Annotated in this window: 45 protein-coding genes and 1 tRNA gene (1 of these 46 cut by a window edge); 21 read left to right on the plus strand and 25 right to left on the minus strand. The window is 48.0% G+C overall.

Annotated features, from left to right (window positions below):
* Positions 1-174 carry the 5' portion of an IS66 family insertion sequence element accessory protein TnpA gene (tnpA, locus tag OS145_RS01075; RefSeq protein ID WP_006954083.1) on the minus strand. It extends 126 nt beyond the left edge of the window, so the window shows 174 of its 300 coding nt (coding positions 1-174); it begins with the start codon at positions 172-174; the stop codon falls past the left edge of the window.
* Between the two features lie 242 nt (positions 175-416).
* A tRNA-Arg gene (locus tag OS145_RS01080) sits at positions 417-493 on the minus strand.
* A gap of 309 nt (positions 494-802) precedes the next feature.
* Here OS145_RS01080 and OS145_RS01085 point away from each other — a divergent pair.
* A complete protein-coding gene (locus tag OS145_RS01085; protein WP_006954084.1) occupies positions 803-2,338 on the plus strand; it encodes a leucyl aminopeptidase family protein in 1,536 nt (511 codons plus the stop codon).
* A 58-nt stretch (positions 2,339-2,396) separates the two neighbouring features.
* Here the strand turns inward: OS145_RS01085 and OS145_RS01090 are convergent, their stop codons facing one another.
* Positions 2,397-3,986 (minus strand): serine hydrolase, encoded by a 1,590-nt coding sequence (locus tag OS145_RS01090; protein WP_006954085.1) that lies wholly within the window; start codon positions 3,984-3,986, stop codon positions 2,397-2,399.
* 214 nt (positions 3,987-4,200) lie between these two features.
* Between OS145_RS01090 and OS145_RS01095 the strand changes: the two genes are divergently transcribed.
* Positions 4,201-6,303 carry a TonB-dependent receptor gene (locus OS145_RS01095; RefSeq protein WP_006954086.1) on the plus strand — a complete coding sequence of 701 codons (2,103 nt, stop codon included), beginning with the start codon at positions 4,201-4,203 and terminating at the stop codon, positions 6,301-6,303.
* Between the two features lie 7 nt (positions 6,304-6,310).
* Positions 6,311-7,345 carry a PepSY-associated TM helix domain-containing protein gene (locus OS145_RS01100; RefSeq protein ID WP_006954087.1) on the plus strand — a complete coding sequence of 345 codons (1,035 nt, stop codon included), beginning with the start codon at positions 6,311-6,313 and terminating at the stop codon, positions 7,343-7,345.
* On the opposite strand, the gene alr is transcribed toward OS145_RS01100, so the two are convergent.
* The gene (gene alr, locus OS145_RS01105) at positions 7,342-8,454 is read right to left on the minus strand and encodes an alanine racemase (protein WP_040487528.1); all 1,113 of its coding nucleotides are present in this window, start codon (positions 8,452-8,454) and stop codon (positions 7,342-7,344) included. The genes OS145_RS01100 and alr overlap by 4 nt on opposite strands.
* 147 nt (positions 8,455-8,601) lie before the next feature.
* On the opposite strand from alr, the gene OS145_RS01110 reads away from it, so the two are divergent.
* Genes OS145_RS01110 through OS145_RS01120 form a run of 3 tightly spaced genes read left to right on the plus strand, consistent with a single transcriptional unit; the run spans position 8,602 to position 12,126 of the window.
* Positions 8,602-10,641 (plus strand): S9 family peptidase, encoded by a 2,040-nt coding sequence (locus tag OS145_RS01110; RefSeq protein ID WP_006954089.1) that lies wholly within the window; start codon positions 8,602-8,604, stop codon positions 10,639-10,641.
* Positions 10,642-10,648: 7 nt separating this feature from the next.
* On the plus strand, positions 10,649-11,467 hold the full coding sequence (locus tag OS145_RS01115; protein WP_006954090.1) for a prephenate dehydratase: 819 nt from the start codon (positions 10,649-10,651) through the stop codon (positions 11,465-11,467).
* An 8-nt stretch (positions 11,468-11,475) separates the two neighbouring features.
* Positions 11,476-12,126 carry an alpha/beta hydrolase gene (locus OS145_RS01120; protein WP_006954091.1) on the plus strand — a complete coding sequence of 217 codons (651 nt, stop codon included), beginning with the start codon at positions 11,476-11,478 and terminating at the stop codon, positions 12,124-12,126.
* Here OS145_RS01120 and OS145_RS01125 read toward each other — a convergent pair.
* Positions 12,123-13,214, minus strand: a complete 1,092-nt coding sequence (locus tag OS145_RS01125; protein ID WP_006954092.1) for an ATP-grasp domain-containing protein — start codon at positions 13,212-13,214, stop codon at positions 12,123-12,125. The two genes, OS145_RS01120 and OS145_RS01125, sit on opposite strands and share 4 nt — an antisense overlap.
* Entirely contained in the window at positions 13,211-13,702 is a 492-nt protein-coding gene (purE, locus tag OS145_RS01130; RefSeq protein WP_006954093.1) for a 5-(carboxyamino)imidazole ribonucleotide mutase, read from the minus strand. Before purE ends, OS145_RS01125 begins: the two co-directional genes overlap by 4 nt.
* A 182-nt stretch (positions 13,703-13,884) precedes the next feature.
* Here purE and OS145_RS01135 point away from each other — a divergent pair, with 182 nt between their 5' ends.
* The 3 genes from OS145_RS01135 to OS145_RS01145 all read left to right on the plus strand — a co-directional run bounded on the left by OS145_RS01135 (position 13,885) and on the right by OS145_RS01145 (position 16,530).
* Positions 13,885-14,430, plus strand: coding sequence for a hydrolase (locus OS145_RS01135; protein ID WP_006954094.1), 546 nt, complete (start codon positions 13,885-13,887; stop codon positions 14,428-14,430).
* 177 nt (positions 14,431-14,607) lie between these two features.
* Positions 14,608-14,814: a cold-shock protein gene (locus tag OS145_RS01140; protein WP_006954095.1), complete on the plus strand. Its 207-nt coding sequence runs from the start codon at positions 14,608-14,610 to the stop codon at positions 14,812-14,814.
* 144 nt (positions 14,815-14,958) lie between these two features.
* Complete coding sequence (locus tag OS145_RS01145) at positions 14,959-16,530, plus strand: methyl-accepting chemotaxis protein (protein ID WP_006954096.1); 1,572 nt, start codon at positions 14,959-14,961, stop codon at positions 16,528-16,530.
* Here the strand turns inward: OS145_RS01145 and cysE are convergent.
* From cysE to OS145_RS01170, 5 genes are all read right to left on the minus strand, one after another.
* Positions 16,527-17,342, minus strand: coding sequence for a serine O-acetyltransferase (cysE, locus tag OS145_RS01150; protein ID WP_006954097.1), 816 nt, complete (start codon positions 17,340-17,342; stop codon positions 16,527-16,529). The two genes, OS145_RS01145 and cysE, sit on opposite strands and share 4 nt — an antisense overlap.
* A 12-nt stretch (positions 17,343-17,354) precedes the next feature.
* Positions 17,355-17,810: a DUF2489 domain-containing protein gene (locus OS145_RS01155; protein WP_006954098.1), complete on the minus strand. Its 456-nt coding sequence runs from the start codon at positions 17,808-17,810 to the stop codon at positions 17,355-17,357.
* Positions 17,810-18,265 carry a Der GTPase-activating protein YihI gene (gene yihI / locus OS145_RS01160; RefSeq protein WP_006954099.1) on the minus strand — a complete coding sequence of 152 codons (456 nt, stop codon included), beginning with the start codon at positions 18,263-18,265 and terminating at the stop codon, positions 17,810-17,812. Before yihI ends, OS145_RS01155 begins: the two co-directional genes overlap by 1 nt.
* Positions 18,266-18,321: 56 nt before the next feature.
* Positions 18,322-19,008 (minus strand): class I SAM-dependent methyltransferase, encoded by a 687-nt coding sequence (locus OS145_RS01165; RefSeq protein ID WP_006954100.1) that lies wholly within the window; start codon positions 19,006-19,008, stop codon positions 18,322-18,324.
* Positions 19,009-19,463: 455 nt separating this feature from the next.
* Entirely contained in the window at positions 19,464-20,090 is a 627-nt protein-coding gene (locus OS145_RS01170) for a c-type cytochrome (RefSeq protein WP_006954101.1), read from the minus strand.
* Between the two features lie 194 nt (positions 20,091-20,284).
* Here OS145_RS01170 and yihA point away from each other — a divergent pair, with 194 nt between their 5' ends.
* Both yihA and OS145_RS01180 read left to right on the plus strand, forming a co-directional pair.
* On the plus strand, positions 20,285-20,932 hold the full coding sequence (yihA, locus tag OS145_RS01175; RefSeq protein WP_040487530.1) for a ribosome biogenesis GTP-binding protein YihA/YsxC: 648 nt from the start codon (positions 20,285-20,287) through the stop codon (positions 20,930-20,932).
* Positions 20,922-21,845, plus strand: coding sequence for a DMT family transporter (locus OS145_RS01180; protein WP_006954103.1), 924 nt, complete (start codon positions 20,922-20,924; stop codon positions 21,843-21,845). The genes yihA and OS145_RS01180 overlap by 11 nt, the downstream gene beginning before the upstream one ends.
* A 124-nt stretch (positions 21,846-21,969) precedes the next feature.
* On the opposite strand, the gene polA is transcribed toward OS145_RS01180, so the two are convergent.
* Positions 21,970-24,744, minus strand: a complete 2,775-nt coding sequence (gene polA, locus OS145_RS01185; RefSeq protein WP_006954104.1) for a DNA polymerase I — start codon at positions 24,742-24,744, stop codon at positions 21,970-21,972.
* Between the two features lie 412 nt (positions 24,745-25,156).
* Here polA and OS145_RS01190 point away from each other — a divergent pair, with 412 nt between their 5' ends.
* Entirely contained in the window at positions 25,157-26,779 is a 1,623-nt protein-coding gene (locus OS145_RS01190) for a VRR-NUC domain-containing protein (RefSeq protein ID WP_006954105.1), read from the plus strand.
* Here OS145_RS01190 and aroE read toward each other — a convergent pair.
* Genes aroE through dprA form a run of 6 tightly spaced genes read right to left on the minus strand, consistent with a single transcriptional unit; the run spans position 26,762 to position 31,167 of the window.
* Positions 26,762-27,583, minus strand: coding sequence for a shikimate dehydrogenase (gene aroE / locus OS145_RS01195; RefSeq protein ID WP_006954106.1), 822 nt, complete (start codon positions 27,581-27,583; stop codon positions 26,762-26,764). The two genes, OS145_RS01190 and aroE, sit on opposite strands and share 18 nt — an antisense overlap.
* On the minus strand, positions 27,576-28,505 hold the full coding sequence (hemF, locus tag OS145_RS01200; protein WP_040487532.1) for an oxygen-dependent coproporphyrinogen oxidase: 930 nt from the start codon (positions 28,503-28,505) through the stop codon (positions 27,576-27,578). Before hemF ends, aroE begins: the two co-directional genes overlap by 8 nt.
* 13 nt (positions 28,506-28,518) lie before the next feature.
* Positions 28,519-29,073 (minus strand): L-threonylcarbamoyladenylate synthase type 1 TsaC, encoded by a 555-nt coding sequence (gene tsaC, locus OS145_RS01205; protein ID WP_006954108.1) that lies wholly within the window; start codon positions 29,071-29,073, stop codon positions 28,519-28,521.
* A gap of 34 nt (positions 29,074-29,107) precedes the next feature.
* Positions 29,108-29,626: a DNA topoisomerase family protein gene (locus tag OS145_RS01210; protein ID WP_006954109.1), complete on the minus strand. Its 519-nt coding sequence runs from the start codon at positions 29,624-29,626 to the stop codon at positions 29,108-29,110.
* Positions 29,627-29,647: 21 nt separating this feature from the next.
* Positions 29,648-30,121, minus strand: a complete 474-nt coding sequence (locus OS145_RS01215; RefSeq protein WP_006954110.1) for a DUF494 family protein — start codon at positions 30,119-30,121, stop codon at positions 29,648-29,650.
* A 2-nt stretch (positions 30,122-30,123) separates the two neighbouring features.
* On the minus strand, positions 30,124-31,167 hold the full coding sequence (gene dprA / locus OS145_RS01220) for a DNA-processing protein DprA (protein ID WP_006954111.1): 1,044 nt from the start codon (positions 31,165-31,167) through the stop codon (positions 30,124-30,126).
* 54 nt (positions 31,168-31,221) lie between these two features.
* Between dprA and def the strand changes: the two genes are divergently transcribed.
* From def to trkA, 4 genes are read left to right on the plus strand one after another with little or no spacing between them, the layout of a single operon-like run.
* Entirely contained in the window at positions 31,222-31,743 is a 522-nt protein-coding gene (def, locus tag OS145_RS01225) for a peptide deformylase (protein WP_006954113.1), read from the plus strand.
* A gap of 4 nt (positions 31,744-31,747) precedes the next feature.
* Positions 31,748-32,722, plus strand: a complete 975-nt coding sequence (gene fmt, locus OS145_RS01230; RefSeq protein ID WP_006954115.1) for a methionyl-tRNA formyltransferase — start codon at positions 31,748-31,750, stop codon at positions 32,720-32,722.
* A complete protein-coding gene (gene rsmB, locus OS145_RS01235; protein WP_006954117.1) occupies positions 32,712-34,025 on the plus strand; it encodes a 16S rRNA (cytosine(967)-C(5))-methyltransferase RsmB in 1,314 nt (437 codons plus the stop codon). The genes fmt and rsmB overlap by 11 nt, the downstream gene beginning before the upstream one ends.
* Positions 34,022-35,398, plus strand: a complete 1,377-nt coding sequence (gene trkA / locus OS145_RS01240) for a Trk system potassium transporter TrkA (protein ID WP_006954118.1) — start codon at positions 34,022-34,024, stop codon at positions 35,396-35,398. The genes rsmB and trkA overlap by 4 nt, the downstream gene beginning before the upstream one ends.
* Here the strand turns inward: trkA and OS145_RS01245 are convergent.
* Together OS145_RS01245 and OS145_RS01250 are read right to left on the minus strand one after the other, a co-directional pair.
* Positions 35,369-36,001 (minus strand): YigZ family protein, encoded by a 633-nt coding sequence (locus OS145_RS01245; protein WP_006954119.1) that lies wholly within the window; start codon positions 35,999-36,001, stop codon positions 35,369-35,371. The two genes, trkA and OS145_RS01245, sit on opposite strands and share 30 nt — an antisense overlap.
* A gap of 14 nt (positions 36,002-36,015) precedes the next feature.
* The gene (locus OS145_RS01250; protein WP_006954120.1) at positions 36,016-37,977 is read right to left on the minus strand and encodes a transglycosylase SLT domain-containing protein; all 1,962 of its coding nucleotides are present in this window, start codon (positions 37,975-37,977) and stop codon (positions 36,016-36,018) included.
* Between the two features lie 134 nt (positions 37,978-38,111).
* Between OS145_RS01250 and fadB the strand changes: the two genes are divergently transcribed.
* From fadB to tusA, 3 genes are all read left to right on the plus strand, one after another.
* Positions 38,112-40,268, plus strand: a complete 2,157-nt coding sequence (fadB, locus tag OS145_RS01255) for a fatty acid oxidation complex subunit alpha FadB (RefSeq protein WP_006954123.1) — start codon at positions 38,112-38,114, stop codon at positions 40,266-40,268.
* 18 nt (positions 40,269-40,286) lie between these two features.
* Positions 40,287-41,450 (plus strand): acetyl-CoA C-acyltransferase FadA, encoded by a 1,164-nt coding sequence (gene fadA / locus OS145_RS01260; protein WP_006954125.1) that lies wholly within the window; start codon positions 40,287-40,289, stop codon positions 41,448-41,450.
* An 80-nt stretch (positions 41,451-41,530) separates the two neighbouring features.
* Positions 41,531-41,770 (plus strand): sulfurtransferase TusA, encoded by a 240-nt coding sequence (tusA, locus tag OS145_RS01265; RefSeq protein ID WP_006954127.1) that lies wholly within the window; start codon positions 41,531-41,533, stop codon positions 41,768-41,770.
* A gap of 22 nt (positions 41,771-41,792) precedes the next feature.
* On the opposite strand, the gene OS145_RS01270 is transcribed toward tusA, so the two are convergent.
* A complete protein-coding gene (locus OS145_RS01270) occupies positions 41,793-42,272 on the minus strand; it encodes a GNAT family N-acetyltransferase (protein WP_006954128.1) in 480 nt (159 codons plus the stop codon).
* Between the two features lies 1 nt (position 42,273).
* Positions 42,274-42,888 carry a DNA-3-methyladenine glycosylase I gene (locus OS145_RS01275; RefSeq protein ID WP_006954131.1) on the minus strand — a complete coding sequence of 205 codons (615 nt, stop codon included), beginning with the start codon at positions 42,886-42,888 and terminating at the stop codon, positions 42,274-42,276.
* A 90-nt stretch (positions 42,889-42,978) separates the two neighbouring features.
* Here OS145_RS01275 and glyQ point away from each other — a divergent pair, with 90 nt between their 5' ends.
* Positions 42,979-43,899 carry a glycine--tRNA ligase subunit alpha gene (gene glyQ / locus OS145_RS01280; RefSeq protein ID WP_006954133.1) on the plus strand — a complete coding sequence of 307 codons (921 nt, stop codon included), beginning with the start codon at positions 42,979-42,981 and terminating at the stop codon, positions 43,897-43,899.
* A gap of 2 nt (positions 43,900-43,901) precedes the next feature.
* On the plus strand, positions 43,902-45,968 hold the full coding sequence (gene glyS / locus OS145_RS01285) for a glycine--tRNA ligase subunit beta (RefSeq protein ID WP_006954135.1): 2,067 nt from the start codon (positions 43,902-43,904) through the stop codon (positions 45,966-45,968).
* A gap of 76 nt (positions 45,969-46,044) precedes the next feature.
* Here glyS and gyrB read toward each other — a convergent pair whose 3' ends face one another.
* From gyrB to dnaN, 3 genes are read right to left on the minus strand one after another with little or no spacing between them, the layout of a single operon-like run.
* Positions 46,045-48,465, minus strand: a complete 2,421-nt coding sequence (gyrB, locus tag OS145_RS01290; RefSeq protein WP_006954137.1) for a DNA topoisomerase (ATP-hydrolyzing) subunit B — start codon at positions 48,463-48,465, stop codon at positions 46,045-46,047.
* A gap of 2 nt (positions 48,466-48,467) precedes the next feature.
* Positions 48,468-49,556: a DNA replication/repair protein RecF gene (gene recF / locus OS145_RS01295; protein ID WP_006954139.1), complete on the minus strand. Its 1,089-nt coding sequence runs from the start codon at positions 49,554-49,556 to the stop codon at positions 48,468-48,470.
* A 7-nt stretch (positions 49,557-49,563) separates the two neighbouring features.
* Entirely contained in the window at positions 49,564-50,667 is a 1,104-nt protein-coding gene (gene dnaN / locus OS145_RS01300; RefSeq protein WP_006954141.1) for a DNA polymerase III subunit beta, read from the minus strand.
* Positions 50,668-50,743 lie beyond the last annotated feature (76 nt).

Below are 50,743 nucleotides of genomic sequence, written 5' to 3' on the forward strand. Positions count from 1 at the left end.
CACCCGTGCAAAACCGGTACTCTCGGTTTCCTGCTGCAACTGACGGCGGCGCTGACTAAAATAGTCCGGATTAATCCCCCGGGCTTCACAAAACGCCTTGCGGCTTAGCCCGCTTTGCTCGAATTCATCAATTAGCGCCTGCCACTGCGCTTTAGAGCGGTATGCTCGACTCATAAATCACCTCGTTGGTTAGAACGTGGCGATAAATTAGGCTATCTGCAAATTGGTGACTAGGCGTGGTTTGTGCGACGCTTACCAAAGGCAAACTTTATGTGGCACAAATCTGTCACAGATTTGTCACAGCCCTGATCCACCGAAAAGTCAGTCACAACAGCTAACGGTCACGCCGAAAAAACAGCAAAGAGAAGAATTTAGAGTAGATACGAAAGGAAGAAAATCGCTGCAGGCCAGGGAAATGGCGCGCCCGACAGGAGTCGAACCTGTGACCTCCGCCTCCGGAGGGCGGCGCTCTATCCAGCTGAGCTACGGGCGCATTTCCAAATTTTGACTTCTAACCACTGTGCCTAATTTCCGAATGACCTTTGCCTCCGGAGGGCAACGCTCTATCCAGCTGAGCTAAGGGTGCGCATGCGATAGAAAAGCGAGGGCATTATATGGATTTGGCCGCACGCTGTCCAGCGTTGACCTTTGGTTCAAGTTCTCAATTTTTTGTTTATAGTTATTTTAGACCCTCTTAAACACGTCGCCTTTTTTAGATGATTGGTCTTATACAGGTTGTTGGTAGGGTTGGTCGAGATATAGTGCAGGTAGAACACTCTGTCTTTTAATAAAAGGAACCACTATGTCTCTACAAAGAGCGATATCAACGCTTGCTATCTCAGCGGCGTTGGCTTTGCCGGCGGCGGCAAGCGACTATTTATCCACCAACGTGCGTTTTACAAGTGATAACGCGTCGGCTTCAACGCGGGTTGTTTTTGTGCCTGAAGATCAATCGATTGCTGTCGAGGGCTGGACTGCCGAGCAGAATCAGGCGGTTGCGCGCGCAGCCCGCATTGAGGCGTTCACCGGTGCGGCATCCCAGCACGTCACTTTGATTGCACCAGAAGGTACCCAAGCGGACCACCTGATGCTGGCGGGCGTGGGGAATCCTGCTGAATTATCACGGTTTAATGCTGAAAAGTTAGGCGCGGCGATTGCGGCAGCGTTAAAACCTGAACTAACGGATGTTGTTTTTGATACTCGGTTAATTGCTAACCCGGGTGTCGCAGCTGAAATCAGTGCACAAGTGGCGCATGGTATCGACTTGCGCAACTATCGTTTTGATCGTTACCAGTCTGAGCCCAAAGCGCGCCCGCAGACCACTTATCACTGGGTGACACATTCACCGCAGGTGGCTGAACGACACTATGAAGATTATCGTGCTATCGCCGAGGGCGTGTTTGTGGCGCGTGATATTACGGCATTACCAGGCAGCGATGGCTATCCTGAAGCGATCGTTGAGCTTGCTAAGCAAGCCATGAGCGATTTAGATATTGAGCTCACCATTATCACGCCTGAGCAAGTCAAAGAAATGGGAATGGGCTTGCTTGAGAGTGTGAGTGCGGGCAGCCAACATGGTTCGTACCTATTAGCAGCGCATTACAAAGGCAGTGATGAGGCGCCGATTGCACTGGTGGGCAAAGGTAACACCTTTGATACCGGCGGCTACAACCTTAAAACCAACTCATCGTCGATTCTTCGCATGCAAACCGACAAAGCCGGCGCAGGTGCTGTCATTGGCGCGGTCATGGCACTTGCCAAGCAGCAAGCGCCTGTTAACGTGGTCGCGATTGCCCCTCTTTCGCACAACCTGATTTCGGGTTCAGCAACATTACCGGGGGATGTGGTTAAAGCCGGTGACGGTACGCTGGTTGAGATCGCCAATACTGATGCGGAAGGTCGTTTAATTTTAGGTGATGCGAACTGGTACGCGAACGATGTGTTCAAACCGCGCGCTATCGCTAATATTGCGACATTAACAGGCTCTAAAGTCGGTGCGCTGGGTACCGGTTATGCGGCGATGTTTGCTTCAGCGGATGATCTTCGTGCCGCTATTATTGAGGCCGGTAAGGTCACGGATGAAAAGGTATGGGAACTCCCATTAGACGGTTATCCCGGTATTATCGACAGCCCGTTAGCCGATATCCGTAATATTGGTTCGCCAGGTACCCAAGCCGGTGCAGCGTTCTTAAAACACTTTGCGGGCGATACGCCGTGGATCCATATTGATATGGCCGCTGATGCAATGGTCAGTAGCCCAACGGGTATTCACCCGGCAGGTCCGACAGGTTTTGGTGTTCGCTTGCTAACAGAGTGGGTACACCAACTGAATAAATAATACACATAAAAAAGCACGGCCTCAGTGCCGTGCTTTTTTTCACCTACTGCCTGTCACACTACTGACGCACCAGCGTCAGGTTATGAAAATCAAAGCTAAAGTCGGTGAATGGCGCAACCGCTTTCATGGTCGCCTGTTTTATTGAGTCATCCTCGTTCAATTCAAAACGCACATAGGCATCCGCTTCCAGCAAGGGTTCATCCCAATGTACGATAAACGTATCACCGTTGTAATGTTCTAAGGTGCCTTTGAGCATCGGGGTATGAGTAAAGTCCAAGCGTAACTCATCGCCTTGCATACGTACCTCGACATCGCCATACCACGCATCGGTATAAGTGCCCACGTATGCTTGTTGAGCTAACGTGGCGTCTTCTTCAGTGTCGGGTTTGGGTATTTTAAAGTCCGTTTTGCGTTGCATAAATTGACGATAATTTTCTGACTGCTCTGCAACCCAATCTTGGTCGGGTAGATTAAGTACTTGCTCAAGTGCTTCTTGCGTAATCGCTGTCAGACCGCCAAAGGCTTGTTGGTTGCTCACCACGGTAATACCGAAATTTTCTTCTGGGATGAGTGTGGTTAATGACAACATGCCCAAGATACCGCCACTATGATAAACCTGTTTAACGCCGTGATAGTCTTTTACGAACCAACCTAAGCCATAGCCTTGGAAGAACGTGCCCTGCTCAGCGGCTTTATCCGAAACGCCAATGGGGGTGGTTAATTGCCACATTTGATGCTGTGACTCGGGCGAAAAGACCTGCTCGCCCGATGGGCTTTTGCCATGCTGTAACTGTGTAATTAACCAGTTGCCCATGTCATCAACACTTGCGGCCGTTGCGCCCGCGCCGCCAAAGTCTTCAAGAAAATCGAGTGGAAAGCGATGTAATTCGCCGTCCTTCTCGATAGTACCGACCGCGACATTGTCGTTCGATGCTGGGATGTTAGAAAAGCCAACGACGCTCTCGTCCATGTTGAGCGGCTCGAAGAACGTCTGCTCAATGTAGTCGGAGTAAGGTACACCGGTGACCTGATGAATAAGTTCGCCTGCTGTTAAAAACATTAAGTTATTGTAGGCAAATTGCGTTCTAAACCCGTGATCCATCGGCACGTTAGCGAGGCCTGCTATAATCTCATCGACCGATTTATCGGTATTAGGCCAGATCATTAAGTCGCCGGCGCCTAAACCCAAGCCAGAACGGTGGCTGAGTAAATCACGAATGGTCAGGCGATGGGTCAACTCCGGATCGGATAACTTAAAGTCCGGCAGATAATCAGTGACTTTATCATCCCAATGCAGTTTACCTTGGTCGACAAGGTGAGCAATCGCGGCAGCCGTAAACGCCTTAGTATGCGAGGCTATACCAAACAAGGTATTTTTGGTGACCGGTTCTTGGCTTTCGATATCGCGAACGCCGAAGCCTTCGGCTAAAATCACTTTGCCATCTTTTACTGCGACAACGGCAAGCCCAGGGATATTAAACGCCTTAAGCGTTTGCTGCGCCGTAGTGCGGATCTTTTCATCCAGTGCAACAGTCTGCTGTTGGCTTTGGCTTGTCGCTTCTTTTTTTGTCGTTGTTTGTGGTTCTGAGCAACCTGCAAGCAGCGCCACACTAATGACGGCACTTAACAAACTGATGCGTGTTTTCATATCTCGTTTCTCTCTCGGCTCGACGTTAATGTAAAGAACTCTATTAAGTACCATAATGCCGAGAAAACTTCTATTTCAGCCCTGTATGCCTGCCGTACAACAAATTGAACGATAGCCGATACGTTTTTCTTAAAAGAAAATTAAAATAAGTAGTTGACTATGTAATGAGAACAATTATCATCTGCGCCACTTATAGAAAATGATAAGGATTCTCATGTCCAAGAAGCTGCTTTCTCTTTTAATTGCATCCATTGTATCGGGTCAGGCGTTGGCCCAAGACGAAGTTAACCGTACAGGTGTCGATGAGACCATCGAAATTACTGCAACACGGACTAAAATCCCTCAAAGCGCGATTCCGGCTACGGTGACCGTCATTGATGGAGAGCAGTTGCGCCAGCAAATGATGGTTGCAGAGTCGCTTTCTGATGTCCTCGGCAAGTTGATTCCTGCATTTTCTCCCTCGCGTCAAAAGTTAACCTCATCGGGCGAAACATTACGCGGCCGCCAACCACTATACTTAATTGATGGCGTGCCTCAGTCCAACCCATTACGGGACGGTTCGCGCGCGGCGTATACCATTGATCCGTTCATGATTGAGCGTGTAGAAGTCATCCATGGCGCCAGCGCTATTCAAGGTTTAGGCGCGAGCGGCGGTATTATTAATATCGTCACTAAACAAGCGCAAGAAGGCACCACGCAAGAAGTAAATGCCGGTTTCACAGCGCCCGATAGCGAAATCTCAGAAGGGCTCAGCTACGAAGCGGGTTATTTAGTGCGTCACGCCGAAGGCGATTGGAAGTTTGTTGCCGGCGCACAATACCGCGATACCGGTATGTACGTTGATGGTAAGGGCCAGTTAATTGGTGTCGATACCACCCAAGGCGACACCATGGACTCGAAGAGCTATGACGTGTTTTTCAAAGGCGAATACCGCATTGATAGCACCCAGTCACTGGCGTTAATGATCAATCACTTTGATATGGCGGGTAATGGTGATTACTTTGCTACTGTAGGTAACCGCGAACTGGGCGTTCCTGCCCTGTCGGTCGAAGGTGAATATCCAGGCGATGCACCAGAAAACGAAGTCACCACCAGTAGTTTGACGTATAAAAACACCGACATTTTAGGTGCTGACCTCAATTGGCAGCTATTCTTACAAGACTTCTCCGCGCTTTATGGTGGCGGCAACTATGCCACTTTCCAAGATCCGCAGTACGGCGATGATATCTTTGACCAGTCTCGCAATGACTCGCGTAAGTATGGTTCTCGCATTACCATGAACTGGGCAAAAGTTGCTGACCTGCCTGTTGATGTAACAGCAGGTGTCGACTTCATGAACGATAAGACGTTCCAAGAGCTCGCACAAACCGGCCGTAAGTGGGTACCTGAGACTGAGTTTGAAAACTGGGCGCCATACGCACAGTTGAGCTATCAAGCCAACGGACTCACGCTGAGTGGTGGTTTACGTTACGAATACGGCAAGCTCAAAGCCGACAGCTTTACCACCCTCGCCTCTTACGGCAGTGTGTTCGTTGAAGGTGGCGAGCCAAGCTTCAATGAGTTGCTTACCAACCTCGGCGCAGTTTATGCGTTGAACGATAACTGGCGTGTGTTCGCTAGTTACTCTGAAGGCTTTAGCATGCCTGACGTAGGGCGCGTTTTACGCGGTATCTCAACACCTGATTTGAGTGTCAGTAGCTTCTTAGACTTACAGCCAGTACTTGCTGATAACGAGGAAATCGGCGTCGAGTTCAACAACAACGCATGGCGCGCGTCAATCAGCTATTACCGTTCTGAATCGGATTTAGGCGCTCGTCTACAAGCGGATGCTGATGGCATTTACTCGGTTAAACGTGAACGCACTGAAATCGACGGCATCGAGGCTAGCGCAGAATATGCGTTCTCGAACGATACGGCATTTGGTTTGAACTACGCTGATACTGACGGTGAGTTTGACAGTGATGGCGATAACCAAGTCGATACGCAGCTTGGTGGTCGTAATATCGCCCCGAAACGCGCGAATCTGTACTGGTCACAACAATGGACTGGACAAGTTTCGAGCCGGGTACAGTGGAACAAGTTCTTTGACCGCGACATTTACTCAGGTGCCGAGGCGGTAAATAACTTCGATGGTTATAACACCGTCGATGCATCGGTCTTGCTTGAAACCCGCGACTATGGTCAATTTGCACTCGGTATCGAGAACTTATTCGATGAGTACTACTTCACCTACTATGCACAAACAGTCGGTGGTGATAACCGTAACTTTACCGGTCGCGGACGTACCGTTAGCTTAAACTGGAACTACGCTTGGTAAGTCATACGTGAAGCGCATTAAGCTACCGTCACTGACACAGTGGCATCGCTGGCTTGGCCTTGTGCTGAGCGGCTGGGTACTGCTCATGGCAGTGACGGGCTCAATGCTGTTATTCAAAAATCAGTGGCTGATGTGGCAATACCCCAGTCTGCGACTCGACAATCCCGTGTCGCAAGCTACATCAGCAACTATTGCCGATCGTTATACGGCAGGGTACGCGTATCTTCCTACTGATGGCCGCCCCTGGTTTGAGCTGGTTGATGGTGAAGGTAATCATCATTATTTTGGCCCTCAAGGTGAGCAACTGCTTACTCGTGCACCCTACGCTGATACGGTGAGTTGGTTTGTCGAACTACACCACCACCTTGCACTTGATGAGTTCGGTAAGGACATCCTCGGTGTATTGTCGCTATTTGCCTTGGTATTGATTACCACCGGCTTAGTGCGCTGGTGGCCTAAGCGACAATGGCGTTGGAAAAACCTCGCCGTACGCTTTTATAACCCGTTCTCGGCTAAAGGCATGCAAACCTTATGGCAATTGCACCGCAGCACCGGTGCTATCGTCTTTATCCCGGTGGCATTACTGATGCTTACTGGTAGCGCGATTATGTACGCAGGCACTGTTAAGAACGGCTTAGCCGCCGTGTTGCCAATGACCCCTTCGCAGATACACCATTCGTTGCCCAAACGCTCCGCCACACACTGGCAGGAACGATTTGCAATTGCTCATACGGTCTTACCCGATGCTGATATACGTTTAATTTATTTAGACTCAGGCCGCATGCGCTTAAAATGGCCTGATGAATGGCATCCCAATGGTCGTAATTACATTGCGTTTGATGAAACCGGGACACTTTCCAACATTACGGATGTGCGGACACGCCCCTTAGGTGAGCAAGTGTCCCATATGATCTATCCGCTGCATGTCGCGGCGATTGGCGGCACCACCATGACCTTGATTATTTTAGCCGGTGGTCTTGCGCTATTGCTGCTACCTGTCACGGGCGTTTGGTTTTACCTAAAACGTCGCACCAAACGTTAGTCTTCATAAACGCGCGGTACGCGACGTGTCACTTGAGCAAATAGCTCGTAAGTGATTGTCCTCGCTTGATCGGCAATCACTTGTATCGGTAGCTGTTCACCCCAGAGCTCAACGTTATCGCCGAGCTCAATACCCTCAATATCGGTCACATCGACAGTAATCATATCCATCGAAATACGCCCAACTAAACAGCCTACTTGACCATTAATAATCATCGGTGTGCCATCGGGTAAGCTACGCGGGTAGCCATCGGCATAACCTATTGCCACCGTCGCGATACGGCTCTCTCGTTGTGCGCGCCAACGGCTCCCATAACCCACGGTTTCACCTGGCTGAATAATACGCAATGCGATGACAGGGGCCTCTAATGCCATCGTGGGTTTTAGCTCCACGTTATCGGTCAAGTCCGCTTGCGATGGGTTCTGCCCGTATAATGCAATGCCGGCGCGAAACCATTTAGTCAGACCCATCGCGTCCAGTACATCGTCACCCAACATAAAGGCACTGTTTGCCACGCTAACGCCATCTATTTTATCGCGCACCGCATGGAGTACCGCATAAAAGCGTTCTAACTGTATCGCGGTCAGTGGGCTCTCAGGATTATCCGCCTCAGCAAAGTGAGTCATCAGCACAATTTGGTTGATCAGCGCATGCGCACGAAGCTGCCCTACCGCCCCTTCGACGTCATCGGCAAAAAAGCCTAATCGATGCATACCTGAGTCTTGCTTCAGCCAAACGTTAACGCGGTTGGCTTCCGAAGTGATTTCGCTCAGACAATCAATTTGCTGCGCGTTATGTATTACGGGTTCAAACTGCTGCTCAGCGCATAGCAACCAGTCTTCTGTGCTGTATACCCCCTGCAAAATGACGATGGGTTTGTCGATACCTGAGCCGCGTAACGCAATCGCTTCATCAATAAAAGCAACGGCGTATTTTTCTACGTAATCCGTGATTGCATGCGCCACTTCTGTCGCGCCATGACCGTATCCGTCCGCTTTTATAACGCCTAGCATCGGCTGCTGGTCGATATACGACTTTAATTGTTTGGCATTGTCCCGTAAATTTGTCAGTAAGATACGAGCGCGGGTTTGTCGATGCGGCTGAGACATGCAGGCGATCCAAAGCTCAAATAGGTAAATGATAGCGAACATTTAATCATGTTCGTGACTTGGCTTCGAGCGTTTTAGCGCGGTTTCAATGATGATTTTTCGAAGCGTTTACAGAACACCCGTTAGAATAAAAATTAAGGACGCATTATGTGGTTAAAAACATCCGCCCTGGTTATTGGGCTTGCAACATTGTCACCGTCTATTAACGCGCAAACCAATGACTATTTTGCTATCGACGATATCTTTCAGCTTGAGTATGCCAACGATGTAAGCATCTCGCCTGATGGGCGCTATATCGCCTACATTCGTAATCGCTTTAACGATATGAAGGACAACACCGAGCGCTCGGTCTGGATCCTTGATACGGCATCAAATCAACACTATCCGCTCTTTGATGAGGGCGACGCCTACGGCAACTTAACTTGGTCACCTGACAGTCAACGGCTGGCATTAACATCTAATCGCAAGGACAGTTATCAGGTTCATGTGTATTGGCTCAACCAAGATAAGCACGCAGAGATTACCCATGTGCATGAATCGCCAAGTCAATTGGCTTGGTCACCTGATGGTGAGTCGATCGCGTTCTTAATGGATGTGCCGGCAGAAAAAACGGCCTTTGAAAAGAAAGTAAAACGTCCCACTAAACCGGAGGGCGCCGACTGGGGTGGGCAACCGATTGTTGTGCAAGAAGCTTACTATCAAAGCGATGGTCAAGGTGTGCTAAAACCTGCACATGCACAACTTTTTACTGTTCCAGCAACCGGTGGCAGTGTACAGCAATTAACCACGGGCGCATTCAGCCATTCTGGGCCACTGACTTGGAGTCACGATGGCGAGTCGATCGTGTTTTCCGCTAACCGCGACAAAGACTGGGCCTACGAGGTTAATGACAGTGATCTTTATGCCGTTAATGTGAAGACTCAGCAGCTCACGCGCATCACTCAGGCGGCGGGTCAGGAATACGCACCACAGTTTTCACCCGATGGTGAGCGTTTGGTTTATTTACACAGCAGTGATGAGCCGGTTCCTTATCACAAAGGTGAACTGTGGGTCATGGACTGGTCCTCGAAACAAAAGCGCGAGCTGCAAAGTGAATTGGATCGCTCGTTTGCCAACCCACAGTGGAATGCCGCAGACACGATTGCGGTGCAATTTGCAGACCGCGGTAAAACCGTGATCGCCAACGTCAGTCTAGACGATGAATTAACCCGCCGCGCTGATGATGTGTCAGGTACCTATGTCAGTCGCCCATATACGATGGGCAGTTTCAGTGCCTCGAATAATGGCGCTATCGCTTATACGCAAGGTACTCCTTACCGTCCCGCCGATGTAGGTTATCAAGCGTCTGGGGATGAAACACAAACGTTGACTCAGCTTAACGAAGACTTGTTGGGCAACAAAAAGCTCGGCAAGGTACACGAAATCACATACAACTCGAGCTACGATGATCAACCGATTCAGGGTTGGTATATCACACCCCCCGACTTTGACGAAGATAAAGAGTATCCACTGATCGTTGAAATTCATGGCGGTCCGCATCTGTCTTACGGCCCTCATTTTGCGGCCGAGCACCAGCGCTACGCAGCTGAAGGCTACGTCGTTCTATACGTAAACTACCGTGGTAGCACCTCTTACGGAAAAGACTTCGCGATGCTACTCGATGGTAACTACGCCTCAGAGTATGACTTTGCCGATCATATAAGCGGTGTTGATGCGATGATTGATAAGGGCTTTATTGATGCAGACAACCTGTTTATTGCCGGCGGTTCGGCAGGCGGCATCGCCACAGCCTATGCGGTAGGCTTAACCGACCGATTTAATGCAGCAGCGGCCACTAACCCTGTGATTAACTGGGTCAGTAAAGTACTCACAGCAGATAGCTCAATTGGGCAGATCACCAATCAGTTTCCGGCGATGCCATGGGAGGATTTAGACCATTATTGGAAACGTTCGCCATTGTCTCTGGTGGGTAATATCTCGACGCCTGTATTGCTATTTACTGGCGAAAATGACCGCCGCACACCTATTTCGGAAACCGAGCAGTTCTACCAAGCGCTGAAGTTGCGCCACGTCGACACCGCCATGGTACGAGTGCCGGGCGCATCTCACGGTGTAACCCACCGTCCTTCACATATGATTGCCAAGATCGAACACGCGTTAGCCTGGTTCGAACACTATAAGAAGTAAAGGTTTTATGATTGAACAGTTAGTGACACTCGGTCCTGCCGGCACGTTCTCGGAGCGTGCCGCGCAGCACTTTCAGCAGCAGTTAGGAGATTCAGTGCCGATCGTGTTTAAAAGCACGTTGGCAGATGTCCTGCACAGTGTAAATGACACACAACTTGCGGTCGTTCCTATCGAAAACCTAATTGATGGTTTCGTTTCGCCCGTTGTCGACTATTTCGCGCACCATCCACTGTATATTCACGCAGAATACCGACTACCGATTCAGTATCATTTGCTCGCCAATAGCGAGAAACCCGAACAGGTGTGGGCGCAGTTTGTCGCGGCTGGCCAATGTCATCACGCATTAAATACTCTGTCATTACCGATAGTTCATACCGCAAGCAACACCGCTTCGTTGAATGAGTTAATCGCCGCCGATAAACCGTCGGCCGCCATTGTACCGAGCCATATACCCTGCCCAGAACAGTTGCATTGCATTCAGCGTACTATCGCCGATAGCCACAAAAATCAAACGCGCTTTGTGTTACTATCCGCGCACGCGGAGCCCTTGCTGGCACTGCAAGATAGACGTTGGAAAAGTAGCGTGATGCTGATCGACGATAATGACCACCCGGGCTTACTCGTCGATAGTTTGAAAGCATTTGCCGAGCAAGGCATTAACTTAACATCGATTGTTTCACGTCCTACCGGGGATGGTTTTGGCCAGTATCACTTTTTCATCGATTTTGATGGTCATGAACAGGACCCTTCGGTACAAAAGGCGCTCAAAAAGCTCGCTGAGTTGAATCAAATTCGCTGGTTGGGTTCGTATCCAGCCTTTAATTAGGAGATTTTATGCAGTTAGAAGTAATCAAACACGATCCAAGCGAACCCGCCGATGCGGTCATTATCTGGTTGCACGGACTAGGCGCCTCGGGAAACGACTTCGTCCCCATGGTTGAACACTTAAATTTGGCCCCGGCCCGCGTACGTTTCTTATTCCCTCACGCGCCACGTCTTCCGGTCACCATTAATCAAGGTATGGTGATGCCCGCTTGGTATGACATCACAGCGATGACCATCGATCGTGAGATTGATGCGACCCAATTACGCGCTTCTGCTGCCGCGATTCATCAAATGATCGATGAGCAAATAGAGCAAGGCATTGATAGCAAACGCATTATTATTGCTGGCTTTTCACAAGGCGGTGCGGTCGGCTATGAGGCCGCGTTAACCTACCCCAAACCCTTGGGTGGTTTGATGGCACACTCGACTTATTTCGCAACGCAAGGTGACATAAAACCTGCCGAGGCTAATCGTTCACTGCCGATTTTAGTACAACACGGTACGCAAGACCCCGTTGTTCCTGAAACGCTCGGTCAACGGGCTGTGGCGCATTTAAAAGAGATGGGTTACGAAGTGACTTATCAAACCTACCCCATGCCGCATTCACTGTGCATGGAGCAGGTTGAGGATATGCAGAAGTGGTTAATCGAGCGCCTTTAAGCGTCTTTTAACACTTGTAGCTCGTCGCACCATTGGTCGGCGAGCTTATGAGCGCGCTCAGCACTGTCGACCATTAGGTTCACGTGGCCCACTTTACGACCGGGGCGCGCGTCTTTGCCGTACCAGTGACAATCAGCGGCACCGGCTTCCCACAACACTTCTGGAAACCCATCAATGCCAATCGCATTTAGCATGAGCGTTGGCGCAACCAATAAATCCGGCGTCGGCAGTCCAGTGATAGCCCGCATGTGTAAGTTAAACTGGTCACAATTTGAACCACTCATCGTCCAGTGACCCGAGTTATGAACACGCGGCGCAATTTCGTTGACCAATAATTGTTGGTCGTCACCCTCGCCCACCACAAAAAACTCGATAGCTAACACACCAATATAATCGAGTTCATCGGTCAGTTTTTGGTGATACGCCTGCGCCTGACGTTCCAGTGCTTCGGAAAAACTCTGTGCACCGGCAATGCTATAAGCCAGAATGCCTTTGCGATGGACATTCAACGTCAATGGATATCCGCGCTGTTCACCATGATGATCGCGTGCTGCGACAACTGAGACTTCATCGCTAAAGTCGATCATATCCTCGACGATACCCGGACGTTGTCCCGCCTCGGCGATAATGTCATCTTTTGCCTGACCGGGCTTCCAGCGCCACTGACCTTTACCATCATAGCCGCCCTTCGCTGATTTAATGACAACCGCGCGGTCACAGTCAGCCAAAATGCTCTCGAGCTCAGCAGCGTCATTAAAAGGTTGCCATTCAGACGTTGGAATCTCTAGCGTGTCACAAAGCGCTTTTTGCGTGCGACGGTCGGTTAGTTGACGGAATAGACTGGCTTTTAATAACCACTTATCTGCCGTCGCATCAATCAGATCATCGGCAAGGTGTTCATGTTCCCAAGTGACAACGTCAGCCCACTCTTTTGCTTCTTCCAAGGTTAAAGCCAGTGCTTGCTGGCTACCCAGTGCCTTCACTTGATGGTCGCGGTCGCTGTACAAAATACATTCATGGCCTTGCTGGATAGCCGCTTTACCCAGCATCTGCCCCAACTGTCCGTTACCTAAAATCAGTACTTTCATTCTGGTAACTCCAAGTCTGCATTCGCCATTACTTTATCGCGCTGTTGGTTGCGAAACTCGGTCACACGCTGACGCACGGTCGCGTCGAATGAGCCGACAATTTGTGCTGCGAGTAAGCCGGCATTAGCCGCACCTGCGTCACCGATCGCCAAAGTACCTACCGCTACGCCTTTGGGCATTTGCACGATAGAAAGCAAACTATCAAGTCCTTTAAGCTGCTTGCTCGATACCGGTACACCCAGCACAGGAATCGACGTGTGTGCGGCAAGCATGCCGGGTAGGTGAGCGGCACCACCCGCACCTGCGATGACTACCTTTACGTCATCCTTTTCTGCTTGCTCCATAGACGATTTGAGCAAATCAGGCGTACGGTGTGCTGAAACCACTTTTGCTTCCCAGCTTACGCCCAAGTCTTTGAGCATATAGGCTGCTTTCTGCATGGTTGGCCAGTCAGATTGCGAACCCATTAAGATCAGTACGGTAGCCATGTATCACCTTTTTGAAAGAGAGGGGGCTGAAAAGGCCGAAATTGTAGCGATCAGGGGACAAAACTGCAAATATTCTGCGGTTTTTTTGACCGTTAGCGAACCCCGTTGCGACCAAAGCACTATGTACATCACACACCTTTTCGGTAGTATGAGTTCAAACATTGAGAATTAAGGTCAGTCGTATGCTGTTAAAACGTGATGATTCAATTATTTTGGTTGTCGATGCTCAGGAACGCATTACACCAGCGATTCACCAACGCGATATTGTGACTTCTAGAATGCGTTGGCTGGGAGAGATCGGTTTGCAACTTGACGTTCCCGTACTAATTACCGAGCAATATCCAAAGGGATTAGGCTATACGGTCTCTGCATTGGCAGAAATTATCGAAGTCGCACGCGTTGTCGAGAAGACACATTTTAGCGCCTGGCGTGAATCAACGTTTCAAGATGTGGTTAAAGAATACGACAAAAAGCAAATTGTAATCATGGGTATGGAAACCCATGTGTGTGTCATGCAAACGGCGCTGGACCTTGTTGCACAAGGCTATCAAGTGTTCTTGCCCACAGATACAGTCGGTTCTCGCCGTCCTAATGATAAAGACACCGCGATTGCGCGGATGCGTGAAGCAGGCGTACAGATCGTGACTTCAGAAATGGTTGCCTTTGAGTGGTTAGAAAAGTCAGGGACCGACACGTTCCGACACATCAGCAAAAACTGGCTAAAATAAGCCCGAGTTTAATTGACAGACCTAAACAAGGGTATATACTGATGATCGCTGATGAAATTCGGCTATTGTTTTGAGATTTGTGTACGAAGTCCTTCTTTGCTGTACCTCGTTTTGTAAGTCCAAGTAATACCAATTTCTGAGCATTTTTAATTCACATGCATTACGAGGAAGATCAGCATGTCTACTACTACTGGTAAAGTTAAGTTTTTCAACGAAGCTAAAGGCTTTGGTTTCATCGAACAAGAAAACGGCGCAGACGTTTTCGTTCACTTCAGTGCAATCCAAGCTGACGGTTTCAAAACTTTAGCTGAAGGCCAACAAGTTTCTTTCACTGTTGCTCAAGGTCCTAAAGGTCCTCAAGCAGAAAACGTAGTTCCTATGTAATCTACGTTTAAAAAGAATTCTAAACGCCGCTTTTTAGCGGCGTTTTTTATTTCCAGCCCCAAAACCTTTCACGCTTCCTAAAGATTTTTTTTATTTTTCCGATAATCGTATATCCTTGATGTATATCAAGTTAAAAGGGATATTATGAAAGATAACGGACCCATCACTCAAAAAGAACGACATATTCCGGATGAGTATCGCCTCATCTCATCGACCGATCGCAAGGGTGTCATTACCCATTGCAATGACGATTTTGTAGAAGTCAGCGGCTATACCCGAGCAGAATTAATTGGTTCGCCGCATAACATTTTACGTCATCCCGATATGCCCGCTATTGTCTTTGAAAATATGTGGCGAACCATTAAGAAAGGCCAGCCATGGATGGGACTGGTTAAAAATCGATGTAAAAATGGCGACCACTATTGGGTAAGCGCGTATGTAACACCCATTATTCATGACGGAAAACCCGCTGGCTTTGAGTCGGTGCGGGTAAAAACCTCCGATGAGCGTAAAATACGCGCAATGACTATTTACCAGCGCATAAATCAAGGCAAACGCCCGGTGCCTCTAGCGACAAGCACGTTTTACGCACTACGCGACTTGCTACCGGTTATCGTACCGGGTATTGCTGCAACTATCGCGGCTTCGCTGTTTGGATCTTGGCAGGCCGGCGCAACAACTTTTGCTGCAATGGCAGTAAGTGGGTTGTGGTATGCGCGCTACGTATCTTCTATCATGCAACGTATGTTGGATATCCGACCCGAGGCGTTTCATGATGAGCTAGTCGGTAGCACTTACTTTAACGCTCAAGGTCGAGAAGCTCAGTTATCACTGATGTTACTCAGTGAAGGCGCGCGCAACCGAACAGCATTAGCACGAATAAAAGATGCTGTTGGGCGTTTACTTCGGGTTGCTGATGATACAAGTCAACAAGCCAAGACGTCGAACGAGCACGTGCAACGTCAAACTCAAGCCACCGACCAAACAGCGGCTGCGATGAACGAGATGTCGACGACCATTCAACAGGTGGCGGCAACCGTTGAGCAAAACGCAGAACAAGCGGATAGCGCGAAGCAGAATACCGATGAAAGTGTAAATCTTGCGCGTCAAGCGAGTGCGGTCATTGTCGAACTGCATGAAGCGGTTAAGCAGATAGCACAAACCGTGGAAGCGCTTGATGCCTCGACCGCTGAAATTGGCGAAGCCGCCGATCTGATTTCATCGATTGCCGAACAAACCAATCTGTTGGCATTGAATGCGGCGATTGAAGCTGCGCGTGCGGGCGAACATGGGCGAGGCTTTTCCGTGGTCGCGGACGAAGTTCGTAACCTCGCTCGCCGAACCTCAGAGTCGACCGATAGTATTCACAACGTTATCAACCAATTACGCGGCCGCGCTAAAGAGGCGGTCACGGTATCCCAGCAAGGCGAAAAATCGGCGGCAGAAGGTGTCGATAAAGTGAAGCGCGCAGATAACGCGTTGTCGCAGATATCATCCTCTATTGAGCAAATTGCAGATATGTCTACGCAAATGGCCTCAGCCGTGGAACAACAATCAGGCGTTGCAGAACACATCAACCAACAGCTCTCAGAAATTGCCGAAATTGCTCGTCAAACCGAGCAAACATCAGAAAGTACTCAAAAATCCAGTGATGACTTGAAGCGCACATCGTATGAATTATACGAGCTTATTGAGCGCTTCAATCTGAAAAATTAGTCTGCTTCGTGCTTACTTTCGTGCTGCGCTTCGCGCTGTTGTGCAGCACGTTGTTTTTCTTCCAGAAACGCCACGTCATCCATCTCGACTTCAGGCAATTCACCACAGACGTCACCGCCTAACCGGTTGACTGCTTGACACAAATCCGAGACCTTTTGATCCAATACGTGTACATGATCGAGCATTCGACCAATGGCTGTTGCCACTGGATCGGGGTTATCAGCTGCGATAGCGTAAGCATCAAAGCCATAAGCTTTTGCCATCTTCGCTCTTCGCTCGTTTGTTTCTTTGTCTTGACCTGACTTAGCAACGCGCGCAGGAATACCAACCATGGTGGCACCTTCAGGTACATCACGGACCACTACAGCATTTGAACCGATTCGAGCTTCAGTTCCAACCGTTAACGGACCTAATACCTTTGCACCCGCCCCGATGACTACGCCATTTTTTAACGTCGGATGCCGTTTACCTTTGTTCCAAGACGTTCCGCCTAGAGTCACGCCATGATACAAAGTCACGTCATCGCCTATCTCCGCCGTTTCACCGATGACTACACCCATACCATGATCGATAAAGAATCGCCGTCCAATTTTGGCGCCTGGATGAATCTCAACCCCAGTAAACCAGCGCCCAAGATTAGAAATAAAACGAGCCAACCAATAGAGTTTTAACATCCACAAGCGATGGCTGAATCGATGCAGCCAAATCGCGTGTAATCCAGGATAATTAAAGAGTATTTCAAAGGCGTTGCGGGCCGCTGGATCGCGACTATAGACGCTTTTTATATCTTCTCGAATGCCTTTAAATAACATCGGCGCTTCCTTTTACCGAGTGGGAAACTCGCGTAACAATTTCTCGACGTCAGCTAAAATAACGTCTTTCAACTCAACCTCATAACCCTCACGCTCTTTATCAAGTTCCTTAATCTTTTGCTTAGGAAACTTTTTACGGTTTTCGTGCGTCGGCATATGTTTGATTCGCTCGTACATATCATGCATTGCAGGATAATCTTTCGAGTAGTCATACTCCGTCGATTCAGGACGATGATCCAGCAGCACAACAATACGCAAACATCCCTCCGACAGTGGACATTGATCTTGCTGCATGCCCTTGGCAATTGTGATAATGCTCTCATCAATACGATCGACACGCTTCTTAACAGCCTGTTGGCGAAGCTGGTTTTGATAGCGTAAACGCTTCAGCAAGGTCACCGCATAGACAGCTAACCCCACGATAACAATGACACCTAGTATGTATAAAATGATCGCTAATGTAGACATCAATACTCCTCGTCATCCCACTCATCGTCATCATCGTCAAGATCGAGACCTAGCTGACTTGCTAGCTTTTCGTAGCGTTCAGACTGCTCGTCGAGATAACGTTGATCGTCATTTGATAGCACTTCGCCTTGCTCAAAACGCTCAACCAACTCCTGCAATCGTAAATCACTTTGCAATTGTTCAAGCTCTTGTTGAGGCGATAGCGCCGTTTCAGCCGTTGCCGAAGCAACAGGCACCAATTCGATCTTACGTTTACTTCCCTTTCGCGGATCCGTTTGCAGTTCGTTGTGTTGACCGGACTGTTGCTCCCGCTTAGGTTCACTATGACGTTTGCCCGCAGGCTGTCCTTTACCCTTTTTCTTACCGCGAGATAGGTTTTCAACTTGGCGCTTTTCTTTGGGCGCTTTCGACGGCGCCAGAGGACCGGTTTTGCGTGTTTTCTTCTTACGAGTCATAGCCGACTCCTTATTTCATAAAGTTGTGCCTATTGTAACGCATAGCACGCTTGTAATCAGCAGGATTTAATGCAACGAAAGAAGGTTACTTCATTTGTGATTCGCTCGACTCGAAATCCGAACTGCTCAGCGATATACCGATATGTCTCGTCATTAAAGAACGACACATGGGTGAGGTCATTTTTGTAATGCCAGTTGGGAAACCGTTCCGCGGACACATAGGGCTTTGTCATCGTCGCTAGCGTACCGCCCGGTTTAACTAAACGACGTAACTGTGCAAATTCTCGTTGTGGGTAGAAAAAGTGCTCGATAACCTCGGTGCATGTAACCACATCATAGCTATGACTCAACAGTATTTCATCGGGTGAATAGATAGGATCGTAATGACGTGCATTAAGACCCGACTCTTCCATCATTAGATGTAAAGTTGGGCCTGGACCGGAACCAAAATCAAGTGCTGTTCGATAGCCGGAATCTCTACACACTTTTTGCAGTGGCTGCCACAGTTGATTTAAAAAAGCCCTATAACGAGGGTCAAGCGGATCGTTCTCATGTGTTTCATATAACCGCTTTTCTTCTTCTCGATCGACATGAGTTGCTGGATCAGCAAATACGAGTCTACACTGCCTACACTGATGAAAGTCTCGTCTTTTATCGCGTGCATAGAATGAACTAGAAGCGTGACATAGTGGGCATAACAACATAATAGGCTCTTTAGAAAAGAAAAAAGGCGATGTTTCCATCGCCTTTATTTCTCATATTTGGCAGCGCACTGCAACTATGAGAATGGTTGTCACTGCTTCCGAGTTGTTGTCTCGGTCTTCCGTAACCTAGTTTTCTAGTTGTTGTTATTATTGAAAGGAGCAACCAATACTACGTTTTACTCCCTGGATTTCTATTCAATTATTATTGTTTTTGCGAAACGAAATCCAGAATCGATTTATTGTTATTTTTGTGTATCGATTTTTATCGCTGTTTTAAAACAGTCTTCTTATTATTTTTGTCTGGGAAGACAGTATCTCCCTCGGACGCTTTACAGACTACGTATTTATACGGATGAGTTCAATGATTTTATCGCTCTAAAAATTCATTTTTTTATAACATTTTTGTTTATAAGACGTAAAAAATGCATAAAAATATAACAAATGAAATAAAAAAGGGTGGCATCAACGCCACCCTTCAGAATTAAAATCACTTATTAATACAGACCATGTAAGTACTCAGCGAGCAACTTCATCTCTTCATCGGTCATTTTTGCAGCGACACCGCGCATCATGCCATTAGGATCATTGGCGCGCTTACCGCTACGGAAATTTTCTAATTGAGAAATAACGTACGCCGGATGCTGGCCTGAAATATCAGGAAAAGCCGCAAGACCCATACCGTTACCGCGTGGTCCGTGACAACCCGCACATGATGGAATATTTGTCTCTGGGTTACCGCGACGGAATAGATCTGAGCCTTTAGCGATCAGGTCCTCTGGGGTATCACCTTTTGCAGGATCTTGTGCTGCAAAATAAGCGGCTAAGTCTTTCATGTCCTGTTCCGACAAGTTAGCAACTTGGCCCATCATGATAGCATTGTTACGACCTTGTTCACCGCCTGTTTCAGAGGCGGTTTTGAAGTCCATCAACTGCTTATAGATGTACTTGGGATGTTGACCTGCTAAGTTGGGATACATATCTGAGGGGGAAACGCCGTTAGGTCCGTGACATGCTGCACATACCTGAGACTTTTGTTTCCCTGCTTCGACATCACCCTGTTGCGCCATCGCAACGCTGGTCGAACTAATAAACAATCCTAGAATGATCGCGAATTTTTTCATGTCTGCTTCTCTTGTCTCTGTGAGGCACCCTCGTGCCTGAACCGATCGCATCTAACGGTAGCTTATTTTACACAAAACAACGCACGATTAAACGTCTAATGCACATTGTTTATGCAATTCAGCGTTGGAGAAAGTGTACAGATGCTTCATAATACGGCGCATTAGTGAACATTTTACAAGCAAGTGAGCCTGTCGTGTCAGAAAAGCGCATCAATTATCAAACAGCTACCTTTATTACCAGTGCCCCTAATATACGCAAGTTGCCGGAGGATAGTGGTATCGAGATCGCTTTCGCCGGCCGGTCAAACGCCGGGAAATCCAGTGCGTTGAACACGCTCACGCGTCAACGCAACTTAGCGCGGACCAGCAAGACACCTGGGCGAACGCAATTAATTAACGTCTTTGAAACCGCAACCGGTCAACGCTTAATTGATTTACCAGGTTATGGCTTTGCCAAGGTTCCCATGGAGGTCAAAGAGCAGTGGCAACGTTCACTGTCCGAGTACTTAGAAAAGCGTGATTCGCTCAAAGGCTTGGTCGTGCTGATGGATATTCGCCATCCGTTTCGTGAGACCGATCAAGAGCTGATTTATTGGGCGGTGGATTGCGGTATCCCAGTATTGGCCCTATTAACCAAGGCCGATAAACTCAAACAAGGTGCTCGAAAGTCGACGTTACTAAAAGCGCGCCAAGCAGCGATTGCCTTTAATGGTGATGTTCAAGTTGAGGTGTTTTCTTCTCTTAAAAAGTTCGGTATTGATCAACTCGAGAATAAACTCGACCAATGGTTTTTAGGCGAATCTCCTGTAGACGATAACTTTGTGCAAAGCGATGACTCATAGCACCTCAGAAAATCCGCCGCTAAAAGCATGGCTATTGCTGGGTCTTTTAGCACTCATTTGGGGCAGTTCATTTTTACTTATTAAAAAGGGACTGATTGCCTTTACTGCACTTGAGGTGGGTGCCTTGCGTATCGCCTCAGCGGGCATTGTTCTAACACCTTTAATTCTACCGAAATTGCGACAAATTTCGCGTAAACATTGGCTTAAACTGGCATGCGTGGGTTTAGTAGGCAGTTTCATACCTGCCTTTATGTTTGCTATCGCACAAACTCAGCTACAAAGCGGTGTTACGGGTGTATTAAACGCGTTAACCCCCATATCGACGCTCGTGATTGGCGTATTGCTGTTTAGCCAGTCAGCTCGCTGGGCACAGTGGGTGGGTATCGTCATTGGTTTGGTTGGCACCGTATTGTTGATTACCGCAACCGCAAATGGCTCCTTTACGTTTAATAGCTATGCGTTATTAGTCATGCTTGCGACCGTATGCTACGGCATTAACTTAAATCTAATTAAACATAAAATTGCCGACCTAAAGCCGCTAACGATTACGGGCGTATCACTCCTTATGGCCAGTATTCCAGCAGCGATCTTCTTATTTTTAGGTACTGACTTTTTAGCCCATACACAACGATCTGACGCGCCACTTTCACTGACCGCCGTACTCGTACTAGGAATTGTAGGCACCGCCGGTGCATTGATCATTTTCAATTATGTGGTACAGCTGACCAACACTGTGTTCACCAGCTCGGTGACTTACTTGATTCCCATTGTCGCTATGATGCTGGGAGTGCTTGATGGCGAGCCCTTCTTTCTGCAGCACGGTTTAGGCATGCTCGCTATTTTAATCGGTGTTTGGTTTGCTAACCGCCGTGGTCGTAGCGGACTTGCAGGTATCCCGCAGAAAAACAAATAAAAAAGCCCGACCAAAAGGCCGGGCTAAAAACAATCCAGGGAGAACAAATTTTTGAAGGCTTACCTCTCGCCTTCACTTATTCAGAGTCGCCCTAATTAAGAAAGTTCAAAATTTCTCAAAAAAATTAATGCGCCTCATCCCAGTTTGCGCCAAAGCCATACTCAGCAAGCAGTGGCACATCCAAGTCAGCCGCCTCACCCATCACATCAGCAAGGGCTTTGGCATAACTCTCGGCATGTTCTGTACGAATTTCAAAAACTAATTCGTCGTGCACCTGCATCAGCATCCGAACATCTGACTGACAACCTTTTTCATCGATCCAGTCGCCTACCTTAATCATTGCTCGCTTAATGATGTCGGCCGCGGTACCTTGCATCGGTGCATTAATCGCTGCGCGCTCGGCTGCTTTGCGACGAGCACCATTAGATGCTTTGATTTCTGGAAGCGGTAAGCGACGGCCAAAAAGCGTCGATACATAACCCTGCTTCTTCGCTGTTTCACGGGTATTTTCCATATACTCTAAAACACCAGGGAAACGCTCAAAATACTTGTCCATGTAGGCTTGCGCTTCATGTCGAGGAATATCAAGTTGGCGCGATAACCCAAACGCAGACATACCGTATATCAAACCAAAGTTAACCGCTTTAGCTCGGCGGCGCTGTTCATCAGTGACTTCCTCTAAGCTACAACCAAACACTTCACTGGCCGTCGCACGGTGGATGTCCTGCCCTTGGGCAAAGGCTCTTAGCAACGAGGCATCTTGCGATAAATGCGCCATAATTCTGAGCTCTATCTGACTATAGTCGATAGCTACAACCGTAAAGCCTTCCTCAGCCACAAACGCTTGGCGAACACGGCGGCCTTCGGGCGTACGAATAGGGATATTCTGTAAGTTAGGTTCAGTGGATGACAATCGACCCGTTGCGGCGACAGCTTGCTGATACGAAGTATGCACACGCCCAGTATCTGGGTTAATCATACGCGGTAATTTATCGGTGTAGGTCGATTTCAATTTAGCCAAGCTACGATGCTGCAAAATCACATCCGGCAGTGGATAATCATGCGCAAGCTCCTGCAGGACTTCCTCGGCGGTCGACGGTGCGCCTTTCGGTGTTTTTTTGATGACCGGAAGCTCAAGCTTTTCAAACAAAATTTGCTGCAGTTGTTTCGGAGAACCGAGGTTGAATTCTTCACCGGCAATTTCAAAGGCCTTTTGCTCAAGTTCATCGAGCTTGTTAGCAATCTCTTCACTCTGTTTACCGAGCATTTCAGCATCAACTTTTACGCCGTATTCTTCCATGTCGGTTAGAATACTGACCAGAGGCACCTCAATATCGGTTAACACAGAGGCGAGCTGCTCACCTGTCTGGTGGACTTTGTCCCATAAAATATGATGCAACCGCAACGTAATATCGGCATCTTCCGCAGCATAAGGTGCTGCCTGCGCCAGCTCAATTTGGTTAAAGGTAAGCTGTTTTGCTCCTTTCCCCGCAATCTCTTCGAACTTAATCGGCTTATGGTTCAAGTATTGAAGGCTGAGCGTGTCCATGTCGTGACGCGAACCAACACTATTAAAAACGTACGACGCCAACATGGTGTCATTCTTGATACCACGAAGTTTAATACCGTAACGACGCAGAATGTGCGCATCGTACTTAAGATTCTGACCTACTTTAGCGATACTGGAATCTTCAAGTAGTGGTTTTAAGACTTTTAACAACCAGTCACGATCGACTTGCTTTTCGACCCCGACGTAATCATGCGCCACCGGTATGTAAACCGCTTCGCCTTCCGCTATTGAAAACGAAACGCCGACGAGTTGCGCTTCCATGTAGTTAAGGCTCGTTGTCTCGGTATCAAACGCGATGACCTCAGCTGATTTTAATTGCTCAATATAATCAGAGACTTCTTCTTCATTAAATAACGTCTTGTACGCGTCGCGGTTAACACTGAACTGTTCGCTTTGCTCTTCGGCAGGACTCGCTTCGCCTAAGGCTTGATCCGTTGCCGCGCCAGTTTCTAACAGCTCATTAAGCCAACGACGGAATTCCATTTTGCCATACAGCGTTTGTAGCTGATCCGTGTCAGCCGGTTCAATCGTTAACGCATCGGGTGCACATTCGAGCTCAACATCACACTTGATAGTCGCCAACTCACGCGACATCAACAGTTGGTCTTTGAATTCTTCCAACTTCTTCGGCATTGATTTAGCGCCGCGAAAGCCCAATTCTGTCACCGCATTTATATCTTCGTAAATCTTATCGATACTCGGAATACCTTGAAGCATCGCCTGCGCTGTTTTCTCACCAACCTTGGGAAGACCCGGAATATTATCTGAGCTATCGCCCATCAACGCCAAGTAGTCGATAATTTGGTTCGGTTTTACACCAAATTTCTCGATCACGCCTGACTCATCAAGCAACGTATCTGTCATGGTATTAATCAACATGACATGATCATTAACCAGTTGCGCCATATCCTTGTCGCCGGTGCTTATCAGCGTAAATCGACCCTTATCGCCAGCTTGCTTGGCCAGCGTGCCAATCACATCATCCGCTTCGACGCCCTCAACACACAATAATGGCAACCCCATTGCCTTAACAATGGCATGTAAGGGTTCAATTTGCGTGCGCAAATCGTCCGGCATTGGCGGACGATGAGCTTTATATTCATCATAGATATCGCTGCGAAACGTCTTGCCTTTGGCATCGAATACCACCGCCATATGCGACGGCTTGTAACGCTTAAGCAAGCTGCGCAGCATATTAACGACGCCATAAACTGCACCCGTGGGTTCTCCGGCTGAGTTGGTCAAATGTGGCGGAGCATGAAAAGCTCGAAATAAATACGAGGAGCCATCGACTAAAATGAAAGGATTTTCAGGTACTGTCTGCGCCATGAATGCGATTCTCGCTGATCTAAAAATTAATAGGCTAAGGATGCCATAGGCGCTGAAACAAGGCTAGTCAGTCAATGTGGATACGCTGTGGATAAATCTGTTGACAATAGCTCGCCCCACGAATAGAACCAAATGGTTATCGTGTGTTCGATTGGTTGTAACTACTTGATTTAAAAAGGGATTTTTAAACGGCGGGCTACCCTATGTGCCCTACTTCTTATTATTTGTTTCGCTGTGGAAACTTATTTTTGCTACCCGATTTTTCGAGGCCAGACTACATGTCGAATCGAGCAGACTAAGTAGACTACCACAAAATGAGACAAGGTCTAGTCACACTGTCGGTTTTTTTATACTCTTTTCTTCCAAACTAAGCGTACCTTTATAATCGACTAACTTATATATCGAGAATTCAATGCGTTGGGAACCCGCTGATGTTGATCAGCCCGATTACTATTGGCAGAACTTCAATACTATCTTGCGTTGGGTGCGACACCACCACGATACGCTGTTGGATGAAGAGACACGGCTGACACTCGCACGCTATGAGTCACTCAACACTGACGCACAAAAACTATGGATCCGGTTATCGAGTCGCCGCGGTCAACAATTTCGGGAGGATGCCCTAAGTTACTCTGAAATCAACCTCGATCGAGCAGTCACCGCGCTTGAGCGTGAGGGCTGGCTGAACGTATATCATGAGATTGATAGTCCTGAAGGACTTGAGCTGTTAAAGCGCGCCGAACTACTGCAGTTGGCGCGAGAAAACGGCTGCACGCTCTCTGCATCGGCTAAGAAAGCCGACATTCTCGAGGCATTACGGGCATGTCCAACGCCATGGCCAGTCGCAGCTCAACTGCAATGGTATGCGTTAACACAACAAGCGAACTTTGATCGCCTATCGCTACTATTTTTTGGCAACGCGCATCAAGATCTCACCGAGTTTATTAAGACAGCACTCGGTCATGTTCGTTATGAAACCTACACGATTCGACCTAAAAGCTTATTCAATAGTTCTGAGGATGTTGCTAACTACCATGCGATGAGCGCGTTTCGCCAGCGTTACTCCGATACAGAAGGCTTAACTGAGCGTATACCTATTATCCGCGACTGGTATAAACGCGCAGCAAATCATCAAGGATGGAAGAAGTTTCGAGGCGCCTATAGCCGGCTCTGCAATAAGCTCGCGCGGGACTGTGAACGAGCCGATGCACTCGACGATGCTCTAAAGATTTATCAGCAGTCATTTCGCCCCCCTGCCCGCGAACGAATGGCAAGAATTTATAGGAAGCAAGGTAACAATAAGCAGGCTTATTCGACCCTAAATCAAATAGCAAAGGACCCATGGAACGACCCAGAGCACGCCATTGCTGAGCAATTATTGTCACGTTGGTTTGCTGAGCCTAAGGCACAGCAAATCGAGCCTGAAAAGTACCATTTAAGCTTTGCATCGAGGGGAACCTCAATAGAAGCAGAAACCTTAACTCACTTTGAGCAGCAAGGTTGGCAGGGTGCACACCACGAAAACGCAATCCCACAAACACTATTTGGCATTCTTTTTTGGGATATCATATTTGAAGATATCGAGGGGGCCTTTGTTCACCCGTTTCAGCGAGGCCCCAGAGATCTCAATAGTCATGAGTTTTATCATCGTCGCGAAGCGTTAATAAAGAAACGACTTGATGAAATCAAGCACAGCCCCGACACCGTAACGCAACGTATTACTCAGGTTATTGATGAAAAAATAGGCCTCGCGAATCCGTTTATTTACTGGCCCGGTGTTGATAAGAGTGCGCTCACAGATTGGTGGTTACGCCTCCAAGGTCAGCAATGGGCGGCTATTTTTGAGCGTATCGCTCGCGACGTACACAACAATCGCGCCGGCTTTCCCGACTTATGGTTGTATCGCGATAAACAGGTCATGCTGATCGAAGTTAAAGGTCCAGGCGACACATTACGCCCAAATCAAATCCGTTGGCTGAGAGCACTTAACGAGATCGGTGTGAATGCCAACCTCGCATTAGTCAAGCTTGGCTAACTCATTACGCAACTGATGATAGATGGCTTCGGTTTTTGGTTTGTCACAGGAAAACCAAAGGCTAAAGCTGACCGCCGCTTGTTCCACGAGCATTCTTAAACCATCAAAACAAACACCACCACCGGATGCCTTGAACTGACTTTGAAAAACCGTCGCATCACGGCTGTAAACCATGTCATAACCAAGGGTATCGGCATCAATGACATGTTCGGGAAGTGATAACGACTCGCCGAACAAACTTGCACTGGTTGCATTAATGATGAGGTCAGGTTTATGCGCATCGGACCAATGCCGCAACACCCGCGCCGAATTAAATAGCGAAGCAAGTTGCTCGGCACGCTCCACTGTGCGGTTCCACACCCAAATCACATCTGGCTTCTCGGCATTAAGCGCTGGCATGACACCGCGACTCGCACCGCCGGCCCCAAGCAAGAGAATGCGGCGCCCCGCTAAACTGACACCTTTCGACTTGAGCGCGGCGACTAGCCCGTCGCCATCGGTATTGGCACCGATCAGGCCACCATGAGGCGCGCTAATAAGCGTATTAACGGCACCGCTGTGTGCCGCAGAACCCATATGTTGAGTTACAAGCTGATACGCCACCTGTTTAAATGGTACTGTTACATTGGCGCCAGCTAAGCCTTGCGAAAATTGCCGAGCTACCGCTTTAGGAAAACCGTGAGGGCTGACTAATAGACGCTGGTAATCAACACTGCGCCCGGTTTGCTCAGCAAATAAGCAATGTATTCTCGGCGACAGACTGTGTTTAATTGGATTACCGAAAACGCCTAACTTATCACTCATTAACATAGTCCATGGCGGCCCAATCCCGCGGTAACAAATAGTATTCCGTCAATGCGGCCTCGGCTGAATCAGGCTGCGGTTGCCAGTCATACTCCCACCGCACTAACGGCGGCATCGACATCAGAATTGACTCGGTTCGACCACCGGTTTGTAAGCCAAACAAGGTGCCTCGATCCCAGACTAGATTAAATTCAACATAACGACCACGGCGATACAATTGAAATTGACGTTGATGCTCTGAGTATTCAGTTTTTTTGCGACGTTCTACGATAGGCACGTAAGCTTCACAAAAGGCATCGCCAACCGCTTTGATTACATCAAACGCCTCGTCAAACGAACGGTCGTTCAAGTCGTCAAAGAAAATACCGCCGATGCCACGCGCTTCATTTCGATGTTTCAAATAAAAGTAATCATCACACCAAACTTTGTATTTGTCATAGAGTGCAGGGTCTACTTTATCGAGCGATGCTTTGGCTTTTTTATGCCACTCAATGCAATCGTTGGTGTAGGGGTAATAAGGTGTTAAGTCAAAGCCTCCACCAAACCACCAAACGGGGTCTTCACCTTCCTTTTCGGCAATAAAGAACCGGACGTTAAGATGAACGGTCGGTACATGGGGGTTACGTGGATGAATAACCAAAGACACGCCGCAGGCATTGAAGTCACGACCTTCAAGTTCGGGCCGGTGCGCCGTTGCACTCTTAGGCAGCTGTTCACCGTATACATGCGAGAAGCCCACGCCGGCCTGTTCAAACGTTTCGCCCTCTTTCATAACTCGAGAACGACCGCCACCACCTTGCTCCCGCTGCCACTCATCCTGTTGGAAGCGTCCACCACCATCAACAGTTTCCAATTGTTGGCAAATACTATCTTGCAAGCTGAGCAGGTAATTCAATACCGGCTGCAACATAGTCTGTTCCATCATGACAAAAACCTTACCTCAATACGGTGTTATTAAATGGATCGATGATTTTAGAGGGTTGCTCTGCGCCACCTGTTTTTTCATCCCAAACCCAATCGACTTCATCACCGAAGTAACCACTCACTTCTTGAGCTGTTCTAGCCGGCTCTTCACCGCTTGGGTTGGCGCTAGTAGATACTAATGCAGTACCTAGCTTGCGACAAAGCTCTCGCACGGGCTCATAGGCTGTAACACGCACTGCAATGGTATCTCGTCCACCGGTCAGCAGTGGTGAAACCGTATCGCGTGCGGGAAGGATCAATGTCACCGGGCCAGGCCAATGTGATAGCACGCTAAAGCGCTTATCCTGACCAATTGCCGAATCTTTAACATAAGGTGTCAATTGGCTATAGTCAGCGGCGATTAGAATAAGCCCTTTGTCCTCAGGGCGTTCTTTTAAGGTTAGAATCTTGCGGATCGCTTCCTCGTTACGTGGATCGCAACCTAAACCGAATACTGCTTCGGTTGGGTATGCGATTACACCGTTTAATAGCGCCGAACGCGCTGATTCAATATCAAGTGCTGACACTGGAGTTCCTCTCTAAAACTAAAAACTGGACTTATTATAGCGGCTTGGAGCGGTAGTCGCAGTGCTTTTGCGGACAAACAAGGCGCTCGGAACCCTGACTACGCTTTCGCATTAACAAGGGGAAGTCACACTCGGGACAGGCTTCATTAACGGGAGGTAAAGGCAACGAAAAATCGCAGGTGGGAAATTGATCACAAGAGAAAAACTGTTTACCCGAACGACCTGTCTTTGCAACAACTCGACCTGTTCGACCAGCCTTTTCACACTCCGGACACGGAACCGAATCCTGTTCTCGTTGAGTTGGATCTTCTGCAATAAAGTCACAGTCTGGATAATTGCTGCAACCAACAAAAAGCCCAAACCGTCCGCTTTTTAACTGCAAGTCATTGCCGCACTGGGGACAAGGCACACCCAAGCTCTCCGGCTCAATCTCTGATTGTTCGCGAAGCCCTTGGGTATACTCACAATCGGGGTAGCCACTGCACCCCAAAAAACTCTGCTGACCTTTGTGCTTTACAACCAGCTCTCGGCCGCATTTCGGACACGCCTGCATGACTCTATATCCTTAAGTAGATTAGTGCAGCGGCCCCTCCGGCTCCTCAAATAGCAAACCTTCCATCTTATCGTAGGCCGCTTCACGCCCTGGTAGGTTAAATAATACCATAAGCACAACCCACTTGAGATCGTCGAGACTAAATCGACTGGTTTCAAGCTCCATCACTCTATCAACGACCATTTCTCGGGTACTAAAATCCAATACGCCCAGGTTTTCGAGATAAGTTAAAAATCCACGACATTGAGTATCTAACCGACTGCACTCAATTTCCGTATAGACCCGCATTGAAGCAACAGGTGTGACGTTGAGATAGGTCTTAGCCTCTGTTTCCTGTAAATCCGCCAAACGTTCAAGCCACGCTAACGCCTTTTGGATTTCTTGCCGATGGAATCCGGCCCGGGCGAGTTCGTCCGTCAACTCATCGTGGTCAACCACAACTTCAGAGTCGGAATGTATATAGTTCTCAAACAAGTACATGAGGATATCAAACATGGTTAGCGCCTCCCCACTTTTATGTAACCACCCGGAATTGCTGTAATCAGTCCTTCAAGCTCAAGTAATAATAATTGTTCGCTTACCTCAGCAACCGATAACCCCGTTCGTTCAACCAGCTCATCTAAACTCACTGGGTCATTGCTCACATTAGCGAACAATGGATTGTTTGCCAAGTGTTTAGGAATTGTACATCTTGTTTGCTGACTCGGTTCACTCGCACTGATGTCAAACCAAGACAAGATATCACTTGCACACGTGATCAAATGAGCACCCTCTTTCAACAACCAGTGACACCCTTCCTGCGACTTAGCAAAAACGCTGTTCGGAACCGCACCCACTTCACGTCCTTCTCGCAACGCAGACAATGCGGTAGAAATGGACCCACTGCGTCGTGCGGCTTCAATCACAACGACACCTTTCGACATTCCACTTATAATACGGTTGCGACGCGGAAAATGATCCATGCGTGCCGGCGTGCCTGGTGAAAACTCACTGATGATTAACCCCTGATGGCTGATCAACTCATAGAGCTCTCGATTTCTACGCGGATAGATTTGATCGATGCCGGTGCCTAATACCGCGATGGTCGCCCCATAGTCTAACGCTGCGCGATGCGCCGCCGCATCGATGCCCATCGCTAAGCCACTCACAACAGCTAACCCTGATTGCGCGCATTCCCGAGCAAGCTGATCGGTAACCTGAATACCATAGTGACTCGCCTTTCGACTACCGACCATGGCGACACTCGCTTGGGATAGTAGTTCAGTACGCCCTTTATAAAATAACACCATAGGCGGGCGCTCTATGGTTCTTAAAAGTTTGGGATATTGGTCATCAAACCAGCCCACGACACCACAGTTATCGTTTTCCAGCCAATGCATTGCCTGAAGTACGTAAGCTCTCTGCACCGACTTAATCGATTGCAGACATCGATCTTCAATCGCTTCTAGCTGCTCAGACTCTCTACATTCCCGCTGTACAGCGATTGGCGCTTTGTTGAGACTCATTAATAAAGCAAGTTCATGATACTGCACGGCTGTCATTCCTCCCCCAATTTAAGGTAAAATAAAAGTAGTTAAAGCGAAGGAGATTTTGGAATGACTAAGTTAACGGTACTTAAGTACCCCGATGAGCGCTTACGCACTGTTGCGCAGCCTATCGAACAGGTTGACGATGCGCTACGCGCCACAATTGACGATATGTTTGAGACGATGTATGAATCTCAAGGCGTCGGTTTAGCGGCTACTCAAGTAGACGTTCATCAACGTTTATTCGTCGCTGACTGTAGTGAAAATCAGAACGAACCCTTAGTATTTATTAACCCTGAGATTACACGCTCTGAGGGTCATTTCACCAACGAGGAGGGTTGCCTGTCGTTTCCGAACGTTTTTGCTAAAGTTGAGCGTGCAGAAAGTATTACCGTGCAAGCGTTGGATAAAAATGGTGAGCGATTCTCAATGGATGCGGAAGGTCTATTAGCCATCTGTGTGCAACACGAAATTGATCACCTAGATGGCAAACTGTTCGTCGATTACTTGTCACCGCTTAAACGTGAACGAATTCGTAAGAAACTCGAGAAAGAACAACGTTTGCAAGAAAAATTAAGCACTGGAGCCTAATCGATTGAGCACACACAGACCATTACGTATTGTTTTTGCGGGTACACCTGAATTTGCAGCCGACCATTTAGCGGCGCTACTTAACAGTGATCACGAAGTCGTTGCGGTTTATACCCAACCGGACCGCAAAGCCGGACGAGGGAAAAAGCTACAGCCCAGTGCTGTCAAACAGCTGGCTCTTGAACACGCGATTGCAGTGGAGCAACCCGAAAAACTAAACACAGCGTTGGCTCAGCAGCAACTCGCGGAGTATCGTCCCGACGTGATGGTCGTTGTCGCTTATGGCTTATTGTTGCCAGAACCTATTTTGACCACGCCCAAGTATGGATGTATTAATGTACATGGTTCGCTGCTACCACGCTGGCGTGGCGCGGCGCCTATCCAACGCTCGATTTGGGCGGGCGATGAGGCTTCCGGTGTTGCCGTTATGCAAATGGAAAAAGGACTCGACACGGGTCCAGTCCTTCACGTTGAGCGTTGTGCCATTGATGCACAAGAGACATCCGCTTCGCTTTATAAAAAACTCGCTCAACTCGGACCCCGTGCACTGGTAACCACATTGGACGATATTGAAAGCTACCGTGAACGCGCGGAAGTTCAAAACCACGATGCCGCGACGTACGCAAAAAAACTGAGTAAGGACGAAGGCAAAATTGACTGGTCGGACGCGACCCAGCTCGAGAGAAATGTACGTGCATTTAATCCTTGGCCGTTTGCTTGGTTTGAGCTTCCTGGCGGTAAACCCGGCCAACGCACTGTTAAGGTTCATCAAGCCAGCGTTAGCCAAACTGATCATCGCTCAGCGCCAGGCACCATTATCGACTGTTCACCTGCGGGTATTACCGTTGCCTGCTCACAAGGTGCCTTAACCCTTCACTCATTGCAGTTACCCGGTAAAAAGCCGTTACCCGTGAGTGACCTATTGAATGGGTATGCCACCACCTTTGCAATTGGGGTTAATTTAACCAATGTCGACTAACACATCGACGGGCGCGCACAGTCGCGCTGTCGCCGCTCAAGCTATCCACGCAGTACTGGAACAAGGCCAGTCGCTGACTCAAGCATTAACCACCTATAGTGAGCAGTTATCCGCGGAAGATAAGCGCCTCGCACAAGCGATTAGTTATGGTGTCATGCGCTACTTACCCGTGTTGACTGAAAAAGTCAGCGGCAAGTTAGATAAACCCTTGAAGGGCAAAAACCAAATTATCCAGTCGCTACTGTTAGTGGGCACTTACCAACTGTTTAAGTTGCGAACTAAAGATCACGCAGCGGTGAGCGCCACCGTTGAGGCAAGCAAATTATTAAAACGTAAAGCATTAAGTGGTTTGGTGAATGGGGTTTTACGTCAAGTTTTACGTGAAGCGCCCACTCGTAACGATGATGGCGAACGCGAGTTGCCAAGCGCTGAAGGTGGTAACCATCCGCGTTGGCTTAGAGAGAAAATTAGAGCCGCCTACGGTGAAAAAGCGGAAGCCGTTTTCACAGCAAATGATTCTCAGCCACCACTCTGGCTCCGCGCAAACCGACGCCACACTAACGTGACTGACTACACTGCACTGTTAGCTGAGAACGGTATTGAAGCCGTTGCCGACAGTCAGGCAAGCGATGCGATTCGACTTGTTAAACCGGTGCCGGTGACTAAACTCCCGCATTTTGAAGCAGGCTGGGTCTCAGTTCAGGACCGTTCAGCACAGCTAGCAGCGGATATGGTAGACGCCCAACCCGAGCACAGAGTGCTTGATTGCTGCGCAGCACCCGGCGGCAAAACGGTTCACCTGCTTGAACGCACCGAGTTTCAAACACCCTTAATCGCTATTGACGTTGATGAGCAGCGCCTTGAGCGCGTCAGTGAAAACTTATATCGCGCCGACCTCTCATGTGAAGTGGTTTGTGCCGACGTTTTAGATCTTGATAGTTGGTGGGATAAGCAACCTTTTGACCGTATTTTGTTAGATGCCCCCTGCTCCGCTACGGGTGTCATTCGTCGCCATCCAGATATCAAGTGGTTGCGCCGTTCATCAGATATCGATCAGCTTGTTGAGTTACAGCAAAGCATGTTAGAGCGCCTTTGGCCTACATTAAAGCCTGGAGGCCAGCTCATATATGCTACGTGCTCTATCTTGCCCGAGGAAAATAGTGAGCAAATATCGCACTTCCTCGGTCAGCATTCCGATGCTAACCTTATAGCTATTGAGGCGAACCGTCCCATGTTACAGCTTCTACCAGGCGAAAATGATGGTGACGGATTCTTTTACGCGAAGATAGAAAAACTGCCATGAAAATAATTATATTGGGTGTAGGTCAGGTTGGCGGAACGCTCGCTGAAAACCTTGTCGGCGAACGTAATGACATTACACTCGTCGATACTAATGCCGAACTGCTAGAGTCGTTTCAAGATAAATACGATTTACGTATTGTTGTAGGTCATGGCTCACATCCGGACACGTTGCGTCGCGCTGGTGCCGAAGATGCCGATTTATTAATCGCCGTAACAAGCAGTGATGAAACCAATATGATTGCGTGTCAGGTCGCCTACTCAATCTTTAATACACCGACTAAAATCGCTCGTATTCGCTCTGAAGAGTACATTCGGTACCGTGATCAATTGTTTCACAAGAACGACGCACCGGTGGATTACATCATTTCACCGGAGCAACTCGTCACTAACTATATTCGTAAATTGATTGACTACCCGGGCGCACTGCAGGTCATGGAGTTTGCCTCAGGCAAAGCCAGTTTGGTGGCCGTAAAAGCGTATTACGGAGGCAAGCTGGTCGGTCATGCTATCTCAACACTCAAAGAGCACATGCCCAATATCGATACGCGGGTGGCGGCTATTTATCGCCAAGGTAAGCCGATTCGTCCTACCGGTACTACCGTCATTGAAGCCGATGACGAGGTGTTTTTCATTGCCGATACACGTCATGTAAACCGCGTCATGGAAGAGTTGCAAAAACTCGAAAATCGATACCGCCGAATTATGATTGTGGGCGGTGGTAATATTGGTGCCGGCCTTGCCAAACAGCTTGAGGCAGATCATCGCGTTAAGCTCATCGAACGGTCTGAGTCGCGTGCTGAGGCCCTATCGCAGCAACTTGAACACACCTTAGTGTTCAAAGGTGATGCTTCCGACCAAAAGTTACTAGAAGAAGAACACGTTGAAGATACCGATGTCTTTATTGCCGTAACCAACGATGATGAAGCTAATATCATGTCGGCGATGCTGGCAAAACGCATGGGCGCCCGCAAAACCATGGTGCTTATCCAACGCAGTGCCTATGTTGATTTGGTTCAAGGCGGTGAGATTGATATTGCTATATCACCACAGCGGGCAACGATTTCGGCCTTGTTAACGCACGTGCGCCGTGGCGATATCGTCAACGTTTACTCGCTACGCAAAGGTGCGGCCGAGGCGATTGAGGCGATTGCGCATGGGGATGAATCAACGTCAAAAGTGGTAGGTAAAGCCATTAAAGATATTAAGCTTCCCCCAGGAACGACTATCGGCGCGGTTGTGCGAGGAAGCGAAGTACTTATGGCTCATAGCGAGACCATCATTCAATCCGATGACCATGTGATGCTGTTCTTGCTGGACAAGAAGTACATCGATCAGGTCGAACGATTATTCCAACCCAGCGCGATGTTCTTCTAACAGCTTTACGCGCCCTTGTGTTTGAGCCTGAAACTGCTTATCGAGTTGAGCGCGGTATTCAGGCTCAATAGCTATGATTTGATGCACTGTCTCAGTGTATGTTTGCTCAATGACTTTATATTCGCAGCTGCTCAAAATGCTCTCAACAGCACCCTGATCCCCGTACTCATAGACTAAACTGTAGTATTCACGGTATTTACGCTCTGCTGTTTTGATGAACGGGAGTGCTTCCGCTACGGCTTGGCTGTAAGCACGCTGTAAGCCACCTGTACCTAGCTTGATCCCCCCAAAGTAACGCACGACAACGGCAGAAACCTCACCTAACGGATGATGGGTTAATACGTTAAGCATTGGTCGCCCCGCGGTGCCACTGGGCTCGCCATCATCACTGCTTGCATAACAGGTATCATCGAAGGGGCTCCCGACGACAGATGCAGTACAATAGTGATTGGCTTTAGTCCAACGTTGCTTAACGTCGGCAATATGGTTCGCCACATCGTCCGCGCTCAATACAGGCGCTAACGACGCAATGAAACGACTGTTTTTAATTTCAATCTCGTACTCAACGGCTTCCGTCAAGCGCAGGTAATTAGCTTTTTTCACGTACTTCTGAACCGTTAGTCATCTTTCACTCTCATGGTAGCAAAGGCATCAAATAAATTAACCTCTTTACCATTGAGAAGTTCATAAATCTGTTGATAACTGAGTACCGCTTTTACATAGTCCCGCGTTTCGTAATAAGGAATCATCTCGACCCATTCATCGAGCGCAGTCGGCTCAGAGGGCAGCCAATCTTTGACCTTATAATAACCCGCGTTGTAGGCCGCGGTAGCCAGCACATGATTACCATCAAAGCGTTCTTTCAGTCGACTCAAATAATAAGTACCGAGCGCGACATTAACTTCCGGTGTATTGAGACGTTTAAAGCTATCATCATTGCGTAGCAACTTCGCGGTACCGGGCAAGATCTGCATGAGCCCGCGCGCGCCAGCTCCTGAGTAGGCATCGGCTCGAAAGCTACTCTCACGCCGGGTTATTGCCATCGCCCACGCTGGGTCGATACCGTATTTTTCAGACGAGAGATTGATGATTTCGCTATAAGCCATAGGAAACCTTATCTCGACGGCATCAAAGTGACCAATTTGGGCCAACGTCCAAATGGCCTGATCATGCCAGCCCCAGTCACTGGCTATCACGGCGGCGGTCTTAAATGCCTCACCGTCGATGTCACTGAGTAGATGATTCCACTCGCGGCGGGCATCGACATCGCGCCCTAACTGAAGAAATTCATAAGCCCGTTTAACATCATCGCGCTCTAACAAGGTAGTTATCTGCGTTTGCGTCGCCTTGACCGGGTCCTTCTCTAAACTCACCGGTGCACCAATACGCGCCGCGGCCAAAAAGCCATAGTAGTGGCGTTCTTTCGCCAGCTCCGAGTAGATTTTATTTGCGTTAAGCTTATCGCCCGTTTCCTCCATGGCACGAGCAAGCCAATACTGCCACTGGTTTCCACCCGATATGGCCGGCGGCAATGTTTGAATGGTCATCTTTAAGGCCGCGAAGTCATGATCACGCAAGTATGCCGCAAGACGCCACTGTAAAACACGCTCATCAAGCTCAGACGGTGGTACTTTTTGATGCCAAACCCGAGCTTCTGGGTGCTCTTTCAAACTCAACGCGACTGCAAACTCCTCAGCTATTCTGTGCCGCTGCGCTGCGGTAAATGGCAAACGTGACACCAGGCGCTCATAGGCTTTAAGTGCGAGCTCTTCTGCTCGCCAAATGAGTTTGGTCAACGCAAACGTTGCTATTTGTGCTTCTTTAGCAGCATCAACACCACGAAATCTCGATAGCTGACCAATCGCTGCGGGTGAATAGCGTACTTTATAGTAGAGATCGCCCAGATACTGTTCTTTGTTGGGTAACAAACTCGTCAAATATGGGATTAAAGTCGGGTTTCCGTCCTCTGCGGCAAGTACCAGTCTCTGCCAAACCTTATCTTTGGTACGCGCGCCTAAGTCCGCCCATTCGTTCAGAATACCATCACACGCTGAAGGCACGGAAAATCCATGCCGCCATATCGCGTCTACTTTCCGGATAAAGGGACCGTCTTGAAGTCCGCGAGCCCTTTCCGCCTCAATGAGGTAGCATTGATGCGTTAACGTACCTGGATGTCGAAAATCGCGAATAAAACGCTGATATTCCCCTTGCTTCGCTAAGTAATCTAACCACGGCTGACGCAATTGCCAGTCTAACGGCGTACCTTTATATTGCTCAAGAAAACTGACTACTCTATCTTCGTTAGCTAAATAGCCGATCTGCTGTAACCGCTCAAGTTCGAGATAAGGTTTGAGAGGATAGTTTTCCAACTGGGCTAAAAGTTGGTTATATTCAGCAATGCGGCCTCGACGGGCTGCATATTCAGCCTTTTTAAATAGCTCACGCTGTTGGCTAACATCCGCCGACTGCTGAGGTGCATTGGCTACGGATTGTCCACCCGGCTGCGCAGCGATAGCGTGCACTGTGCTGAGAAAACAAGCCAATAAGCTGTAACGAATGATAGACGTCAGTTTATTCATTGATTCAAACGCATGTTTAAATAACCGTTGAAAATTTAGCGCTTTCGCGCCACACTCTTCTTACTTTAACTTAACTACTTTCCAAATAAAGTATTGGAAACGTAAAAATTTAATGATGTCTTGGGAGACCCAACATGATTTATCAAGGCGAAAGCATCCGGGTTGATTTTATAGAGCCGGGTTTTGCAGAGCTTCAGTTTGATGCCAAAGGCTCGGTTAATAAATTTGACCAAAAAACCTTACAAGAGTTTAGTGACGCACTTACTCAATTAGCACAAACCGATGACTTGCGTGGTGTGATTGTCACCAGTTCTAAACCAACGTTCATCGTCGGCGCTGATATCACTGAATTCTTAAACATGTTTGCAGACCCTGAGAATACTCGCGAATGGGTCGCAAAAGCTTCACGCGTATTCGACCAGTTAGAAGACCTGCCGGTTCCAACCGTTGGTGCCGTTAAAGGCTTTGCACTCGGTGGTGGCTGTGAAGCATTACTTGCGTGTGATTATCGCGTTGCCGATAGCACTGCCACAATTGGTTTGCCTGAGGTGAAGTTAGGTCTCATTCCAGGCTTCGGTGGCACCATGCGTTTGCCGCGTGTAATCGGCCCTGACAACGCGCTTGAATGGATTACTACAGGTAAGAACAACTCTGCTTTAGACGCATTAAAAGTGGGTGCCGTTGATGCCGTTGTTGAACCGGACAACCTCACGGAAGCAGCTTTGAATCTGGCTAAAGCAGCAGCTGCCGGTGAACAAGACTGGAAAGCTAAGCGCCAACCGAAGTTGGAACCGCTTAAAGCGAACGATACTGAGCTAACCATGACATTAGTGACGGCTAAAGGTATGGTCGCAGCCAAAGCGGGTAAACACTACCCCGCGCCTCATAAAGCTATTGAAGCCATTGAAAACGGTGCCCGCGAAGCGCGCGAAGGTGCATTAAATGCCGAGAATCAGGCATTCTTTGATTTAACTCAGACTGATGCATGCCACGCACAAGTGGGTATTTTCCTCGCTGACCAAGCCGTTAAAGGAAAATCAAAGAAATACGCTAAGTCAGCAAGTAAAGAGATCAACACCGCAGCGGTACTAGGTGCTGGCATCATGGGCGGCGGTATTGCTTACCAATCAGCCCTCAAAGGCGTTCCTGCAGTGATGAAAGACATCAAGCAAGATGCGCTTGATCTGGGCATGAAGGAAGCTGGCAAGATCCTTAAAAAAGGTGTTGAACGCGGCAAAGTATCTAGCGAAAAAATGATTAAGGTACTTTCTTCTATCACACCCACGTTGCTTAATGACGCAGTTAAAGACGTTGATATTGTTGTTGAGGCGGTTGTCGAGAATCCAAAAGTCAAAGGCTCAGTGTTAGCAGAAGTCGAAGGCGTGATCAGCGACGATGCTATTTTAACGTCAAACACATCGACTATTTCTATCACGGAACTGGCGAAGAACCTCAAGCGTCCCGAGAAATTCTGCGGTATGCACTTCTTCAATCCAGTGCATAAAATGCCATTGGTTGAAATTATCCGCGGCGAAAAAACCTCTGACGAAACCGTTGCCGCAGTTGTCGCTTACGCGCTGAAGTTGGGTAAAACACCGATTGTTGTTAACGACTGCCCTGGTTTCTACGTTAACCGTGTACTTTTCCCTTACTTAGCTGGTTTTGCTGGCATGGTCGACGAAGGCATCGACTTTGTTGGTATTGATAAGGTCATGGAGAAGATGTTCGGTTGGCCAATGGGCCCTGCTTACTTGAGCGACGTTGTTGGCATTGATACCGCTGATCATTGTACCGTGGTTATGGCTGATGGCTTCCCATCGCGCATGGCGCGCAACGAAAGCAGCGCAATTGCCCAGTTAGCAAAAGCAGAGCGTTATGGTCAGAAAAACGGCAAAGGTTTCTATGTTTATGGCACCGATAAGAAAGGCAAGCCAACGAAAGAAGCCGATCCTGAAACCTATAAACTCATTGGTGCAGAACCTGGTAAGCAAGCAGATAAAGATGAAGTTATCGCTCGCTGCATGATCCCAATGGTGAACGAGGTCGTTCGTTGTCTCGAAGAAGGCATTATTGGGTCAGCTGCAGAAGCAGACATTGCATTACTTTACGGTCTTGGCTTCCCTCCCTTCCGTGGTGGGCCTTTCCGTTACTTAGAAACCGTGGGTATCGAGAATTTTGTGAAGCTCGCTGATAAATACGCACACTTAGGTGAAATCTACCAAGTGACTGACGGAATGCGCGAAATGGCGAAAGCGGGCAAATCTTACTTCGACACAACTAGCGCGAAGTAAGGCGAGGAGGATTTTATAATGAAAGACGTAGTTATCGTAGACTGTATTCGTACCCCAATGGGACGTTCTAAGAATGGCGTTTTTCGCCATACGCGCGCCGAAGACCTTTCGGCCGCATTGATGAAAGGTCTTCTTGAGCGCAATCCCGAGGTGGATGTCAATGAACTAGAAGACATCTATTGGGGTTGTGTTCAGCAAACGCTTGAACAAGGCTTTAATATTGCTCGTAATTCAGCGCTTATTGCAGGCATTCCGCACTCGGTAGCTGGCGTTACCGTAAACCGCTTATGTGGCTCATCAATGCAGGCGCTGCATGATGCAACACGCGCAATCATGAATGGCGACGGTGACATCTTTATGGCGGGCGGTGTTGAACACATGGGTCACGTGCCAATGACCCACGGCATCGACTTCCATCCAGGCATGAATAAGTCCGTGGCACGCGCTGCGGGCAGCATGGGAATGACCGCAGAACTGTTGTCTCGCAAGTTTGGCATATCTCGCGAACAACAAGATGCCTTTGGTGCACGCTCTCACCAACGCGCGCATCAAGCCACGGTTGAGGGACGTTTCGCTAAGGAAATCTATGCGATTAACGGCCACAACGAAAAAGGCGAACTGGTCCGTGTTACAACCGATGAAGTCATTCGTCCTGAAACCACAGCGGAGTCTCTCGCTCAGCTGCGCCCAGTATTCGACCCTGCTAACGGGACGGTTACTGCAGGTACTTCATCTGCACTATCTGACGGCGCTGCGGCAATGCTAGTCATGTCTGCAGAAAAAGCAAAAGCGTTAGGTTTAACGCCGCGCGTTAAAATCCGTTCGATGGCCGTCGCAGGTTGCGACCCAAGCATCATGGGGTATGGCCCGGTGCCAGCGACCGAAAAGGCACTGAAACGTGCAGGCGTAAGTATGGATGACATCGATGTCGTTGAGCTTAACGAAGCGTTTGCCGCTCAATCACTCCCTGTACTTAAAGGTCTTAAACTATTCGACCAAATGGAAGACAAGGTCAACTTGAACGGCGGCGCCATTGCTTTAGGTCATCCACTCGGTTGTTCTGGCGCCCGTATCTCTACGACGCTGATTAACTTAATGGAAGAGAAAGACGCTAAACTCGGCTTAGCAACTATGTGCATTGGTCTAGGTCAGGGTATAGCAACGGTATTTGAGCGCGTTTAAACGCTCTTAGATAGATAAAAGCCCATGGTACCTATGGTATCATGGGCTTTTTTATGACTGCCTTATACGAGCGATGAGCGATGCAAATCAAAGTCGATAAAGAATTAGATACTTTAGGTCTGAGATGCCCGGAGCCCGTCATGTTGGTGCGTGCCACGATCCGTAAGCTAACGGTGGGTCAGGTACTGATGGTGATAGCCGATGACCCTGCCACGCGACGCGACATTCCACAATTCTGTGAGTTCATGGAGCACAAGTTAGTGCAACAATCTGTTGCAGACACACCATTCAGATACTGGATAGAAAAGTCGCACGATTAGACGTGCGACTTTGGCAACCCATTTAGTTTAAATAGCACTCCCAGAACTCTGCTTGGCCAACATCGCCCAGCTCGTAAGGCTTGAAGCCAAAGTTCTCGTATGCCTTTTTAGCGCGGTCGTTGTGGGTGAGTACTTCGAGTGTCAGTTTTACGCAACCACGAAACTGCGCCAAGGTTTTAACTTCTTCAAGTAGCTTTTGAGCAACACCTTGGCCACGATACTCATCGACCACTGCAATGTCGTGGATATTCATCAACGGTTTTGCCGCAAAAGTTGAGAAACCTTCTACACAATTCACAACGCCGACAGGTTGGTCACCGTCGAATGCAAGTAAGGAAAATACGTTATCCCGTTTGGCCATCTCTTTAATGAGGTTATCCTTAACCTCTTCCGATATTCCTTCTCCGCCCCCCATTGGGTCTTTTGCATACATGTCGAGCATATTCACCACTGCTTGGGCATGTGCTGGGTTGGCGTAGTCAGCCAAGGTAATTTCTATCATATCACTTCCGTTTAGTGCTCAGTCTAAAGGTTTCCATCGCTGTCTTACACGGTTCATAGCGATGACAGTCGATCAAATGGTCGTTCACCATACCCACGGCCTCCATAAAAGCGTAGCAAATTGTCGGACCGACAAATTTAAAGCCTTCTTTTTTTAGGGCTTTTGCCATCTGACGCGACGCAGTTGTTTCAGTGGGTACTTCAGATAATGCCTGATACGCATTAATTGTGGGTTCAAAGTCGACGAATTTCCACAAAAATTCGCTAAAGTCTTGTCCCCTATCACGCAATTTAAGGTATGCACGCGCATTAGTAAATATCGCGTCAATTTTCGCTTGGCTACGAATGATGGCAGGGTTGGTATACAGTGCTTCACGTTCGTAATCTGGCATCCTCACAAGCGCATCTGGATTAAAGTTATGGAACAGCGCATGGTAGGCGTCCCACTTGCGTAAAATGGTAAGCCAACTTAATCCCGCTTGTTGTCCATCAAGACATAGCTTTGCAAACAAATCCTGCGGATCCTTAACCGGCATCCCCCAGAGCGTATCGTGATAATGCTCGTATTCGCTGTCGCCTTCGCACCAACCACAGCGAACGAGTTGCTGATTTGTCATTTTATCCCCTATAACCGAGGCTTATCAAAGGGTATAATCTAGACATACATGATTATCTTTGGTCAACCAAAAAATAGGTTGCATACACTTATGGCAAAATACGACGTTAATACTTTCCAAGGGCTGATACTCGCCCTCCAAGATTACTGGGCTCAGCAAGGTTGTGCGGTAGTACAGCCGCTAGACATGGAAGTGGGTGCAGGTACATTCCACCCCATGACCTTTTTGCGGTCACTGGGTCCTGAACCGGCAAGCTTTGCGTATGTGCAACCTTGTCGTCGCCCGACCGATGGGCGCTATGGTGAAAACCCTAACCGACTGCAACATTACTACCAATTTCAAGTCATCATGAAACCGTCACCAAAGGATATTCAAGAACTCTATCTTGGCTCACTTAAGTTGCTCGGTTTCGACCCACTTACTCACGACATTCGTTTTGTCGAGGATAACTGGGAAAGCCCAACACTGGGTGCTTGGGGCTTAGGCTGGGAGGTTTGGTTGAACGGCATGGAGGTCACTCAGTTCACGTACTTCCAGCAAGTCGGCGGCATTGAATGTAAACCTGTTGCTGGAGAGATCACCTACGGCCTTGAACGTCTTGCTATGTATATTCAAGGTGTCGACAGCATCTATGATTTGGTTTGGGCCGACGGCCCGCGTGGTAAAATTTTCTACCGTGACGTATTCCACCAAAACGAAGTTGAGCAATCGACGTACAACTTTGAAATTGCCAATACCGATACCCTATTTCGTCGTTTTGATGAGTGTGAGCAAGAATGTAATGTGCTGATCGAGCGTGGTCTATCACTACCCGCTTATGAACAGGTCATGAAGGCGTCACACGCTTTTAACTTATTAGACGCCCGTCACGCTATTTCAGTGACAGAACGCCAACGCTATATCTTGCGCGTCAGAACAATGGCTAAGGCATGTGCTGAAGTCTATTATCAAGCGCGCGAAGCACTCGGGTTTCCTTTATGTGAAACCTCATCGGAAGCGAAAGGAGCTTAGTTGTGAAGCAGGATACTTTACTCGTTGAATTAGGAACCGAAGAGCTTCCACCGAAAGCACTCAAGCAGTTAAGCGAGAGCTTTAAGCATGGTATTGAGGAAGGCTTAAACAAAGCAGAGTTGGCATTTGGTGAAATTAAGGCCCTTGCAACACCCCGCCGCTTAGCCGTTTTGGTTAATTCGTTAGAAGGCCAACAACAAGATAAAGTGGTCGAAAAACGTGGTCCCTCAGTAGATGTTGCTTTTGATGAAGCGGGTCAACCGACTAAAGCAGCACAGGGTTGGGCACGCTCTAATGGTATTGAGGTGAGCGAAGCCGAACGTTTAGAGACGGATAAAGGTGCTTGGCTGTTACATAAAGCTGAGGTTAAAGGCGAATCGCTTGCGCAGGTATTGCCAGGCATTGTCGAGGATGCTTTAAAGAAACTTCCTATTCCTAAACCGATGCGTTGGGGCGATTCCGATGCACAATTCATTCGCCCTGTGCATACCCTAACCTTACTGTTTGGTGATGAACTCATTAATGCTAGCTTGCTTGGAATTAAAAGCGGTCGGCACATTAATGCGCATCGTTTCCACGCACCTGATGGTTTCGATATTCAGCATGCCGATGATTACGAAGCGCAACTTTATAAACACCACGTGATCGCCGACCAAGCAAAACGTATGGAATTAATCCGTACCTCCATCAATGACCTCGCTTCACAGTTAGGTGGCACGGTCGAAACTGACGAGGATTTGGTCGAGGAAGTATCAGCGCTTGTTGAATGGCCCGTTGCACTATCAGCGAGTTTTGATGAACAGTTTTTAACAGTGCCAAAAGAAGCGCTTATCGTGACGATGAAAGACGATCAACGTTACTTCCCCGTCCAAGATGATAAGGGTGAATTGAAGCCTGTATTCATTTTTATCACCAATATCGACAGCAAAGATCCTAAGCAAATCATTAAGGGTAACGAACGTGTCGTTCGCCCGCGTCTTGCCGATGCACAGTTCTTCTTTGAATCTGATAAAAAGGTAACGCTTTCCTCGCGGCTCGATAAGCTTGGGACGGTGTTGTTTCAAAAGCAACTAGGCACGATGAAAGACAAATCTGAACGCATTTCTAGATTGAGTGCTCGAATTGCAGGTTCTCTTAATGCCGATGAGCAGCATGCGCGCTTAGCCGGTGAGTTATGTAAGACAGATTTAGTCACTGATATGGTTTCTGAATTCCCAGAAACACAGGGCGTAATGGGTCGTCATTACGCGCTCAATGACGGTTTAGATGCTGAAGTGGCTGATGCTATTGAACAGCACTACTGGCCACGCTTTGCGGGCGATAATTTGCCTACTTCGGATGTAAGTCGATCCGTTGCATTAGCCGATAAACTTGATTCTTTAGTGGGTATATTTGGTATTGGCCAAACACCTAAAGGCGATCGTGATCCTTTTGCGCTGCGCCGAGCGGCTCTAGGTTTAATTCGTATCATTGTTGAATCTAACTTAAACCTCGACCTTTACGAGTTAATTGACGCGGCAATCGGTGAATTCGGTGACCGTCTTAGTAACAATGATGTGCGCGAAAACGTCTTTAACTTCATTATTGGTCGTTTCCGTCCTTGGTATCAAGAACAAGGTATCTCTGTAGATGTTATTCAGGCGGTCTTAGCACGCGCTCCATCACGCCCTGCCGACTTTAACCTCCGCATTCACGCTGTTGATGCATTTAAGCAACATGATGCGGCAGAGAGCCTCTCAGCGGCTAATAAGCGTGTCGGTAATATACTGTCTAAATCCGAAGGCGATCTTACGGGTAAAATTGATCATACGCTCTTGGTGGCCGCAGAGGAAAAAACTTTAGCAGCGCAGATATCTGAAACAGAGAAAAGTGCTGAGCCGGAAATCGCTGCGGGTAATTACGAAGGTGCACTTACACGAATGGCATCATTAAAGTCACCTATCGACGATTTCTTTGAAAACGTGATGGTTAATGATGAGGACCCAGCAGTCCGCCAAAATCGATTGAACCTTTTGTATCAGCTCCGCGGTATGTTCTTGCGAGTTGCTGATATATCGTTATTGCAGTAAGTGAGATAACGATAATAAAAAACCCGCTCAGTGAGCGGGTTTTTTTATACTTATTTGTCAGTAGCTTAACCGTACTTTATACATCCAGATTTGCCACTTTTAGTGCGTTCGATTCAATAAAGTTACGACGAGGTTCAACATCGTCACCCATCAAGGTTGAAAACAACTGGTCGGCACCGATTGCATCTTCAATCGTCACTTGAAGCATACGACGTGTCTCGGGATCCATCGTCGTTTCCCATAGTTGCTCTGGGTTCATTTCACCAAGCCCTTTGTAACGCTGTACGTAGAGACCGCGCTTAGACTCTGAAATCAACCATTCGACCGCCTCAACAAAGTGTGAAACTGGCTGACGTTTTTCACCACGTGTCACATAGCCGCCCTCTTCCACTAATGCATGAATTTCCTTGCCGACTGTCACGATTTGCTCGTAATCCTTCGACATCAAGAATTCATAATTAAGAGGATAATCGGTATCAACACCGTGTTGACGGATACGCGTTGTAGGCAGCCACATCTTACGCTCAGCATCTTCATGCAAAGATATTGTGTAAGTTGCTGAATCGACTTCGCGTGCAGTCAGGTCATCGTTTAATTGCTGAGCCCATTCTTCCATGTACGCCTTGTCACGCAGTGCATCATCGGTCAGACGCGGAGCATAGAATAGACGTTGCAAGAACTTCTCAGGAATACGACGTGACAAACGCTTAATTGTCTCTTGCGCTAATTGATAACCGTTCACGAGATTCTCAAGATGTTCGCCACCAATTCCAGGTGCTTCAGCCGTGGGGTGGAGTGACGCGTTATCTAACGCCAAGCTTGTTAGGTAGCGAATTAAAGCAGGGTCATCTTTTATGTAAGTTTCCTGCTTACCCTTTTTAACCTTATAAAGCGGTGGCTGAGCGATATAAATGTAACCACGCTCAATGATTTCTGGCATTTGACGATAGAAGAAAGTCAAAAGCAGTGTACGTATATGAGAGCCATCGACATCAGCATCGGTCATGATAATGATGCGGTGATAGCGAGTCTTGTCGGGATCATATTCATCACGTCCGATACCACAACCCATTGCGGTAATTAATGTGCCGACTTCTTGTGAAGACAACATTTTATCGAAACGCGCTTTTTCTACGTTAAGAATCTTACCCTTTAGAGGCAGTATCGCTTGGTTTTTACGATTGCGACCCTGCTTTGCTGAGCCACCTGCAGAGTCACCCTCCACAATATAGAGTTCAGAAAGTGCAGGATCTTTTTCCTGGCAGTCCGCAAGCTTACCAGGCAAGCCTGCGATATCTAAGGCGCCTTTTCGGCGCGTCATCTCACGCGCTTTACGGGCCGCTTCACGCGCTCGCGCAGCATCGACAATTTTGTTGACGATAAGCTTTGAGTCTTGGGGGTTTTCTAAAAGAAAATCCGCTAAACGTTCATTCATCGCTTGCTCAACAGCTGACTTAACCTCTGACGAAACTAGTTTTTCTTTTGTCTGTGATGAAAACTTCGGATCAGGTACCTTTACAGAAATAACAGCAGTGAGTCCTTCACGCGCATCATCGCCTGTTGCTGCTGTTTTGGTTTTCTTGGTGAAACCTTCCTTTTCCATATAACTATTCAGCGTACGCGTTAGCGCAGCTCGGAAACCAGCCAAGTGCGTACCGCCATCTCGCTGTGGAATATTATTGGTATAACAATAGATATTTTCTTGGAAAGAATCATTCCACTGCATGCTTACTTCAACCGAAATGCCATCTTCCTCACGTTCAGACGTGAAATGAAATGGATTCGGGTGAATTGGCGTTTTTGCCTTATTAAGATAAGTGACAAACGCTGAAATTCCGCCTTCATACTTAAATTCATCTTTGCGGTCATCGCGCTCGTCCGATAGACGAATTGCAACGCCAGAGTTTAGAAACGAGAGTTCTCGCAAGCGCTTAGCTAAAATATCATAGTGGAACTCAGTATCAGAGAATATGCTAGCGCTCGGCCAAAAACGAAGTTCTGTGCCTGTTTGGTCAGTGTCGCCTATTTGTTGTACGTCAGTCTCAGGCTCACCGAGATGATAGGTCTGCTCATAAACGTGACCTTGGCGTCTAATCGTTAGTTTCAACTTATCAGACAAGGCGTTTACAACGGATACACCCACGCCATGCAGTCCACCGGAAACTTTATACGAATTGTCATCGAACTTACCACCCGCATGAAGTACCGTCATAATGACCTGCGCAGCTGATACGCCTTCCTCTTCGTGAAGGTCGACGGGAATACCTCGACCGTCGTCACGTACCGACACTGAACCGTCTGAATGAATGCGGACATCAACACCGGTACAGTGACCTGCAAGCGCTTCATCAATTGAGTTGTCCACCACCTCAAAGACCATGTGGTGTAAACCTGTTCCATCATCGGTGTCGCCGATATACATTCCCGGGCGCTTTCTCACCGCATCAAGTCCTTTAAGAACTTTAATACTCGAAGAGCCGTAATTGTTATCTGACATAATTAATTCTCAGTTTGTTGTTTCAATATCCCGTGTTCCACGTGGAACATTTTCGGATTTTGTTTAAACAGCCGAGCCACTGGCGAAGAGTCAATCGCGGTAATAAAACTCTGACACTTCAACCCCTCGAGCGCTGTTATAAATTTTTTCTGATTCGCCTCATCTAACTCTGAGGTAATATCATCGACTAAAAAAATGCAGCTGCTATCTTTCTTCTCATTATAATGAGCAGCTTGAGCAAGCTTTAAACTCGCTACTAGAAGCTTCAACTGACCTCGCGACAGTACAAGCTTTGCATCTATGCCATCTACCGTTAATTTAATATCGGCCTTGTGAGGTCCAATCGATGTATGCCCGTAGCGCCGGTCACGTTCTGTGTGCTTATCAAGGGCATCAGCCAGGCTCAAACTTTGGTCCCAGCCCTGCTTTAAACCAACTTCCAGTTTAACATCCGGCAGAAAGAATGTTGCACTCTTTGTAATGAAATTTTCAATTTCTTGTATATACCGGATACGTAATTGAATAATCTCCTCGCCCAATCGAGCCAGCTGAGCGCGCCAAAAGGAGTCTTGCCTTACATCGCCTTTGCTACGCAGTAGAAAGTTACGCTGTTTGAGGGATTTTGTATAAGCGACCCAAAGCTCATAAAAAGTGTGTTCCACGTGGAACACTCCCCAATCCATAAACTGACGCCTGAGGCTTGGACCGCCTAAAATGAGCTCTACAGACTCCGGTGTGAATAATTGAACGGGTATAAAACGCGCTATTTCAGACAACTTATGTACTGTCTCACCATTCAACCGAAGCTGAACCTCGCCCTCACTTGTTCTACGAAGCCCTATCTTAAAAACTTCGTCTCTATCAGACATCGCTTCGCAAAACACGGTAAAATCTGACTCACTACTATTTATCAGCTGCTTATAGCCTCCAGGGCGAAAGCTTCGACCAAAGCCCAAGAGGTATATCGCCTCAATCAGCGAAGTTTTACCGGACCCGTTCAAGCCACCTATCAAGTTTGCGTAAGGCGAAGGCTCAAAATCAAAGCGCTTAAAATTCCGGAAATTTATTGCCTTAAGCGCATTAAGTCGCATATAGGAATTATAATCTCATTGGCATCACGACATAGCAGCATGAGTCATCATCTTTAGGCTCAATCAACGCGCTGCTATTTGCATCAGAGAGAACAAAGCAAACTTCTTCGGCTTCAATATTATTAAGCACATCGAGCAAATAACTTACATTAAAGCCTATCTCAATGGCTTCGCCTTCGTAGTTGACTTCGATTACCTCTTCCGCCTGTTCTTGTTCAGGGTTGGTTGCCGTAATACATAGTTCGCCAGCTGTAATATTTAAGCGAACACCACGAAACTTTTCATTCGACAGAATCGACGCGCGTCCAAATGCTTGGCGAAGAAGATCACGATCCGCGAAGATTTGCTTATCACCGCCCTGCGGAACAACTCGACGATAGTCAGGGAAACGTCCATCAACCAGCTTGCTCGTAAAAACAATATCAGCAGTCTCAACACGAATATGATTGTTACCGATAGCAACGGCTACCTCAGAGTCATCTTCGTTAAGCAAACGTAGTAACTCAACGACCCCTTTTCTTGGAACGATAACCTGCCGCTGACTCAAACCAGGCTGCTCTATGTGACAATTACTCATTGCTAATCGATGACCATCCGTCGCAACGGAACGCAACATATTCGCGTCTGTCTCAAACAACATGCCATTGAGATAATAGCGGACATCCTGATTAGCCATAGAAAAGTGAGTCTTTTCCATGAGTCGTTTTAAAGTATCTTGGGATGTAATAAAATTCACTTCGCTCGACCAGTCCTCTATATTAGGAAAGTCATCAGCACTCAACGAACTCAGTTTAAATTTGCTTCGCCCCGAGCGAACACGGACGCCCTCATCATCACCGACTAACTCAATCGGTGACTCATCTGGGAGACTACGCACAATATCGAGCAACTTTTTCGCCGGCACCGTTACCATCCCGTCGCCACCGGAGGACTCCACCTTGACCGAAGAGATAAGCTCGACTTCAAGGTCGGTTCCAGTGAGGCGTAGCGTATCGCCCTCAACCTTCAATAATAAGTTCGACAGAATCGGCAACGTGTGTCGACGTTCAACCGCTCCGCTGACAATTTGTAGAGGTTTTAAAAATGCATCTCGGCTTACCGTAAATTTCATTGATGAGTCCCCTGTTGAGAGTGCCGTTCCAATTAAGAGGATAGCGTCCTAATTAGATTACGATAGTCTTCTTTTA

Origin of the sequence: Idiomarina baltica OS145, assembly GCF_000152885.1 — a bacterium.
In the GTDB taxonomy this organism is placed as follows: domain Bacteria; phylum Pseudomonadota; class Gammaproteobacteria; order Enterobacterales; family Alteromonadaceae; genus Idiomarina; species Idiomarina baltica.

Coding starts and splice junctions, on each gene's coding strand:
- OS145_RS01095 (WP_006954086.1), top strand. CDS start 4,201: ATGTCCAAGAAGCTGCTTTCTCTTTTAATTGCATCCATTGTATCGGGT.
- OS145_RS01270 (WP_006954128.1), bottom strand. CDS start 42,272: ATGATAGAAATTACCTTGGCTGACTACGCCAACCCAGCACATGCCCAA.
- alr (WP_040487528.1), bottom strand. CDS start 8,454: ATGTCTCAGCCGCATCGACAAACCCGCGCTCGTATCTTACTGACAAAT.
- OS145_RS01250 (WP_006954120.1), bottom strand. CDS start 37,977: ATGAATAAACTGACGTCTATCATTCGTTACAGCTTATTGGCTTGTTTT.
- polA (WP_006954104.1), bottom strand. CDS start 24,744: ATGGCGCAGACAGTACCTGAAAATCCTTTCATTTTAGTCGATGGCTCC.
- OS145_RS01190 (WP_006954105.1), top strand. CDS start 25,157: ATGCGTTGGGAACCCGCTGATGTTGATCAGCCCGATTACTATTGGCAG.
- OS145_RS01215 (WP_006954110.1), bottom strand. CDS start 30,121: ATGTTTGATATCCTCATGTACTTGTTTGAGAACTATATACATTCCGAC.
- dnaN (WP_006954141.1), bottom strand. CDS start 50,667: ATGAAATTTACGGTAAGCCGAGATGCATTTTTAAAACCTCTACAAATT.
- rsmB (WP_006954117.1), top strand. CDS start 32,712: ATGTCGACTAACACATCGACGGGCGCGCACAGTCGCGCTGTCGCCGCT.
- fadB (WP_006954123.1), top strand. CDS start 38,112: ATGATTTATCAAGGCGAAAGCATCCGGGTTGATTTTATAGAGCCGGGT.
- OS145_RS01210 (WP_006954109.1), bottom strand. CDS start 29,626: ATGCAGGCGTGTCCGAAATGCGGCCGAGAGCTGGTTGTAAAGCACAAA.
- OS145_RS01135 (WP_006954094.1), top strand. CDS start 13,885: ATGCTGTTAAAACGTGATGATTCAATTATTTTGGTTGTCGATGCTCAG.
- OS145_RS01145 (WP_006954096.1), top strand. CDS start 14,959: ATGAAAGATAACGGACCCATCACTCAAAAAGAACGACATATTCCGGAT.
- OS145_RS01165 (WP_006954100.1), bottom strand. CDS start 19,008: ATGGAAACATCGCCTTTTTTCTTTTCTAAAGAGCCTATTATGTTGTTA.
- hemF (WP_040487532.1), bottom strand. CDS start 28,505: ATGGAACAGACTATGTTGCAGCCGGTATTGAATTACCTGCTCAGCTTG.
- OS145_RS01275 (WP_006954131.1), bottom strand. CDS start 42,888: ATGACAAATCAGCAACTCGTTCGCTGTGGTTGGTGCGAAGGCGACAGC.
- glyQ (WP_006954133.1), top strand. CDS start 42,979: ATGGCAAAATACGACGTTAATACTTTCCAAGGGCTGATACTCGCCCTC.
- OS145_RS01140 (WP_006954095.1), top strand. CDS start 14,608: ATGTCTACTACTACTGGTAAAGTTAAGTTTTTCAACGAAGCTAAAGGC.
- OS145_RS01115 (WP_006954090.1), top strand. CDS start 10,649: ATGATTGAACAGTTAGTGACACTCGGTCCTGCCGGCACGTTCTCGGAG.
- def (WP_006954113.1), top strand. CDS start 31,222: ATGACTAAGTTAACGGTACTTAAGTACCCCGATGAGCGCTTACGCACT.
- yihI (WP_006954099.1), bottom strand. CDS start 18,265: ATGACTCGTAAGAAGAAAACACGCAAAACCGGTCCTCTGGCGCCGTCG.
- aroE (WP_006954106.1), bottom strand. CDS start 27,583: ATGAGTGATAAGTTAGGCGTTTTCGGTAATCCAATTAAACACAGTCTG.
- cysE (WP_006954097.1), bottom strand. CDS start 17,342: ATGTTATTTAAAGGCATTCGAGAAGATATAAAAAGCGTCTATAGTCGC.
- tusA (WP_006954127.1), top strand. CDS start 41,531: ATGCAAATCAAAGTCGATAAAGAATTAGATACTTTAGGTCTGAGATGC.
- OS145_RS01180 (WP_006954103.1), top strand. CDS start 20,922: ATGACTCATAGCACCTCAGAAAATCCGCCGCTAAAAGCATGGCTATTG.
- purE (WP_006954093.1), bottom strand. CDS start 13,702: ATGGCTACCGTACTGATCTTAATGGGTTCGCAATCTGACTGGCCAACC.
- OS145_RS01155 (WP_006954098.1), bottom strand. CDS start 17,810: ATGTCTACATTAGCGATCATTTTATACATACTAGGTGTCATTGTTATC.
- gyrB (WP_006954137.1), bottom strand. CDS start 48,465: ATGTCAGATAACAATTACGGCTCTTCGAGTATTAAAGTTCTTAAAGGA.
- OS145_RS01125 (WP_006954092.1), bottom strand. CDS start 13,214: ATGAAAGTACTGATTTTAGGTAACGGACAGTTGGGGCAGATGCTGGGT.
- dprA (WP_006954111.1), bottom strand. CDS start 31,167: ATGACAGCCGTGCAGTATCATGAACTTGCTTTATTAATGAGTCTCAAC.
- OS145_RS01090 (WP_006954085.1), bottom strand. CDS start 3,986: ATGAAAACACGCATCAGTTTGTTAAGTGCCGTCATTAGTGTGGCGCTG.
- fadA (WP_006954125.1), top strand. CDS start 40,287: ATGAAAGACGTAGTTATCGTAGACTGTATTCGTACCCCAATGGGACGT.
- trkA (WP_006954118.1), top strand. CDS start 34,022: ATGAAAATAATTATATTGGGTGTAGGTCAGGTTGGCGGAACGCTCGCT.
- OS145_RS01120 (WP_006954091.1), top strand. CDS start 11,476: ATGCAGTTAGAAGTAATCAAACACGATCCAAGCGAACCCGCCGATGCG.
- OS145_RS01170 (WP_006954101.1), bottom strand. CDS start 20,090: ATGAAAAAATTCGCGATCATTCTAGGATTGTTTATTAGTTCGACCAGC.
- OS145_RS01110 (WP_006954089.1), top strand. CDS start 8,602: ATGTGGTTAAAAACATCCGCCCTGGTTATTGGGCTTGCAACATTGTCA.
- recF (WP_006954139.1), bottom strand. CDS start 49,556: ATGCGACTTAATGCGCTTAAGGCAATAAATTTCCGGAATTTTAAGCGC.
- OS145_RS01085 (WP_006954084.1), top strand. CDS start 803: ATGTCTCTACAAAGAGCGATATCAACGCTTGCTATCTCAGCGGCGTTG.